Genomic DNA, 56,426 nt, shown 5'->3' on the forward strand with positions numbered 1-56,426 from the left:
AGGTACTCAGGAAGGCGCTGCACCCCATGCCCGAGAAGCGCTTCGATGCACTGTCGGAGTTCGTCCACGAGCTGCGCCAGCCGAGCCGCGAGTTCCTCGCCCGGGCCCGCCCGCCGCTGATCGAACGCGACCCCGTACTGTTCTGGAAAGGCGTGGCCGCACTGCTGGCGCTGCTCGTTCTCGTGCTGCTGCTCGAGTGAGGCTGCGGGGTGCTTTACATTCGCTGCTAGGCCCGCGAACTCTTGCCGGGGCGCTGACGGCGAGCGGCGAGGGCGTGCACGAGCTGTCGCTTGTTCATGCTCGAGCGGCCGCCGATGCCCCGCTCGCTGGCCAGCCGGTATAGCTCGTCCTTGCTCTTCGCTTCGAGCTTCGTCGCCTCACCGTCCGGCTTGCGCTCGGCGTGCCCGTCGGGCTTCGGCTGCTCGGCCGTTTTCTCAGGTTGGGGCCTCCCTGCCAGCTCCATACATGCCTTCACCGCATCCAGCAGCTCCTCGCGTTTCATCTTCGACGTGCCGGAGATTCCATACTTCCTCGCCATGTCGAGCAGCTCGGCCTTGGTGCGCAGGTTGAGCCCGTACGCGTGCTCATGCTCGCCCACGCTGAAGGGGAGCGGTTCGGCTTCGTCGGCCGCCTTGAGCGTCTCTATCATCTGCTCGAGATACTCGATCACCTTCTTACGCTGGGCTTTTTCGCTGACGTTCCAGGCATGGCTGCTGGCCCGCTTGTGGGCGACCTTGAATTTCCTGCCCTCCAGGCAGGTCATGTAGTTGTTGGCGTCGAGCTTGTCGACGCGCTGGTGGGAGACGATCAACCAGTTGTACTCCGTGCCGACGGGGGCGCCGGACTCCTCAGGGGCGCGAGCCGCCCGCCGCTTGGTGGTCTGGTAGTAGATCTCCCACTCGTCGGGGGTGATCTTGCGCTCGCGCCACTCGCCCTGGTCGTAGTACCACTTGTGCGAGCGGCCGACTTGCATTCCCGAATAGCCCTGGCCTCCGTGCTGCTTGAGGCGGTCATAGCCCTGTGGCCTGCGTTCGTCATCAGCCATCGTCGCTGTCCTCCCTGGTGGCGTTCGATATGGGCGTCTGCTTCATAGAGGCAGCATAGCCGATAGGGTTTCCCGTGATCGGTTCGCGCGGCGGCATCTGCTAGGCTGAGCCCACAGGCGCCTGGAAGGGCGCGGGCGGATGCCGCTGCAACCGGCAAGGAGCCGATATGTCCGATAGGGAGAGTGCCACCGACGCGATCTCGTCTTTCACCCGCCGTGCATTGATCGTCATCGGGCTCGTCGGCCTGGTGTCGGTGCTGCTCTATTTCGCCAACCGGCTGCTGGGTGTGCTGCTGCTGGTGTTTGCCAGCGTTCTGGTCGCGGTGGCCATCGACGGAATGGTGCGGCTGTGCCAGCGCTACCTGCCGCTGTCGCGACCCTGGGCGCTGGTGCTGGCCGCCGTTCTGATCCTGCTGGTCCTGGTGGGGCTGGGGGCGCTGGTCGGGCCGCCGCTGATGGAGCAGCTCTCGCAGCTGACCCAGGAATTGCCGCAGGCGTTTCAGCAGCTCGTCGGCATGGCTCGCGAATTGCCCGGGGTCGAGCAGGCGCTGGGTGGGGTCGAGGACCCGGCCCGCTCGCTGGCACAGCCGGTGCTGAATCGCGCGACGAGCGTCTTGTCGACCACCTTCGATGCGCTGACCAGCTTTCTGCTGGCCCTGTTGGTTGGCGTCTATCTCGTGGTCGACCCGGCCGAATATGCCCGCAACCTGCTGATGCTGTGCCCGCCGGCTCGACGCGAGCGGCTGGGGCAGGTGCTGGGCATGCAGGGGCAGGCGCTACGGCTGTGGCTGATCAGCCGGCTGATCTCGATGGTGTTCATCGGGGTGTTCGTGGCGCTGGGCCTCGCCGTCATGGGGGTTCCGATGGCCGGGGCCCTGGGACTGATCGCGGGGCTCCTCACCTTCATCCCCTACCTGGGGCCGATCCTGGGCGTGATTCCCACCGTGCTGATCGCCTTCCTCCAGGCGCCGCAACTGGGGCTTTACGCCGTGCTTCTCTACTTGTTCATCGAGACGTTGGAGTCCAACGTCGTGACGCCCCTGGCGGCCAAGGGCATGGTGCGCTTGCCCCCAGCCTACACCGTGGTGGTGCAGCTCGCCGGCGGGGTCGTGGCGGGGGTCGCCGGCGTGATGCTTGCCACGCCGCTCGCGGTGGCGATCGCAGTGGCGGTGCAGATGCTCTATGTGGAGGACGTGCTGGGCGACGATGTCGAGGTGCTGGGAGAGCCCTAGGCGGAACGAGCGCTCATGGTCGATAGACCAGCACCGTGTAGTTGCGTCCCTCGATTTCCTCGAAGTTCTTGAGCTTGTCCATCAGGTGCTGATCGAGCCGCTTGCCTTCATGCAGCAGTAGCATGCCGCTGGCGGAGTAAATGTCCTGGGCCAGAATCATGCCCGGCTTTACCTGGCTCGTTTCTAGGGAAATGACCGCTTTGCCACTGGTCTGCAGGTCCGGAGCTTTTTCGACACACAGCTTGACGAAATCATGGCACAGCTCGGGGTCGTAGATGCGTCCCGCAAACTTGCGCAGCAGAGCCAATGCCTGCGGGCGTGGCACTTCACGTGGCAGGACCATGCCACGCTGGAGTTCGATGAAGTCCACGGCCAGCCCCAGCAGGCGTGAACCATAGGGAATGTCACTGCCTTCGAGTCGATCGGGAAAACCGTTGCCGTTCCAGCGTTCGCGATGGTGGCGAACGAATTTTGCCGCTCTCTTCAGCTGAGGCATTGCCATGAGATGGTTCTCGCCGCTGACCGGGTAATGCTGGTAGGCAGTCCGTTCATTGGCCGACAGCTGCTCGGACGGGGTGGCAAGTAAATGATCGTCCCAGGTGAGTTTGCCGATGTTGTAGAGTGCGGCAGCCAGCTGCAGGTCTTGCTGTAACGTATGGTCCAGCGCGTGTGTCTCGCAGAACGCAGTGACCAGGGCATATACCTGTTCGTTTGTCTGAAGATGGCGAGGCAGGCGATGATGGAGAAGATCGCCGATTACGCGTGCTGTCGTCACATGCATGTGCAGCAGCTCATCGTACGTCTTATCCAGCATTTCGGCGGTTTGCTTGAGCTCTTGCTGAGTTGCCTCGATCCGTTGCTCCAGCGCAGCATTGAGCGCGATCAGATCCTGGTTCTGTTCGAGCAGCGCCATCTCGCGCTGCATCCACTCGCGCTGAGTGCCGAGATGCTCCCGCGATCGGCGAAGCAGCAGGCGAAGTCTCTCTTCGTGCCACGGTTTGGGGATAAAGCCGTAGACGTGCCCTTCGTCGATAGCGCGAAGTGCCTCTTCTAGGCCGGAGGAAACATCGGTCATGAGCAGGCGAATACAGTCCGGCCAACGCTCCTGGATGAGCTCCAGCACTTCGTGGCCATCCAGGCCTGGCGTGAGCGCGTCGCATAGCACCATGTCGACGGGCTCGAGTTCCAGGATCGCCAGGGCATCCTGCGCGCTTTCAGCATGCAGGACGCGTAAGCCCTCCTGCTCCCCTATGTCGGAGAGAGACGACAGGGTTTCGGTGTCCTCGAGTACCAGCAACAGCGTTACCGGCTCGGGATCTGCCTGAGCCGGCATCTGGCCTGGCTGCCGTTGTTCGTCGTGAATCGCTTCGCCTTCCATGCTGCTCCCCCCAACCATTGAAGCAGTGAGCCGAATTCGGCTTTAACTGCGATATCGGCCACATTGGGAGAAGCTTTAGGGAATGCTGCGTTTCAGTTCGACAGATGCGCCAACACAGTATCGACGCTGCTCTTGTCGACCACACCGCGTTCGGTGTCAATGCCGACGTACGACACCACGCCATCCTCGGCGATCAGTGCGAAGCGCAGGCAGCGAATGCCCATGCAGGCGCCACTGGCATCCTTCTCCATGCCCAGGGCGCGGGTGAATTCGGCGTTGCCATCGGCCAGCATCAGGATCGCCTCGGCGTTCTGGTCCTTCTGCCAGGCGCGCATCACGAAGGCGTCGTTGACCGCCATGCAGGCCAGGGTGTCGACCTTCTCCAGCACCTTGTCGGCCTTGATCACGAAGCCGGGCATGTGGGTGTTGGAACAGCCGGGGGTGAAGGCGCCGGGCACCCCGAACAGCACCACCCGCTTGCCGGCGAACAGCTCGCCGGTGGAGATGTCCTCGGGCCCGTCGGGGCCGTTGGTCTTGATGGTGACGTCGGGAATCTTGTCGCCTACGGAAATGGGCATGGACAGCTCCTGTTCATCTATTCGGTGGGAACACTGTAGTGCAAATCGGCACCCGGGTGCGTTGCCGAGTGTAGCGGCGGTCAACTGCCCTGATAGGCGTCGAAGACTTCCTGGCCGGTCATGTCGTGGGTCTCGTTGGCGAAGCGGTAGTACTCGGGTTTCTGGTCGATGAAGATCTGGCTGTCGAAATTCCACGCTTCGCCGCCGTCGACCAGGCCCACCGGAACGGCATAGTGGTTGCCGGTCTTGAGGCGGTAGAAGAGATGGGTGCCGCAGCGTCGGCAGAAGCCGCGTTCGGCCCAATCCGACGAGGCATAGACGGTGACGTTCTCCTCGCCTTCGATCTCGACGTCGCTGACCGACTCCAGCGCCAGCAGCGGGCCGCCGCCCCAGGTGCGGCACATGCTGCAGTGGCAGGCGCCGACGTTCTGCTTGTTGACGGCCACGGCGACCCTGACCGCGCCGCACAGGCAGCTGCCGCGTGCATTCATCCCGTCCTTCATGTCGCTCCTCCTCTCGTCGTGTAAGCCGTGGGCGCGACGTCGCCCAAGTCACCAGTGTAGCCGCTGATCGCGGGCATTTACCGTACTCCTCTGACCGTCCCCACATGCCGTGGGCGCGCACCCGGGTCGACCCGCATGCCCGCGTCTCCCTGATCGGTTAGTCGGACTGGAAGGCTTGACGGTGAAAGGCGGCCGCAGCCTCGACCTCGGCAATGCCGGTAATGCCGGGCTCGGGGATGGCGCCACCGGCCAGCACGCTCAGCACCACCCTCACGCCGCGTGCCAGGGAGACGAGGTGATAACCCCCCTCCAGGACAAGGACCAGGCGACCTTGGCAGTGACGCCTCGCCAGGTCCTGAAGGATGCCGGTCATGGCGGCGAAACCCTCGTAGGAGACGTTCAGCGCGAGGTCGAAGGGGTGCGGGTCGAACCCGGCCGACACCAGGATCAGCTCCGGCTGGAACCAATCGGCGGCGGGGACGAGGATCTCCTTGAAGGCCTTGATATAGGCCTGGTCGCCGGCGCCCGCCGGCATGGGCACGTTGACGGTGGTGCCCTCTCCCAGGCCGGCACCGATCTCCTCCAGTTTCCCGGTCCCCGGGTAGAAGGGCGAGGCCCGGTGGATGTCGCAGAACAGCACATCGGGATCCGCCCAGAAGATGTCCTGGGTACCGTTGCCGTGATGAGCGTCCCAGTCGACGATCATCACGCGACGACAGCCGAGGGCCTCCCGCGCATGCGCAGCGGCGACCGCCACGTTGTTGAACAGGCAGAAGCCCCTGGCGCGGACCGGCTCGGCGTGGTGACCTGGCGGGCGGACCAGGGCAAAGGCGCTCTCCGCGCGACCGTCGAGTACCGCTTCGACCGCGGCGATGGCGGTGCCGGCGGCCACTTCGGCGGCCTCGATACTGCCGCTGGACACCGCCGTGGTATCCACGTCGAGCCAGGCATTCTTGCCGCGTAGATCGAAGATATGGCTGAGATAGGAACTGGTGTGGACGCGTCCCAGCTGCTCCCTGGTCGCCGGCTTGCCGCTCTCGAAGCGCAGGCCGGGGACCGGTTCGAGTTCGAGGAGGTTGAGGATGGCGCTCAGTCGTCCGGCGTGTTCCGGATATTTCCAGGGGACATTGAGCGACGCAAGGAGCTGGCGGATGCGCCGCTCCATGCGGTTGGGCAGGAAAGGCGCGTCGGTATCCGGCTGGTGAGACAGGACGCGCTCGTCATAAAAGGCGATGACGCTGTTGGGCTCGGCCACGTGCAGCTCCTGCAGGAAAGGTGTCGTTTTCCCACAGCATAGCCGCTTGTAAAACGCTAGCCGGCTGGATCCAGGGGCGACTCCTGAATCATTGCGCGCAGCGCCGCGGCGGCGGCCGAGAGCGGGTGGCGATGGCGAATGACGATGCCCAGCGGGCGCTCGACGTCGGGTGTCGTCAGCGGTCGGTAGTCGATGCCGTCGGTGGCGATCTGGCGAAAGCTCAGTCGCGGCAGCACGCTGATGCCGAGCCCGGCGGCGACCATGCGGCCCACGGTGGCGATCTGGCTGGCGTCGCACAGGATCGAAAGCGGCGCGCCCACCTCGGCCATGATGCGGTCGATGTCCTGGCGCGAGCTGGAGAGGCGACTGATGCCGATGAAGGGGTGTCCGGCCAGCTGCCGCCAGTGCACGCTCGCTTGCTCGAGCAGCGGATGACCGCTGGGGCAGACCGCCACGTAGCGATCCACCAGCACCGGCTCGAAGGCGAGCTCCTCGGTGTCGTGGGGGGCCACCGACAACCCCAGGTCGGCGCGCCCCTCGCGCACCAGCTGGCTGACCTGCTCGGCCAGCACGTCGTGCAGGCTCAGGTTGATGCGCGGGTAGCGGGCGTGAAAGGTGGCGATGATGCCTGGCAGCAGCCCCGCCGCTAGGGTGGGCAGGGCGGCCACGGTGACCTTGCCGCGCTGCTTGGAGAAGCGCTCGCCGAGATCCTCGAAGGCCTCGGACCAGTCATGCAGCAGGCGTACCGCCACCGGCAGGAAGGCCTCGCCCTCGGGGGTCAGGCTGAGCTGGCGTGTGGCGCGCGAAAATAGCGCGCCGCCCACCGTCTCCTCGAGCTTGCGCAGGGCGATGGAGATCGCCGGCTGGGAGAGATGGATACGCTCGCTGGCTTCGGCGAGGCTGCTCGACTGGGCCACGGCGACGAAGGCGCGCAGCTGCTTGATGCTGGGATTCATTTGGAAAGTAAAACACAAGTTAAAAACTATTCAATATACAAAACATAGGGGGCGCACCATGCTGATCGAGTGGGATGACCCCATCCGCCACCTGACAACAACAAGCCCGCCAGGCCGGGCCCAAAGGAGCCACTCATGAAGCCAACGCCAAAGATGAAGACCCTGCTGGCCGCCATGACGGCCAGCGCCGCGTTTGTTGCCGCTGCCGCCACCGCTCAGGCCGAAGAGCGCCTGCTGATCGGCTCGACCTCCAGTTCGTCGAGCCACTATGGCTACTTCGTCGCCGTCAACCAGATCATCAACAGCCAGGTCGAGGGCGTGAGCGCCTCGGTGGCGGAAACCGGCGCCACCGTCGACAACCTGCGCCGCCTGAGCCGCAACCAGATCGACATGGGGCTGGTGACCACCAACACCGGCTACCATGCCTACGCCGGCCAGGAGGACTTCGACGGCCGCCCGGTCGACAGCCGCCTGCTGTGGGTCTATACCGTGGCGCCCCAGAACGTGGTGATTCGCGAAGACGCCGGCGTGACCACGCTCGAGGAACTCGAGGGGGTGCGCTTCAACCCGGGCATCACCGGCTCGGCCACCGAGAGCACCACCGAGGCCGTGCTCGAGACGCTCGGCATCGCGCCGGACTACGTGCGCGGCTCCACTACCGACGTGGTCGACTCCATCAAGGACGGTCGCATCATGGGCTACGTCAAGTCCGGGGTGGGCAACAAGCTCGACGGCTCGACCATGGACATTGCCACCTTCACGCCGATCAACGTGCTCTCGCTCACGGGCGAGCAGGCCGACACCCTGCGCAGCGAGATGCCAGACCTCGCCGTGGTCGACATTCCCGAGGGCGCGGGGGAGGGCGTTCCGGCCTACACCACCTGGGCCTTCGGCGTGGCCGTGCACGCCCACCCGGACCTCGACGAGGAGACTGCCTACCAGATCGTCAAGGCGGTGATGGAGAACCCCGAGCCCCAGGCCAACGCCTTCTCGGCGGTACGTGACGAGGATCTGGCGAAGATGACCCTCGAGGTGGGCACCGTGCCGCTGCATGCCGGCGCGGCGCGCTACTTCGAGGAGCAGGGGATGGCGATTCCCGACGCCTTGCGGCCCGCCGAATAACGGCGAGGGGAGACGATCGTCATGCGCGAGAACCTGACCAAGCTGCTGGCCCTCATGCTGGGCGGGCTGATCCTCTACACCTCGGCGACCGGCCCCTTCGAGAGCCTGATCCAGCGAGGCATCTTTCTTGCGCTGGTGATCCTGCTCGGGTTGACGCTCTATCCGCTGGGGGAGGGGCGGCGCTGGCGACCGCTGGGGCTGGCCCTCGACCTGACGCTGGCGGTGGGCACGGTGCTCGCTTGCGGCTACGTGGTGGCGAACCACGAGCGGATCCTCGTCGAGCTGCCCTGGGCCACGCCGCGGGACATGCTGTTCACCGGCGTACTGCTGGTGGCGGTGCTGGAGCTGTCGCGGCGCGCCATCGGTGCGATCTTCCCGCTGCTGGTGCTGGCGGGGCTGGCCTATGCCTGGCTCGGGGCGGCGATCCCGGGGCCGCTGGGGCATCGCGGCTTCGACCTCTACTACATCACCGAGACGCTCTATCTCGGCGACCTCGGCGTGTGGGGCATGCTGGTCGGCGTGGCCGCCACCACCATCGCCGCCTTCGTGCTGTTCGGCTGCCTGCTGCTGCACACCGGCGGCGGTCAGACCTTCATGGACCTGGCGCTGCGCATCAGCGGGCGCTCGCCGGGCGGCGCCGCCAAGGTGGCCACCGTAGCTTCGGGGTTGTTCGGCATGGTCAGCGGCAGCGCCGTGGCCAACGTGGCGACCACCGGCAACTTCACCATCCCCATGATGAAGCGGCTCAAGTATCCGGCGCCCTTCGCCTCGGGGGTGGAGGCGGTGGCTTCCACCGGCGGCCAGATCGCCCCGCCGATCCTGGGGGCGGCGGCCTTCATCATGGCCGAGATCCTCGGCGAGAGTTACCTGCGCATCGCGCTTGCCGCGCTGCTGCCGGCCATCCTGTTCTACCTCGGCGTGTTCATGACCATTCACCTGGTGGCGCGCCGGCGCAATCTGCAGGTGGTGCCCGACGAGGAGCTGCCGAGCTGGCCGGAGGTGCTGCGTCCGCAGCGCATCGTGCCGATCCTGGCGGCGCTGGGCGGGCTCTTCTACGGCGTGCTGTCGGGGCGCTCGATCCAGACCGCGGCCTTCTTCGGCATCCTGATGACGGTGTTGACCTTCGTGCCCTTCGCCCTGCTGGCGCGCATGTCGCTGCGTGAGATCGCCGCCAAGCTGTTCGCGGGCCTGATCGATGCCGGCAAGGGCATGGTGATCATCGGCGTGCTGCTGGCCGGGGCGCAGATGCTGGTGGCGATGATCGGCATGACCGGCATCGGCGTGACGCTGGCCAGCCTGATCGTCAACGTGGGCGGGGAGTCTCTGTTCCTGGTGGCCTTCATCGTCGGCGGCGTGTGCCTGATCCTGGGCATGGGCATTCCCACCACGGCGGCCTACGTGCTGGTGGCCTCGGTGCTGGCCCCGGCGCTCACCACCATCGGCGTCGAGCCGCTGATCGCCCACCTGTTCGTGTTCTACTTCGCCACCCTGTCGGTGATCACGCCGCCGGTGTGCGTGGCGGTGTTCGTCGCTGCGGGCATTGCCGGCACCAACTGGCTGCCGGCGGCGGGCGAGGCGGTACGCCTGGCGGCGGCGATCTACGTGATTCCCTTTCTGCTACTGATCTATCCCGCGCTGGCTGGCTTCGGCAACGCCCTGGATATCCTGCTGGCCAGCTCCCAGGGCGTGGTGTTCGTGCTCGCCTTCGCCTCGCTGATGTCGCGGGTGGCCATGACCGGCAATCGGCTGCTGGATGTGGCTGGGCTCGTGCTGGTAGTGGGCCTGGCGTTGATTCCCGGCTGGCTGACGACGAGCGCGGCGCTGGTGCTGCTGGTGGGGCTCTTCGCCCGGCGTCGGCAACGCCTGGCCGCGGCCTCGCCCGGCGGCAGGAGACCTGACGGGCAGAGGCCCGGCACCCCGGGCGTGGCGGCCAAGGAGACCCACTCATGACCTTCCTGCTGGGCAGCGGGGCCGGCTTCTCCGGCGACCGCACCGATGCCGCCATCCCGGTGGTGGCGGAGCTGATCCGCCGCGGCCAGCCTGCCGCGCTGGTCTTCGAGACCTTGGGCGAGCGCACCCTGGCGGCGGCCCACCGCGCCCTGCGCGACGACCCGGCGGCGGGCTACGAACCGCTGCTGGAGGAGCTGCTCGCGCCGGTGCTCGACGACTGCCTGACGCACGGCATCGCCATTCTCGGCAACTTTGGTGCGGCCAACCCCGACGGTGCCTGCCGCGTGGTGGCCGAACTGGCCGCCGGCACGGCGCGGGGCGAGGCGAGCATCGGGCGAGTGCATGGCGACGACATCCGCGCGCGGCTGGCGGAGCTGGATCTTCAGCGCTGGGAGGCCGAGAGCCGCGAGCTGCCCGGCGAGGAGGCGCTGATCTCGGCCAACGTCTATCTCGGCGCGGCGCCCCTGGTGGAGGCGCTCGGGCTCGGCGCCGAGGTGGTGGTCTCCGGCCGGGTGGCCGATCCGGCGCTGTTCCTGGCGCCGCTGATGCATCATTTCGGCTGGGCCTGGGACGACTGGGACCGCCTGGCCGCCGGCATGATGGCGGGCCATCTCGGCGAGTGCGGTGCCCAGGTCACCGGGGGCTACTTCGCCGACCCCGGCTTCAAGGAGGTTCCCGGCCTGGCCACGGTGGGCTATCCCATCATCGAGGTGGAGGAGGATGGCCGCCTGGTGGTGACCAAGCCCGCTGGCACCGGCGGCATGGTCACCGCGCGCACGGTCAAGGAGCAGCTGCTCTACGAGGTACACGACCCGGCCAACTACCTGACGCCCGACGTGGTGGTGGACCTCTCCACGGTGCGGGTGGAGGAGCTCGGACCCAACCGGGTGGCGGTGAGCGGCATTCGCGGAAAGCCGGCGCCGCAGCGGCTCAAGACCACCGTCTGCTACGAGGGTGGCTGGCAGGGCGAGGCGGAGATCTCCTACGCCGGACCCAATGCCCTGGCCCGGGCACGGCTCGCTGCCGAGGTGCTGCGCGAGCGGCTGACGTTTCGGGCTCCGCCGGAGCTGCGTTCGCGACTGGACATCGTCGGCCACGCCAGCGTGTTCGACAGCGATGCCGGCGACCTGCAGCGCAGGCTGCCGGCATCAGACAGCGGCGACTACCGCCTGCGGCTGGCCGCCGAGCACGCCGAGCGGCGCTGGGTGGAGCGTGCCACCCAGGAGCTGCTGGCGCTCTACTGTGCCGGTCCGGCCGGCGGTGGCGGGGTGCGCCGCCAGTTCCAGCGGCGCGTGTGCACGGCGTCCTACCTGGTCAAGCGTAGCGACGTGGAGGCCTTCGCCACGCTGTTCGAGGCAAGCCCGGTCAACCAGAGGAGGGCCGCCCATGGCGCACGCTGAAGCGAACGTGACCGCAAGCCTAGCCGAGGGACACGCCGTACCGCTGCACCGTCTGGCCCACGCCCGTGCCGGCGACAAGGGCGACCGGCTCAACCTGGCGTTATTCGCCTATGATCCATGCCGCTACGAGACGCTGGTGGCGCAGGTCACCGAGGAGCGGGTGCTGGCGCTGTTCGCCCATCGCGGAGCGAGCCGCGTGCGCCGCTACCTGATGCCGGGCCTGGCCGGCATGAACCTGGTGATCGACGACGTGCTGCAGGGTGGCGTCAACGGCGCCCTCAACCTGGACGGTCACGGCAAGACGCTGTCGTTCCTGCTGTTGAGCATGGATGTGGTGGTCGGGAAGACCTGACGCGCTACTGAAAAGAACGGCGCCTGCCCGGGTTCGCATGACATCGTCATGGGAGCCCGGGCAGGCGCCGTTGTCTGGCGATGGCCCTCAAGGCTGGGCCGGGTAGCCCAGGCGAGCTGCGCTCAGCGCAGCGACAACGCCCCGGCGCCAGTGTCTTCGCCCACGGCGTCGGTGTAGGCCTTGGCCTCCTCGGCCTCGACCTCGGGCGAGAAGCGCACCACCAGGGCGCACAGCGAGGCGATCACCACGGCAATGCCGAGGTAGAACAGGCCCTGCTGGTAGGAGAGCGACTCCGAGCGGAACAGGAAGCCGGCCGCCACGGCACCGGCGTTGCCACCGGCGCCGACGATGCCGGCCACCGCCCCCAGCGCCTTCTTGTTGATGAAGGGCACCACGCCGAAGGTGGCGCCCTCGGCCATCTGCACGAACAGGCTGAACACCAGCATGATACCGATGGCCAGCGTCAGCACGTGCATCTGCGAGAAGAACATCAGCGCAACGCCCTCGCAGAGCATGGCGATGAACAGCCAGCGCACGCGCCCCTTGAGCCCGCCGTTGCGGGCGAAGAGGTCGGAGAAGACGCCGCCCAGGGTGCGCGCGAAGATGTTCATCAGCCCGAACAGGCCGGCGATCATGCCTGCGGTGGCCAGGGTCAGGTCGAAGTTGTCGAAGAAGTAGATGGCGGCGATGTTGTTGATCGTCAGCTCGACGCCGAAGCAGGCTGCGTAGACCACGAACAGCGCCCACACGCGGATATCCTTGGCCGCGGCCTTGAAGCTCGCGCCCATGCCGTGTTCGCCATTGGCCTCGGGGAGCTCGCCGCGAGCGCGCAGGTCGCTGAAGTTGCCGTCGGGGGCGTCCTGGGTGAACAGGTAGTAGCCGATGCCGGCGAAGAACAGCACCACGCCGGGGACGATCATCGCCAGGCGCCAGCCCAGCGCCTCGTTGACGCCGAGCATCAGGATGCCGGAGAAGATCAGCGGCATCAGGATCTGGGTGGTACCGCCGCCGAGGTTACCCCAGCCGGCCGAGGTGGCATTGGCGGTACCGACCACGTTGGGTGCGAACATCACCGAGGTGTGGTACTGGGTGATCACGAAGGAGGCGCCGATGGCGCCGATCGCCAGGCGCGCCAGGAAGAAGGTCTCGAAGCTCGAGGCCAGGCCGATCCCCATCACCGGCAGTGACCCCAGGCACAGCAGCCAGGTATAGGCCTTGCGCGGCCCGATGCGGTCGCAGAGCAGGCCCATGACCAGGCGCACCAGGATGGTGATCGCCACCGAGGCGATGATGGTGTTGCCGATCTGGGTCTTGGTCAGCCCCAGGTCGTCACGCACGACGGCCATCAGCGGAGCGATGCCGAACCAGCCGAAGAAGCAGAGGTGGAAGGCGAACCAGGAGAAGTGGAAGGCGCGCATCTGGGGCGTGCGCAGGGTCAGGAGGCGAATGCGGTTCGCCTTGTTGCGAATTTCCATGGGCTTTGACCTCGTACGGATTGCCGATACATGTGTTCGCCCTTCTCCGTTGAAGGTCAGGTCTGACGCACTCGTGCTTCCTTCAGGAAGCCTGGTCCACGCCTACCCGGCATTGACTTATGTCAAGCAACCTGTTTGCCACATCATTGGCTTGTTCTTTTAAAACACTGGGTTGTGATTTGATAGGAGCAGAAGAGAGTGGCCGGGAGCGCGTGTCGCCGTGATAAGAGTGGTGCAGTGCCGCACACGATGCCCCCTGCTGGTGCCAATAGGGGGCTCTCTCCGTTCACGCTGATTCAGTACATGGCCAGCTGCGTGGGCACGCGGTCGCAGCCGAGGAAGGCGGAGTTTTCCAGCCACTCGGGGTCGGGGTAATAGGCGAACAGGTAGTGATCCTCCTTGATGCTGTCGATCAGCGGATAGGCCACTTCCTGGCGCACCGCGGGGCAGCCGTGGCTGCGGCCCAGCCGGCCGGTCTTCTGGATGAACGCCTCGCTGACGTAGTCGGCGCCATGAATGACGATGGCACGCTGGTAGGCCAGGTCGTTGACGCCGGCTTCCAATCCCTCCAGGCGCAGCGAGTAGCCGTTGCTGCCGTAGTAGCTGTTCATGGTGCGAAACAGCCCCAGGCTCGACTGGTGGCTCTCGGGGGTGTTGGAGAACAGCGTGGCTTCGGCATCACCCGAGCCGCGACCGTGGGAGACCAGTTCCTCGAACAGCAGTGCCTCCTCGGCCAGGTCGAACACCCACAGGCGCGGTTCGCTCGAGGGACGCGAGAAGTCGATCACCGCCAGCCGCTCGGCATCGGGCTCGGCGCAGGCCAGGGCGCTGGCGGCCAGCTCCAGCACCCGGGGGTCGGCGCCCGGCGCCAGGCGGGTCAGCGTCTGGCGCAGCGAGGAACCGGGGGAGGAGAGCCCGGCTTGAGCAAGGAAGTCGCCGGCCTGGGCCGTGGGCAGGGTGGCCAGCAGGGCAGCGGTCAGGATCGGTAGCGGGAGTCGCAGGGTCGGGTGAAGACGCATCGTACATGCCTATGACGTGGATTCCTCATGCCGAGCATGCGGAAACGCAAAAAGGTGAATAAGGTAAATAAGGTATGGACCCGGCTGGCTTGCAGCCAAGTACCAGGCACTATTATGGGGGGAGTGGCCAGGAAGGCCAGACCAGCCATCAACGGAGCAGGAGCCATAGATGCGGGTTATTACATGGATGGGTTTATGGGCGTTGTTGCTTGGCCTCGGGCCACTGGCCTGGGCAGAGCCGGAAGCGGCGTGGCAGGGCGACGATGCAAGCGGCGTTGTCGCCGAGCTGGTGCGTCAGGTGGCCTCGCAGGATCAGCGGTTGCGGGACTTCTATGCCCTGCGTGACCATCGCCCCGCCTGGCAGGATGCCGATACCGTGGCGGCATTCACCTCGGCGCTGCATACCCTCGAAAGCGATGGGTTACACCCGCAGGATTATCGTCCGGATGAGCTGAGAGCTCGGCATCGTGAGGTCTATGAACAGGGCGCCGATATCGAAGCGCAGGTGCAATACGATCTGTTCGCTACCCGCACGCTGCTCACGGCGCTGGGGCATCTGCAGCGTGGCAAGGTCGATCCCGGGTCGCTCGGCACCGGGTGGGAAGTGCCGGTGTCGAAGCCTGACTTCTCCCTTGCGGCGGTGTCCGGCGCGATCGACCAGCTGAGATTCGAAGCGTTGATCAATGAAGTACGTCCGGATTTCGTTCCCTACCAGCGGTTGCGTTCGGGGCTGGCGCGCTATCGCAACATCGAGCGGCTCGGCGGCTGGCCTCGCTTGCCCCCACGTGAGCAATCGCTGCGCCCGGGTGATGTCGACGACGATGTCGCGCTGTTGCGCGAGCGCTTGACGAGGATAGGGGAGCTGGAATTGGTCGCTGTCGATAGCGACGCGTTCCCGGGCGCCGGGCTCGAGGCATTCGATCCACGGCGCTACGATGGCGGGCTCGAGGCCGCGGTCAAGCGCTTCCAGCGCCGGCACCTGCTGGAACCGGATGGGGTCGTCGGGCGCCAGACCCTGGCGGCACTCAACGTTCCGGTGGAGCGTCGCATCGACCAGATCCGCCTCAACATGGAGCGTGCCCGCTGGCTGTTGCACGGCTTGCCGGAGTCCTTCGTGCTGGTCGACATCGCCGGCTATCGGCTCAGCTATTTCCGCCCCAACGGCCAGATATGGCGCTCGCGTATCGTGGTGGGCCGGCCCTATCGGCGTACGCCTTCTCTACGTTCGGAAATCACCCACGTGACCGTCAACCCCACCTGGACGATACCGCCCACCATCAAACGCGAGGACGTGTTGCCCCGGGTGCGGCAGGATCTTGGCTATCTGTGGCGCGAGCGGATCCAGGTGCTGAGCCCCTCGGGCACACCCCTCGACCCCTGGGAAATCGACTGGGACAATCCCGGTAACATCGTGCTGCGCCAGGCGCCGGGGCCGCAGAATGCCCTGGGCCAGCTGGTCATTCGGTTTCCCAACGACCATATGGTCTACCTTCACGACACGCCGTCCCAGGACCTCTTTTCGCGCGAGCAGCGTGCCTTCAGCTCTGGCTGCATTCGCGTCGAGAACATTCGCGAGCTGGCCCAGCTATTGATGGACGACACCCACAGCGAACACGACATCGAAGCGCGCATCGACAGCGGTGAAACGCGTAACGTCTCGCTCGCCAACCGCATGCCGGTCATCATCCACTACTGGACGGTCAACCCCGGCGACGACGGCGAACTCTCGTTCCGCCCCGACATCTACGAGCGCGACGACGCCCTGCTGCGTGAACTGGATCGCCCGCTGGCGCTGTGAGCCGGCGGGCGGGGAAAAGGCCCCGGCCACGTCCTGCGGCCGGGGCCATGGCTAAGCCAGGCTGGCTCCGCAGCGCGGACAGACCTCGCCGGGACTTTCGCCGGCACCGGGGGCGGCGCTGGAAGCCGCAACGGCTCCACTCCTGGGAGCGAAACGTTCCGGGTTGATCGGTACCAGCTTGCCGCGCTCCCAGCGCAGGCCGACGTCCTTGAGCATGCGTGGGTCGCAATCGCGCAGCAGGGCATCGCGGCGGCGGTTGGCGTAGTAGCTGCGTACGGCGCGAAGCAGGCGACGGGTGGTGCGTAGTACTGCCATGATCTCGGTCTCCTTGAGTGGAGGCCGGGAACTTGTGCGCGACGGGTGGGAAAAGTGCTATCCAGGCTTGGCCGCGACAAGTGCCGCGGCCAGCGTCCTTCAAGTGTCGTCGTTTCGACGGCCGGCCCACGGCAGCAGCAAACAGGTACGCATCGCGTTAATGCATACGCGATGTTGCCAATTTGCCTTTTTGCCTGGAAGTAGCCGCATGAGGAACGCGTCTCGATTGAGGGATTGGTTGGGATTGTGCCGCATCGACGATACGACTCTTTTCTTATAGACATTCGCTCAACAAGCGTCAACCGATGATCCGAAAAGCAGGCTATCGATAGCCTTCTGCCTGGAGGCGGAACAGCCGGGCGTAGCGGCCGTTCTGTGCCATCAGGCTTGCGTGGTCGCCGCGCTCGATGACCTCGCCGCCGTCGATCACGAGAATCTGGTCGGCGGCGCGCACGGTGGAGAAGCGGTGCGAGATGAGGAGGGTCATCTTGTCGCGGCGGTGCTCGCGGAAGTCGGCATAAACGGCCGCTTCGGCGGCGGCGTCCATGGCCGCGGTGGGTTCGTCGAGCACCAGGATGTCGGCGCTCTCGCGCATGTAGGCCCGGGCCAGGGCGATCTTCTGCCACTGGCCGCTGGAGAGCTCCTGGCCGCCCTTGAACCAGCGGCCGAGCTGGGTGTGGTAGCCGCCGGGCATGGTGCGGATGAACGTGTCGGCGAGGCCGCGCTCGGCGGCCTCCTGCCAGCGCGCCTCGTCGGCGAACGCCTCGACGTCGCCGGCACCGAGGTTCTCGCCCACCTTGAGCTGGTAGCGCACGAAGTCCTGGAAGATCACGCCGATGCGCCGGCGCAGGGTATGGACGTCCCACTCGCGCAGGTCGCTGCCGTCGAGCAGGATACGGCCCTCGCTGGGCTCATAGAGGCGCGTGAGCAGCTTGATCAGGGTGGTCTTGCCGGAGCCGTTGGCGCCCACCAGCGCCAGGCTATGGCCCGGTGCCAGGTGCAGCGAGACGTCGCGCAGCGCCGGTGCGTCGGCGCCGGGGTAGGTGAAGCCGACCCGCTCGAAGCGGATGCCGTCGCCCGGCTTCGCGCCCTGGGTCAAGCTGCCGCCCTGCGGTGCCACCGGTTGCTCCAGGTACTCGTAGAGGTTCGACAGGTAGAGGTTGTCCTCGTACATGCCGCTGATCGAGGTGAGGCTGGCCGACAGCGCCGCCTGGCCCTGCTTGAACACCATCAGGTACATGGTCATCTCGCCCAGGGTCAGGGTGCCCGATACGGTTTCCACCACCACCCAGGCGTAGGCGCCGTAGAACGCCAGCGTGCCCAGCAGACCGAGCAGGAAACCCCAGCTCTCGCGGCGAAGGGTCAGGCGCCGGTCTTCGCCGTAGAGGGTATCGAAGATCCGGCGGTAGCGCTCGAGCAGCAGCGGCTCCAGGCCGAACAGCTTGACCTCCTTGATGCTGTCCTCCCGGGCCAGCACGGTTTCCAGATACATCTGCATGCGGGTCTGGGGCGAGCGCCAGCGGAACAGGCGGAAGGCATCGCCGGAGAACTTGGCCTCGGAGACGAACACCGGCAGGGCGCCGAGCACCAGGATGCCGATCGCCCAGAGCGAGAACTGCACCAGCAGCACGCCGAAGCTGGCCAGCGAGATGCCGTTCTGCAGCAGCGCGAAGGTTTTGTTGACCAGCCCCAGTGGCCGGGTCGAGGCTTCGCGGCGGGCGCGGGTCAGTTTGTCGTAGAACTCGGAGTCCTCGAACTGGGCGAGCGATAGCGTGCCGGCCTTCTCCAGGATCATGACGTTGACCTTCTGGCCGAGCAGCGCGCGCAGCAGCGACTGCTGTGCCGCGAGCCCCCGCTGGGCCAGAGCGATGGCGGCGATCACCCCGGCTTCCGCCAGCACGTAGCGCAGCACCGGCCAGGTGGATTCAAGGGTCAGGGAGGCGCCTGTCTGTTGATGGTGGGCCATGGCGGCGACCACGGCATCGACGATCAACTGGCCGATCCAGGCGGCCACCGCCGGCAGCACGCCGGCGATCAGGGTGCAGGCCGCGAGCCCCAGGGTGAGGGCGCGCGAGGTCTGCCACACCAGCGTCAAGGCGCGTCGGCTGTAACGGAACACGCCGAAGAAGGCGGCCAGGCGGTTGCCGTTGGGAGGCGGTGGGGCGGGTGAAGTGCGGCGCATGGGCTGTGTGAGGAGAGAGCTCCGATTCAAGAAACGACGCCCTGCTCGAGGGCAGGGCGTCGCATGTCATGCTGGCGGCTGATCGAGACGCGATCAGTCGTCGTCTTCTTCGGTATCGGCCTGGGCCACCACCGGGCCGGTCTGTCCGGAACGCAGCGCGGCAAGCAAGGGCTCCGCCTCACGCTGGAAGGCCACCAGGCGCTCGCCGTCGAGACTCTGGCTCTCCGGCAGCTCGACCTTCATGGCGTCGACCGCATTGTTGTCGACGATGACTTCGTAGTGCAGATGAGGGCCGGTGCTGCGGCCGGTGTTGCCCGACAGCGCGATGCGCTCCCCCATCGAGACGCGGTCACCGCGATTGACCAGCGCCCGCGAGAGGTGCAGGTAGCGGGTGCGGTAGCCGTTGTCATGGCGCACCACGATGTAGCGACCCGCCATGGGATGGTTGCCGACCTTCTCGACGCGACCGTCGGCCGGGGCGGTGACCGGCGTGCCGATGGGCATCGCCCAGTCGGTGCCGCGGTGCGGACTGACGCGACCGGTCACCGGATGCGTGCGGCGCGGATTGAAGCTGGAGCTCATGCGATAGCTACCCTCGAACGGGTAGCGGCTGAAGGCGGGGTCGAGGCTCTGGCCGTCCGGCGTATAGAAGTTGTTGTCGTCGCTGTTGCGCACCAGCGTCAGGTTCATGCGCGCGCCCTGGTACTCGATGGCCAGCACGCGGGAGTCGAAGCTGCTGCCGTCGATGATGTCGGACTCGATCAGCACCTGGAATTCATCGCCGCGACGGGTGTCGCGGCGGAAGTCGAGCTTCTTCTCCAACAGACGCGATATCTGGGCCACTTCGGTGCTGGAGAGGCCGGTGGCCTGGGCGGAACGGGCGAAGCTGCCGCTGACGCTGCCGGCAAACAGTCGCTGAGTGGCCTCGCCGGCACGCTCGATGGTGGCGACGTCGAAACCGTCCTCGTCGCGCTCGAGCATGAAACCTTCGCGGGCATTCTTCATGATGCGCAGGGCCAGCAGACGCTCCTGCTCGTCGAGCTGGTATTCGAAGGTGTTGCCGACCCGCCAGTGGGTCAGCAGGCGCTGGTCCGGCATGTCTTCGAGCAGGCGCATGGCCTCGCTGTAGCCAAGGCCGAGTTCGTTCTGGGCCAGCACGGCGAAGGTGTCGCCCTGCTGTACGGTATAGGTACGCCATTCCGGCACGTGGGGTTCGGTGGCGGCGACCTCGTGGTCGAAGTGGATCGGGCCTTCCTCGAACAGCGCCAGCTCCTCGTCCGGATAGTCCTCGTAGGAGGTCGCGTCGGCGGCCAGCGCCTCGTCGTCGGTATGCATGTCGTCGAGCATGCCGCTGGCCAGGGTGCCGATCACCATGGCCATGTGCAGCGCGCCGGAATCCAGCTCCGTTGCCAGTTCGATGCCGCCGGTATCGCCGGGAAGACCAGCGGTAGCGGCATCGAGCTCGGCAGCGGCCGGAGCGGCCTGTGGCTGCGCCCGGGCTACGGCGACCCCGGACAGGTCGACGATCTCGCTGGGCTGCAGTTGGGAGAGCGGAATGTAGTCACGGGAGGCGTCGATGGCCTGGGTGGCGATCTCGATGGCATCGGCGACGGAGTAGCGCTCGCTGTTGAGAGCGGGGAGGCCGGGCTGGGCCTCGGGCGACAGGGGGAAGAGAACGGTCTCGGGCACCAGCCCCTCGCGCTGGGTGTTCTCGACGAGGGTGACGATCTTTTGCGCGCCCAGCACGGTCACCATGGTGGCGACGGGTAACAGCAGTAACTTATGCGTGCGGGGCAGCGAATGAAGGATTCGCAACATGTGTTTTGGCCATAAAAAAAGATGACAAGAATATAAAAAGCCACGGGAACCTTAACCCATGATATATGGCCTGCCTAGACTGTACGTGCATACAGCAAAACACGCCCGGAGTCCCTCGACTGAGGCTCCAGGCCGCTGGCATAGAGTCGAACACTGTTCAACAAAGTCATTGAACGTGAATAAAAGGCAGGAAACAACCCCTATTCGGTAAATGAACTCGAGTCGATCAGTCGGTGAAGCTACCGTTGCGGTAGTCGCGTAGCGCCTGGTCGATCTCGTGCATGTGGTTCATCACGAAGGGACCGTAGTGCGCGATCGGCTCGCGATGGGGAGTGCCCGCGAGCAGCAGGCATTGCGCACCCTCGCGGCTGGCGAGGGCCAGGGTATCGCCGGCGCCCAGCCGGGCCAGCTGGCCGGCTGCCACGGTCTCCTCACCGATCTGCAGCGTCCCCTCGAAGACGTAGACGGCCAGCGTCTCGCTGTGAGCGGCGAGGGTCAGCTCGCCGCCGCCCTTCAACTGGGCATGGGCCACGGCGCCGTCGCCCGCCAGGCTCTCCAGCGGGCCAGCGATGCTGTCGCCCGCCATGGACGTCCAGTGTCCACCCAGGGCGATCAACTCCGCCTTGTCTGCTTTCAGGCGCGGCATTTCACCGCTGCGCACGTCGCGGTAGCGTGGCTCGCTCATCTTCTCCCGCGCCGGCAGGTTGAGCCACAGCTGAAAGCCATGCAGGCCCTGGCTATCGGTCAGCGGCATCTCGGAATGCACGATGCCACGGCCGGTATGCATCCACTGGGCGCCGCCGGCCTGGATGGCGCTGCTGTGGCCCAGGTGATCCTCATGGGTGATGCCGCCATGGATGATGTAGGTCAGCGTCTGAATGCCGCGGTGCGGATGGGGCGGGAAGCCGCCGATGTAGTCGTCGGGCCGGTCGGAGCCGAGCTCGTCGAGCATCAGGAAGGGGTCGAGCTCTCCGTCGAAGCGATGGATCCGCTGGATGTGCACGCCGTCGCCATCCTGGCTGGGATGGCTCTGGATCAGGCGTTCGATGCGGCGAAAGCTGGGGCTGGCGACCATGATCTGCGTCCTTCGATGAAGTTCGGAATGGTAGATATGCCTGGCATTCTAGGCCGCTTTTTTCGAAGATTAAGCGCAACGTTTCGCAGCTTTCATTCGAGGAAGTCGAATATGTCCCGTGTCACCCTGGCCCAGTGGCAGATGCTTGCGGCGGTGGTCGACCATGGCGGCTTCGCGCGTGCCGCCGAGGCGGTGCACAAGAGCCCCTCTACGCTCAATCACGCCGTGCACAAGTTGGAGCAGCAGCTCGGCGTGAAGGTGCTGGAACCGGTAGGGCGCCAGGTGCGCCTGACCGAGGCCGGCGAGATGCTGCTGCGCCGGGCACGCCAGCTGATCGAGGGCGCCGAGGCGCTGGAGGACGTCGCCGGCCGTCTCGCGGAGGGGCTCGAGGCCGAAGTGGTGCTGTCGGTCGACCAGATCTTTCCCACCGGCGCCTTGGCCGTGGCGTTGAGCCGCTTCTCCGCCGCTTACCCCTACGTGCGCGTGCAGCTCCACGAGACCGTGCTCAACGGCGGCATCGAGATGCTCTACGATGGCCGCGCCGACCTGGCCGTTTCGGGCCTGGCGGCGCAGGGGTTTCTCGGCGAGCCGCTGGTGACGATCCGCTTCGTTGCCGTGGCCCATCGCGACCATGAGCTCCACGCGCTGGAGCGCGAGCTAGACCTGCGCGACCTGCAGCGCCATCGTCAGCTGGTGGTGCGCGACTCGGCGCTGCGCCAGTCGATGGATGCCGGCTGGCTCAAGGCGGAGCAGCGCTGGACGGTCAGCCATCTCGAGACCTCCATCGACATGGTACGGCGTTGCCTGGGGTTCGCCTGGCTGCCCGAGACGCGCATCCGTGGCGACCTGGAAAGCGGTGTGCTGCGTCCGTTGCCGCTCTCGGCCGGCGGGATCCGTGAGGTGCCGATGCAGATGATCTTCCGCGATCGCGACCGGGCGGGGCCCGCGACCCATGACATGGCCCGGGCGCTGAAGGAAGCGGTGGCGAGCGAGTGCCCGAGCGAGGCATGACCTTTCGTTTTTTTCGATGTGAAGGGCGGAAAAACTGCGCTTGAGCATCAAGCAAATCGGTTTAACCTGCTACGGAAACACTGCACAAATGCCTGCGCGAGCGAATCGCTGCGTTGCGCGGTGCCGAAGCGTCGGACCGGCGGATCCTCAGATATACCCCATAGGCTCCGGTTGACTCGCAGCCTTCGGCTTCTCGCCCCTCCGGGGCCAGCCTACGGCTGTTTGTCGCTTCGCTCGGTTCTGTGCTCCGTGCGCCTTGCGACCCACATGGATGTGGGAAGTGCGTTGGTTCGTCGGGAACGAACCTAGCCGCTTCATCTCGCTCGTCGATTTGTTCAGAGCTTCCTTAGTCAGACATTTCCAAACCCGGAGGACATGATGGGCCTGTTGATCGACGGCAAATGGCACGACCAGTGGTACGACACCAGGAAGCACGGCGGCGAGTTCGTGCGCGAGTCGGCCAAGCTGCGCGACTGGGTCACCCGCGACGGCGAGCCGGGGCCTCAAGGCCAGCGGGCTGTACCGGCGGAGGCGGGGCGCTTTCATCTCTACGTGTCGCTGGCCTGCCCTTGGGCGCATCGCACCCTGATCATGCGCAAGCTCAAGGGATTGGACGAGCTGATCGGCGTCTCCTACGTCAGCCCGCTGATGCTCGACCAGGGCTGGACCTACCACGAAGGCGAGGGCGCGAGCGGCGATCCGGTCAACGGCGTCGAGTACCATCGCGAACTCTACACACTGACCGACCCGCACTACACCGGCCGGGTGACGGTGCCGGTACTGTGGGACAAGCGGGAAGGGCGCATCGTCAACAACGAGTCCGCCGAGTTGGTGCGCATCTTCAACGATGCCTTCGACGAGCTCGCCGACAACCGGCTCGACTTCTACCCCGCGGATCTGCGCGAGACCATCGACGCGATCAACGAGGACGTCTACGAACACATCAACAACGGGGTCTACAAGTCGGGCTTTGCCACCGAGCAGAGCGTCTACGAGAAGCACGTGACGGCCTTGTTCGAGGCGCTCGACCGCATCGAGGCGCGTCTGGCCGAGCACCGCTATCTGGCCGGGGAGTGGCTCACCGAGGCCGACATCCGCCTGTTCACCACCCTGGTGCGCTTCGACGCCGTCTACTATGGCCACTTCAAGTGCAACTTCCGGCGCATCGAAGACTACCCCAACCTCTCCCACTACCTGCGCGAGCTCTATCAGTGGCCGGGGGTGGCCGAGACGGTCAGCCTCGATCACATCAAGCGCCACTACTATTACAGCCACGACACCATCAACCCGACCCGCATCGTGCCCAAGGGACCATTGCTCGATTTCGAGCGTCCCCACGATCGTGAGCGGCTGCCGGGGCAGGGAATTCGCCAGAAGGGGTAAGCTACTAGCGACGGGCAACGAGCTGCGAGCCATAGGTTAAGCTTGCTGCCGAAGCCCGAAGCCCGAAGCCCGAAGCCCGAAGCCCGAAGCCCGAAGCCCGAAGCCCGAAGCCCGAAGCCCGAAGCCCGAAGCCCGAAGCCCGAAGCCCGAAGCCCGAAGCCCGCGACTTCACGGCTTCCTGGCGTGCTTCGCCAGCCACCGGTCCAGCGCGTTGGCGAACTCGCGCCGGTCGGCGTCGCTGTAGCCCTTGGGTCCGCCGGTGTGCTCACCGCTGGAGCGCAACGTCTCCATGAAATCCCTCATCTGCACCCGCGCACGTATGTTGTTCTTGTCGAGGATCTCGCCGCGGGTGGTCATCACCGCCGCGCCCTTGTCGATGGCCTCCAGGGCCAGCGGCAGGTCGGAGCTGATCAGCAGATCGCCTTGCTCGAGGCGGGCCACGATCTCGTTGTCGGCGGCATCGAAGCCATGGCTCACCGACAGCGACTTGACCCATTTCGAGGGCGGCAGGGGGATCGAGTGGTTGGCCACGAACCAGGCCGGGGTGGTGGTGCGCTCGGCGGCGCGGACGATGATGTCGCGCGCGACCTTGGGGCAGGCGTCGGCATCGACCCAGAGCGTGGGCATTCGGCAAGGCTCCTCGAAGAAGAAAAAGCAAGGTTTGGGTGATCGTAGCGTTGAAAGTACTGGTCATGGAACCAGTGTCGATGGTAGCATGCGCGCTCCTCGCATGTGTTGACCCCGCCATCATGACGATTCGCTCCACACGACGAAGTGTGAGAGGCAATCACCGAGACCGGCAGCGATCTGCTGCAACGTCCGAGATGTGAAGATGGAGCGCTACAGGATGCCGCCAACCGGGCGACATCGGCGCAAAAAGGTCGCCACAGCGGTTCGTGTCCAGGGAGACGAGCCGGATGCCAGGTGCGACCGGCGTCCCACGTAAAACGTGATCCGCTCTGTCCAGGCCGAAACGGCCGCATGACAGGGCCACCGACCATGCCACATGGCTGCGTCGGGGATGCCTCAATGTGATTGCCGGCGAGTGCCGGCCTACCAAGGTGTGATTGATGACCTCGACTTCTGTCGCCTCGCCGAGCTTCGGCGATCTTGCGCTGCTGCCTGCCGTTCTTGCCGCTGTAGAAACACTGGGTTACGAAATTCCTTCACCGATTCAGGCGCAGACCATTCCGGCGTTGCTGGAAGGGCGTGACATGCTGGGCCAGGCCCAGACCGGCACCGGCAAGACCGCGGCCTTTGCCCTGCCGCTGCTGTCGCGTCTCGAGATGACCCGGCGCGAGCCCCAGGTGCTGGTGCTGGCGCCGACCCGTGAGCTGGCCCAGCAGGTGGCCGTTTCCTTTACCAAGTACGGCCAGAACCTGCAGGGGCTGGAAGTGGCCACCCTGTGCGGTGGCCAGGAATATCGTGAACAGCTGGGTGCGCTCAAGCGTGGCGCCCAGGTGGTGGTGGGCACGCCGGGCCGGGTGATCGACCACCTCGACCGCGGCAGCCTCAAGCTCGATGGCCTCTCTGCGCTGGTGCTGGACGAAGCCGACGAGATGCTGCGCATGGGCTTCATCGACGACGTCAAGCGCGTGGTCGCCGACACCCCGCAGGACGCCCAGCGGGTGTTCTTCTCCGCCACCCTGCCGGCCGAGATCGAGCGTATCGTCAACCGCTATCTGGTCGATCCGGTCAAGGTGGCGATCGAATCGCGCACCACCACCGCCGAGAGCATCGAACAGCGCCTGGTGCGGGTCGACGGCGGCGCCAAGCTGGAGGCGCTGGCGCGCATCCTCGAGGTCGAGCCGGTGGACGCCGCGATCGTCTTCGTGCGTACCCGGGCTGCCTGTACCACGCTGATGGAGCAACTCTCCGCCCGCGGCGTGAACGTGGCCAGCCTCTCCGGCGACCTGGACCAGAGCCTGCGCGAGCGCACCATCCAGCGCCTCAAGCGCGGCAAGATCGACGTGCTGATCGCCACCGACGTGGCCGCCCGTGGCCTCGACGTGCCGCGCATCACCCACGTGATCAACTACGACCTGCCCCAGGACAGTGAGGCCTATACCCACCGTATCGGTCGTACCGGCCGTGCCGGTCGCGAAGGTGTGGCGATCACCTTCGCCGGCTTCCGCGAAGGCCGCAAGATCGGCTGGCTGGAGCAGGCCACCGGTCAGCGCATGACCGAGATGGCGCTGCCCGACGAGGCCGCCATCCGCGCTCATCGCGACGAGGTGTTCCATCAGCGCGTCATCGGCATGCTGACCGCTGGGGCCGACGAGCAGCGTGCTTTGGTCGAGCGGCTGGTGGCGGAAGGCCATGACCCGGTCGAGCTGGCCTGTGCCTTCGCCGCCCTGGCGCGTGCCGACGAGGCGCCCATTGGCCGCCTGCAGGCGCCGCGCAAGGAGCGCACCGAGCGCGCCCCGCGCGATGGCAAGCCGCCGCGTCGCGAGCGTGGCCCGAGCGAGGGCATGACCCGCTACCGCGTTGCCGTCGGTCACAAGGACGGCGTCAAGCCGGGTCAGCTGGTCGGCGCTCTGGCCAACGAGGGCGGCATCGAGGGTTCGCGGATCGGCCGTATCGATATCCGCAACGCCTTCTCGGTGGTGGAGCTGCCCAGCTCGCTGCCGCCGAGCATCCTGGCCAAGATGGCCCGCGCCCGCGTCGCCGGCCGCCCGCTGGAGATCAGCGAGGATGGCGGTGCCCCCGAGCGCGCCCCGCGTCGTCGTCGCGAAGACGGTGATGCACCGGTGCGCCGCCGCACCAGCGCCTGAGCGCAGCGTTCGCCGCTAGCGGCGAACGCGGAAGAACAAGGCCCAGACCGGGAAACCGGCCTGGGCTTTTTCATGTCGGCTTGCCAATTGCCATACTACCATACTAGTCTGTTCAGGGCGGCGACGCTCAGTGAACAATGAGAAAACGGAGAACGGTGCCCATGACAACTCCCCTGCAGGCCATGTGGCAGGAAGCGCAGGACGACGGCTCGGTTCGCGAGCGGCTCTACCGCGTGCTGCGCCAGGCGATCATCCGCATGGTGCTGGCCCCCGGGCAGGCGCTGTCCGAGAAGGAGCTGGCCGACGCCTTCTCGGTGAGCCGGCAGCCGGTGCGCGAGGCCTTCATCCGTCTGTCGGAGGCGGGGCTGGTCGAGGTGCGCCCGCAGCGCGGCACCTACGTGGTGAGGATCTCGCAGCAGGCCGTGCTCGAGGCCCGCTTCGTGCGTGAGGCGATCGAAGTGGCAGTGGCGCGTGAGGCCGCCACGCTGGGCGTGGCCGAGCGCACCCTCGATGAGCTGCGCGAGCTGATCGAACGCCAGCGGCGCTGCAGCGTTTCCAGCGATTACGACCGTTTCTTCCAGCTCGACGAGGCCTTCCATCGGGCGCTGTCGCTGGGGGTGGGGCATACCGCCGCCTGGCGCGTGACGGAGGAGGTCAAGGCACAGCTCGACCGGGTGCGCTACCTGAGCATTCCCGATTCGACGCCGATCGCCAAGCTGACCGACCAGCACTCGATGATCGTCGAGGCCATCGGTCGACGCGACCCCGAGGCGGCGGGGCAGGCCATGAGCGTGCATCAGCGCGAAATCCTGCACTCCCTGCCGGAGCTCATGCGCCGCTTCCCCGAGATGTTCGACGGTGCGCCCAGTGCGGTCGCCGTTGGCAGCAGGTAGCCATCACGCAGCAAGACGCCAAGCACGAGACGCAACAATCACAACACACGTCAGGAGGCTCACATGAAGACAATCGCACTCGTATCCGCCGTGGCACTGGCCGCCGGCGCCAACCTGGCCCACGCGGCCTACCAGTTGAATCTCTCCTCGGCGCTCAGCGCCCAGGACCCCATCGTGCAGGCCATGGAGGAGGCCAGCCAGACGATTGCGGAACGTTCCGATGGCGAGCTTACCGTGCAGGTCTTTCCCAACAGCCAGCTCGGCTCCGACGAGGACGTGGTCGAGCAGATCCGCAGCGGGGCCAACATCGCCGTCCTGATCGATGCCGGGCGCCTCTCGGAGTACCAGCCGGAGCTGGGCATCCTCAGCGCGCCCTACCTGGTGGAGTCCCACACGGACTACGAACGCATCACTTCATCGGAGCTCTATCGGGAGTGGGTCGAGAGCCTGGCCGAGAACAGCGGCCTGCGTCTGCTCAACTACAATTGGTTCCAGGGCTCGCGCCACATGCTGACCCAGAAGCTCGTCGAGACGCCCGAAGATCTCAGCGGCGTTCGCGTGCGCACCATCAACTCGCCGGTGTGGGTCAAGACCATCGAGGCGATGGGGGCCACCCCCACGCCGCTGCCCTGGTCGGAGGTCTACTCCGCGCTGCAGCTCGGCTCGATCGACGGCGCCGAGGCGCAGCTCACCGCCGCCGAAGGCCAGAACCTGCACGAGGTGATCACGCACATCGCCCTGACCGGCCATATCCACCTGATGACCGGTCTCGCCACGTCCGAGCAGTGGTACCAGTCACTGCCGGAAGAGCTGCGCACCATCCTCGACGAGGAGCTGCGCAGCGCGGGGGAGGCGGCCAGCCAGGCGACCGTCGACGCCCAGGACGCCGTGCGCGAGCGCATGGAAGCGGAAGGCGTGACCTTCACCGAAGTGGACGTCGAACGGTTCCGCGAGCGCGTCTCCGGCGTCTACGAAGAGCTCGGCTACGACCAGTACCGCGACCAGCTGACCGCGGAATAGTGAGCCGGCCCGCCCCCGTCGCGTACGCGGCGGGGGCCTGGCTACATCCGGGTTCGAGGATTTTCCCTTATGTGGTACTGGTACGACCGATTCGAGGCGTGGCTTGCCGTCGCGCTGCTGGGTGGCACTTCGCTGACCCTGCTGGCGAGCTCGACGGCGCGCGCCATCGGCCAGCCCTTCGCCGGCGGCGCCGAGCTGGCCCAACTGCTGTTCATCTGGACTGCCGTGCTGGGTGCCGACATCACCTTGCGCCACGGGGGACAGGTACGCATCGACGCCCTGACGGTGCGCCTGCCGCTGCCGCTGCAGCGCCTGGTCACGGGGCTGTGCCTGGCGCTGATGCTGGGCTTCCTGGCTTTGCTCGTGTGGTACGGCTTTCCCCTGGCGCTGTCCAACTGGCAGCGACCAATGGGCGTGGCCGGGCTGAGCTATGGCTACATCACCCTGGCGCTGCCGGTGGGTGCTGCGCTGATGATCGTCTCGCTCGTGCGGCGCATCGTGGCCAAGGGCATCGTGGCGAGCCTGATGCCGGAAGACGATGTCGTGGAGGAGACACTATGACGGCCGCACTGCTGTTGGGCCTTGGCCTGGTGCTGATGGCCATCGGCATGCCCGTGGCCTTCGCCATCGGTATCGCCGGGTTCACCTACTTCTTCCTGCCCGAGACTTTCCTGCCGACCAATATCGGGCCGCAGCGTATCGTCTCGGCGACGCAATCCTTTCCGCTGCTGGCGGTGCCGCTGTTCATCTTCATCGGCCATCTGATGAACGCCAGCGGTATCACCCCGCGGCTGATGCGGCTCTCCACGCTGCTGGCCGGCTGGATGAGCGGCGGCCTGGCCCAGGCCAGCATCGTGCTCAGCACGCTGATGGGCGGGGTGTCGGGCTCGGCGGTGGCCGATGCTGCCATGCAGTCGCGGGTGCTGGGGCAGGGCATGGTGCAGCAGGGCTACAGCCCGGGCTTCACCGGGGCGGTGCTCTCCATCGGCGGGCTCGTCACCGCCACCATCCCGCCGAGCATCGGCCTGATCCTCTATGGCTATCTGGGCGAGGTCTCCATCGGGCGGCTGTTCATCGCCGGCGTGGTGCCCGGCTTCCTGCTGATGGTGGCGCTGATGGTGACCACCTACTTCGTGGCCCGGCGGCGCGGCTACACGCCGGTACGCGAGGGGCTGCCTGCCGGCCGCGAGGTGCTCTCGGCCGCACGCAGCAGCCTCTGGGCGTTGCTGTTCCCGGTGTGGCTGCTGGTGGGCATCCGCTATGGCCTGTTCACGCCCACCGAGGCGGGGGCCTTCGCCGTGGCCTATGCGCTGCTGGTGGGCTGCGTGATCCATCGCGAGATGGGATGGCGCGAGATCCTCGCGGCGATGCACGCCAGCGTGCGCGACATCGGCATGATCATGCTGATCATCATGTTCTCGGGAATCATCGGCTACGTGGTCTCCTTCGAGCGGGTGCCGCAGACCATTGCCGAGCTGACGCTGGGCGTGTTCTCCAGCCACGCCACGCTGCTGCTCACCCTGGCCGTGCTGCTGGTGCTGCTCGGCATGCTGCTCGAGGCCACCGTGGTGGTGATGCTGCTGACGCCGATCCTGGTGCCGGTGGTCAAGGCGGCCGGGGTCGATCCGGTGCACTTCGGGCTGCTGATGATGACCCTGGTGACCTTCGGTGGCATGACCCCACCGGTGGGCATCTCGATGTACACCGTATGCGGCATCCTGCGCTGCTCCTTCTTCGACTACAGCCGCGAGCTGGTGCCCTTCGCCCTGGCGGTGTTCGTGGTGGTACTGGGCATCATCTTCTTCCCCGACATCGTGCTGTTCCTGCCCAACCTGCTGATGGGCTGAGGCTGGCCGCGCGTCAATCATGGAGGATTCTATGACTCACTCCGACAAGATCGCCTTCATGGGCCCCGATTTCCTGCTCGAGAACGAGCCGGCGCGCCGGCTCTACCACGAGCATGCCGCGGCCATGCCGATCTGCGATTACCACTCGCACCTGAGCCCGGAAGAGATCGCCGGCGACGTTCGCTTCGACAACCTCACCGAGCTGTGGCTCAAGGGCGATCACTACAAGTGGCGGGCGATGCGCATCGCCGGCATCGACGAGCGGCGCATCACCGGTGAAGCGAGCGACCGCGAGCGCTTCCAGGCCTGGGCCGAAACGGTGCCGGACTGCCTCGGCAATCCGCTCTACCACTGGACCCACCTGGAGCTGCGCCACCCGCTGGGCATCGAGAACACGCTGCTCTCGCCGGCTACCGCCGAGGAGATCTGGACCACCGCACGCGAGCGGCTGGCGATGCCACAGCTGAGCGCCCAAGGCATCCTCGAGCGCTTCCACGTGCGCACCGTATGTACCACCGACGACCCGGTGGACGATCTCGGCCTGCACCGGCGGCATGTCGAGAGCGGGACGATGCCCGCCATGCTGCCGACCTTCCGCGCCGACGCCGTGCTCAAGATCGAAGCACCCGGCTTCGCCGACTATCTCGGCGAGCTGGAGCGTGCCAGCGGCGTGGCTATCCGCGGCTACGACGATCTGCTGGCGGCCCTGTATCAGCGCCTCGAGCACTTCGCCGCCCACGGCTGCTGCCTCTCCGATCACAGCCTGGAGAAGCCAGTGTTCGTTTCCCCGCCGAGCACGGCCGAACTCGACCGGATGATCGAGCGCCGCCGCCAGGGCAGAACCCTCTCTGGCGACGAGAATGCCGCCTTCACCACCGCGCTGCTGCTGTGGCTGGGACGCGAGTACGCCCGCCGCGGCTGGGTGATGCAGCTGCACCTCGGCGCGCTGCGTAGCCTGAGCCAGCGCGGTCTGGCCGAGATCGGCGCCAACAGCGGCTTCGACGCCATCGGCGACGTCACCTACGCCGAACCGCTGGCGGCGATTCTCGATGCGCTGGACCGCGAGCGGGCACTGCCGCGCACCGTGGTCTACAACCTCAACCCCCGCGACAACGAGATGCTGGCAAGCCTGGTCGGCTCGTTCGCCAGCGACGGTATCCCCGGCAAGCTGCAGTTCGGTGCCGCCTGGTGGTTCAACGACCAGCGTGACGGCATCGAGCGCCAGCTCGTCACCCAGATGAACTTCGGCCTGCTGCGCCACTTCGTCGGCATGCTCACCGATTCGCGCAGCCTGCTGTCCTTCTCCCGTCACGACTACTTCCGCCGCATCTTCTGCCAGATGCTCGGCGCGCAGATCCAGCGCGGCGAGTTGCCGAACGATCTCGACCGCATCGGCGAGCTGGTGCGGGCGGTGTGCTACGACAACGTGCAGCGCTACCTCTTCGAGCGATAGGAATTCTTCCATATCAGAGCGATGGAACACTCATGAAAATCAGCGACGCCTATGTGATCGTCACCTCGCCGGGGCGCAACTTCGTCACCCTCAAGATCGTTACCGAGTCGGGTACCTACGGCATCGGCGACGCTACCCTCAACGGCCGCGAGATGGCCGTGGTGGCCTATCTCGAGGAGCACGTGATCCCCGCCCTGATCGGGCGCGACGCCAGCCGCATCGAGGATATCTGGCACTACCTCTACCGCGGGGCCTACTGGCGCCGGGGGCCGGTGACCATGGCGGCGGTGTCGGCGGTGGACCTGGCGCTGTGGGACATCAAGGCCAAGGCGGCGGGCATGCCGCTCTACCAGCTCCTCGGCGGCAAGAGCCGCGAGCGGGTGATGACCTACGCCCACTGCACCGGACGCGACATCGAGGGCTGCCTCGCCGAGGTCGAGAAACACGTCAAGCTCGGCTATCGCGCCGTGCGGGTGCAGGCCGGGGTGCCCGGCATTCCCACCATCTACGGCGTGGCCAAGCGCGAGGGCGAGCGCTACGAGCCGGCGGACGCCGAGCTTCCCGCCGAGCACGTGTGGAGTACCGAGAAATACCTCAACCACGTGCCCAAGCTGTTCGCCGCGGTGCGCGAGCGCTTCGGCGACGAGCTGCACGTGCTGCACGACGTGCATCATCGCCTCACGCCCATCGAGGCGGCGCGCCTGGGCAAGGCGGTAGAGCCCTATCACCTGTTCTGGCTCGAGGACTGCGTGCCGGCGGAGAACCAGGAGAGCTTCCGCCTGATTCGCCAGCACACCACCACACCGCTGGCGGTGGGGGAGGTGTTCAACTCGATCCACGACTACCGCGAGCTGATCGAGAACCAGTGGATCGACTACATCCGCACGCCCCTCACGCATGGCGGCGGCATCACCCACCTGCGGCGCATCGCCGACCTGGCCGGGCTCTACCACGTGCGTACCGGCTTCCACGGACCGACGGACCTGTCGCCGGTGTGCCTGGGCGCGGCGGTCCATTTCGACACCTGGGTGCCCAACTTCGGCATCCAGGAGCACATGCCCCACACGCCGGAGACCGACGCCGTCTTCCTCCACGACTACCGCTTCGAGGATGGCCACTTCCTGGTCGGCGAGGCGCCGGGGCACGGCGTCGACATCGACGAGACCCTGGCCAAGCAGTACCCCTACAAGCGCGCCAGCCTGCCGGTCAACCGGCTGGAGGACGGCACCCTGTGGCACTGGTGAGGAGTCAGCTCATGCCAGACGTGACCCGCCTACCCGCCGCCGAGCCGACCGGGCATATCGGCATCGTCCACCTGGGGCTCGGTGCTTTCCACCGCGCTCATCAGGCGGTCTACCTCGAGCGCTATCGCCAGCGCAGCGGCGATGGTGCCTGGGGCGTGAGCAGCGCCAACCTGCGCGGCGGCGTGGCGCTGGTGGATGCCCTGCGCGACGCCGACTATCACTACCATGTCGCCGAATACGCCGACCGCGACCATGTCACCCTGCGCGAGATCGGCGTGATCGAGGAGGCCCTGTTCACTGGCCGGGACCCTTCGGGCCAGTGGGGGCGCGACCTCGCGGCGCTGCTGGCGCGCCTGGCGTCGCCCGACACGCGACTCGTCACCCTGACGGTGACCGAGAAGGGCTACTTCCTGAGCCCCGCCGAGGGCGCCTTGCTGCGCGACGACCCGCTCATCGCCCACGATATCGAGCATCCCCAGGCACCGCGCAGCGCACCGGGCATCTTGGTCGAGGTGTTGGCTCGGCGACGTGAAGCGGGAATCCCTCCATTCACGGTACTGTGCTGCGACAACATGCCCAACAACGGCCAGCGCACACGGGCGGCGGCGGTGCAACTTGCCGCCTGTCGCGACGGCGAGCTGGCCGCCTGGATCGAGCGCGAGGTGGCGTTCCCATGCAGCATGGTCGACCGCATCGTACCGGCCATGACCGAGGCCGACTTCGCCCGCCTGGCCGAGCTGGGCGTCGACGACCCCAGCGCCGTGGTGGGCGAGGCGTTCTCGCAATGGGTGGTGGAGGACGACTTCCCCCTCGGCCGACCGGCCTGGGAGGCCGAGGGCGTGGAGATGGTCGCCGACGTGGCGCCGTTCGAGACCATGAAGCTGCGTATGCTCAACGGCAGCCATTCGCTGCTGGCTTACCTGGGGGCGCTGGACGATATCGAGACCGTCTTCGATGCGGTGAGTCGCGACGACCTGGTGGCGCTGCTGCATCGCTACATGCTGCGTGAGGCGGCGCCGACCCTGGCGATGCCTGCCGGCACCGACCTGGAGCGCTATGCCGAGCAACTCCTTTACCGCTTCGCCAACGACAGCCTGCGCCATCGCCTGCAGCAGATCGCCATGGATGGCTCGCAGAAGCTGCCCCAGCGCTGGCTGCACGGCGCCCTGGCCAGGCTAGAAGCGGGAGGCGAGGTGCCTTGTACGGCACTGGGCGTAGCGGCGTGGATTCGCTACACCGCCGGAAGCGATCTGCACGGCAATGTCCATGCCGTTGACGATCCCATGGCGGGCACGTTCGCCTTGCTGCACGAAGCCCATGGCGAGGATCATGAGAGTCTGGTGCTGGCCTTCCTCGAATTCGATGCCGTGGTACCCCCGGCGTTGGCCGAGCACGCCGGCTTCGCGGCGGAGGTGGTGTCGGCCTACCGCTGCCTGACGACGCTTGGTCTCGACGCCGCGCTTGCGCGGCTCGATGCACCCACCTGATAGCGAGAGGTTCGTCATGGAACATACCTGGCGCTGGTTCGGCCCCAACGATCCGATCACCCTCGACGAGATTCGCCAGACCGGTGCCACCGGCATCGTCACGGCGCTGCACGAGATACCCAACGGCACGGCCTGGCCGCTCGAGGCCATCGCCGAGCGCAAGGCAACGATCGAGGCCGCGGGGCTCTCGTGGTCGGTGGTCGAGAGCGTGCCGGTGCACGAGGCGATCAAGCAGGGCACGCCCGAACGCGAGCGTTACATCGCCGCCTACCAGGAGACCCTGCGCCACCTGGGCGACTGCGGCATCGACACCGTCTGCTACAACTTCATGCCGGTGCTCGACTGGACCCGCACCGATCTCGCCTGGCGCCTGCCGGACGGCGGCCTGGCGCTGCGCTTCGACCAGGCTGCGCTGGCTGCCTTCGACCTCTTCCTGCTTGGGCGGCGTGGCACCAAGGCGGAATACAGTGAGGCCGAACAAGCTGAGGCCAGGCGCTACCTGGAGGGGCTGGACGAGGTGTCGCGCCAGCGACTGGTCAACAATGTCATTGCCGGCCTGCCCGGGGCCGAGGAACACTACACCCTGGCACGGTTCCGCGAGGTGCTGGCCGAGTACGACGGCATTGATGCCGAGCGCCTGCGTGAAAATCTCGGCCATTTCCTGCGTGCCATCGTGCCGGTCGCCGAGGAAGCCGGCGTTCGGCTCGCCATCCACCCGGACGACCCGCCGCGTCCGCTGTTCGGCCTGCCGCGGGTGGTCTCCACCCCCGAGGACGCCCAGTGGCTGCTCGATGCCGCACCGAGCGAGGCCAATGGCCTGACGCTGTGCACCGGCTCCTATGGTGTGCGCGAGGACATTGACCTGGCCGCCATGGCGCGCCGCTTCGGCCCGCGCATCTACTTCGCCCACCTGCGCTCGACTCGGCGCGAGGCCGCCGATCCGCGCACCTTCCACGAGGCGCATCACCTCGGCGGCGACGTCGACATGGTGGCAGTGATCGCCGCCCTGGTGGAGGAGGAGCGGCGCCGCGAGCGAGAGGGTGGGCCGCGCCTGCCGCTGCGGCCGGATCATGGCCACCATATTCTCGACGACCAGCGCCGCGACACCCGCCCCGGCTATCCGCTCTACGGGCGCATGAAGGGGCTCGCTGAGCTGCGCGGCGTGGAGCTGGCAGTAAGGCAGTTGACGAGCTGAAGCCTACCGGGTGAAACGACAAGGCCCACCGAGCAGCAGCCGGTGGGCCTTGTCATATGGAGGAGCGTTTTACTGGCCGGGAGCGGCGACCTGGCCTGCCGACGTGCCGGTGCTGCGCCCGGGCTGCTATGTGGTACACGATCACGGCCTCTACCGCGAGGCCCAGCGCGATGTGCTGATGCGGCGCCCCGATCTGCACCACGGGCTCGAGCCGGCATTGGAAGTCTTCGCCCAGGTGCAATCGCTGCCCGAGCCGGGCCTGGCGATCGTTGCCCTGGGCAAGCGTGACATCGGCCACGACCAGCTGCCGGTGCCCCTGCGTCGCTACCGCGAAGGGGGCGCGCCGGACGCAACGCTCTCCGTGACGGGGTGGCAGGTGGCCAAGCTGATGGACCAGCACACCTTCGTGCACCTGCCCGGAGACGCCGACGATATCGCCGTGGGCGATATCGTTGCCTTCGGCGCCTCCCATCCATGCCTCACCTTCGACAAGTGGCGTCACCTGCTGCTGGTGAACGAGGCGCTGGAGGTCCAGGACAGCCTGGCAACCTGCTTCTAGCCGCCTTGGGACGCTGCGTTTCTCATGCCTCGCGTTTGCCATCGACCAACCGAGACACCCCCCAGGGGTTGCCGTCACGCAGCACCTCGGGCAAGAGCCCCTGCGGCAGCGCCTGGTAGCATACCGGGCGCAGGAAGCGGAAGATCGCCGCGCTGCCCACCGAGGTGGTGCGCGAGTCGGAGGTCGCCGGGTAGGGCCCGCCGTGGACCATGGCGTGGCAGACCTCGACCCCGGTCGGCCAGCCGTTGGCCAGGATCCGCCCCGCCTTGCGCTCGAGGATCGGCAGCAGCGCCTTCGCCGCGTCCAGGTCGGCGTCGTCCATCTGCAGGGTGGCGGTGAGCTGGCCTTCGAGCTGGGAGGCGACCTGGCGCATCTCGTGCTGATCGGCGCATTCGATCACCAGCGAGGTGGCGCCGAACACCTCCTCCTGCAGCTCGGTATCCGCGAGGAAGTCCCCGGCCGCGGTGACGTAAAGCCCCGCCTGGCACGGGTGGGCCGATTCGCCCACCTGGCCGCGGGCGACTTCCCTGACCTTACCGTTGCACGAAAGCCGGCCCACGCCCTGCTGATAGGCGTCATGAATACCCGGAGTGAGCATGGTCTGGGCAGCGCTGGCCTTCACGGCATCGCCCGCGGCCTCGACGAAGGCGGAAAGCTCGGGGCCCTTCACCGCGATGACCAGGCCCGGGTTGGTGCAGAACTGCCCGGCGCCCATGTTGAGCGAGGCGACGAAGCCCTCGGCGATCTTGTCGCCGCGCGCCTTGAGGGCTTCCGGCAGCAGGAACACCGGGTTGATCGAGCTCATCTCGGCGTAGACCGGGATCGGCTGGGGGCGGGCCTGTGCCGTCTTCATCAAGGCCGTGCCGCCGCCGCGGGAGCCGGTGAAGCCCACCGCCTGGATGCGCGGGTCACTGACCAGCGCCTGGCCGATCTCGCGGCCCGAACCGAACAGCAGCGAGAACACGCCTTCCGGCAGGTCGCGCTTCTCGACGGCCTTCTGTACCGCACGGCCGACCAGCTCGGAGGTGCCGGGGTGGGCGGAGTGGCCCTTGACGATCACCGGACAGCCGGCGGCCAGGGCCGAGGCGGTGTCGCCACCGGCCACGGAGAAGGCCAGCGGGAAGTTACTGGCGCCGAACACGGCGACGGGGCCCAGCGGAATGTGGCGCTGGCGCAGGTCGGCGCGGGGCATCGGCTCGCGCTCGGGCAGGGCCGGGTCGAGGCGCAGGTCGAGCCACTCGCCGGCGCGCACCACGGAAGCGAACAGGCGCAGCTGGCCGCAGGTGCGGCCGCGCTCGCCCTCGAGCCGCGCCCGGGGCAGGCCGGTCTCGGCGATGGCGCGTTCGATCAGCTCGTCGCCGATGGCCTCGATCTCGGAGGCCGCCGTCTCGAGAAAGGCGGCGCGCGCTTCGAGCGTCGTCTCTCGGTAGGTGGTGAAGGCCGCCTCGGCCAGCTCACAGGCGCGCTCGACCTCGGGCCGGGTGCCGCCGACGTAGGTGGGCTCCAGGCGCTCGCCGGTGGCGGGATTGACGGCGTGGATGGGCGTGGAACTGCCGCTTGCGGCCTCGCGGCCGATCAGCATCTTGCCTTCCAGGGGCATAACGAACTCCTTGCTGCTCAGAGCGATTTCACTTCGATGGTTGGCTTGTCTGCCTCGAAGCGTAGTGGATTGCGCAGGGGGCGGCCGAATTCGCTCAGTGCGATCTCGAAGCGGTCGCCATCCCGGGTCTGGATACCGTCGGCGAAGCTCAGGGTGGCGGTGCCGAAGAAGTGCACGTGCACGTCGCCGGGGCGGCGGAAGCCCGGGTACTTGAAATGGTGGTGCTCCAGGTTGGCCAGGCTATGGGCCATGTTGGCCTCGCCGGTGAGGAAGGGCTTTTCCCACAGGGTGTCGCTGCCGCGCACGATTCGGCTGGTGCCTTCCAGATGCTTGGGCAACTCACCGACCAAAAGTTCCGGGCCGAAGCTGCAGGCGCGCAGCTTGGAGTGGGCCAGCCACAGGTAGTTGAAGCGCTCGGTCACGTGGTCGGAGAACTCGTTTCCGATGGCGTAGCCGACCCGCCAGGGAGCGCCGTCGTCGCCGATCACATAGAGCCCGGCCAGCTCCGGCTCCTCGCCGGCGTCCTCGGCGAAGGGCGGCACGGGCATTTCCGCCTCGGGGGCGACGACGCAGCTGCCGTCGCCCTTGTAGAACCACTCCGGCTGGGCGCCGACGCCACCGGCCTGTGGTTTGCCGCCCTCCACGCCGAGCTTGAACATGCGCATGGAGTCGGTGAGCTCGGCCTCACTGACCTGGGTCTTGGCGTGCATGGCCGAGCGCGTATCGGCACTGCCCAGGTGGGTGAGGCCGGTGCCGGTGACCAGGCAGTGGGCCGGGTCGGGATGGGTCAGCGGCGGCAGCAGGCGTTTCTCGTCGACCAGTCGCTGGTAGTCGAGGCGGGTCTCGGTCAGTGCTGCCTCGACGGCGTCGGCCAGCGACTGTCCCGCGGCGATGGCGCGGCGGGACAGCGTATAGGTGTCAACGTCGAGCAGGCGAACCTCACGGTCGCTCTCGACCCGGGCGGCACGGGCCTGGCCTTGGTACTCGCATTGCATCAGGCGCATATGGCGGTTTCCTCGTGTTGGACGATGTTCAGAGCGGCCAGATCGCCAACTGTGGCCACAGCAGCAGGGCGGCCAGCACGCAGAGCTGGATGAGCATGAACGGCAATACCGAAAGGTAGATGTCCTTGAGAGAGACTTCCGGGGGGGCCACGCTCTTGAGATAGAACGCTGCCGGGCCGAACGGTGGTGACAGGAACGAGACCTGCATGTTCACGGCGAACAGGATGCCGAACCAGATCGGATCGAAGCCCAGCTCGGTGACGATGGGCAGGAATATCGGCAGGGCCAGCATGGCGATGCCGATCCAGTCGAGGAACAGGCCGAGCACCAACATGATGCCCATCATTACCAGGATGACGACGATCGGCGCCACTTCGAGGCCGAGGATCAGGCCCGAGACGAAGCGGTTGCCGCCCATCAGATTGTAGACCCCGACCAAAGCGGCGGCGCCGATGCCGATCCAGATGATCATGCCGCAGGTATTCAGCGTCTGGCCCAGGCTGTGGTGCAGCATGGCCAGCGAGAATTCCCGGCGCACCACGATCGCCAGCATCACGCCGAACACGCCCATGGCCGCCGCCTCGGTGACCGAGGCGATGCCGCCGTAGATGGTGCCGAGCACCAGGAAGGCGATCAGCCCGGGGAGCAGGATCGCCTTGGCGGCGTCGAGCCTGTTGTCGAAGGGGTTGTCCTGGCTCTCTTCGGTCAGCGGCGGCCCCATGTCGGGGTTCTTGAGGCAGCGCACCAGCACGTAGGCGATATAGGAGCCCATCAGGATCACGGCGGGAGTGACGGCGGCGGTGAACAGCTCGGCGATGGAAACGCTGGCGATCAGGCCGTAGATGATCAGCACGATCGACGGCGGCATCATGGTACCCAGCGCGCCGCCGGCGCATACCACGCCGATCGACAGGCGCTTGTCGTAGCCCAGGCGCAGCATCTGCGGCAGCGCCAGGATGCCCAGCAGCACGATCTCGCCGCCGATGATGCCCGAGAGCGCCGCCAGGAAGAACGCCACCACGATGGTCTGCACCGCCACGCCGCCGGGCAGGCGGCCGGCGAACACGCGCATGGCGTTGAACAGGTCCTTGGCGATGCCGGAACGGTCGAGCAGCGACGCCATCAGCACGAACATCGGCACCGCCACCAGCGAGTATTCGGTGATGAAGCCGTAGACCCGGCTGGTGACCAGCGGCAGGGCGGTCTCGCCGAACCAGCCGAAGGTGAAGGCCATTGCCACCAGGCCGGTGATGAAAGCCAGCGGCAGGCCGGTCACCAGCAACGCGAAGATGGCGCCGACCATCAGCAGGGTCGCGGTCGAGATGTCCATCAGCGCACCTCCCGACCGGGGCGGGCCCGCAACGACTGGGCCAGGTGCAGCAGCGCCTGCAGCGTCATCAGGGCCAGGGCGAACAGGATCGCGCCCTTGACCAGGGCCGGAAAGGGCGGGTTCCACGAGGTGCCGGAGCGCTCGAGGCGCCACTCGCCGAGCGGGTTATGCGAGGCTTTCCAGAACATGGTGAAGGCGGCATAGCTCATGGCCAGACAGAAGCCCAGGGTCACCAGGTCGTTGAAGCGATCCATCCAGCCCCTGAGACGGGGGCCGACGTTGTCGTAGAGGACCCTGACCCGAATGTGGCTGTTGCGCGCCAAGGCGGCGGGGCCGCCCAGGGCGAAGCTGATGGCGATCAGGAACACCACGCTTTCGTGCACCCAGGAGGTGGGGGAGCCGAATCCATAGCGCAGGAAGACCTCGACCACGCTGATGGCCATGGCCAGCAGGATCATCCAGGCGGCGCCCCGTGCGCCCCGCGATACCAGGCGGTCGAGGGCATTGCGCTCGGGCGAGGCGTCCTCGACCTGCTCCACGATGTCGGCGAGTTCCTGTTCGGGCAGGGGCTTGGGGTCATGTTGTGGCTGCGACATGGCGAGTCTCGATAGGCGTTGCGGGCCGCCAGAAGCTGGCGGCCCGCGTCGGTTGCCGGTGCTTGGGTCAGAGCAGGTTGCGCGAGCGCAGGAAGGCGGTGGCCGAGTCGTAGATCTTCTGCGTCATCTCGTTCTCGCCGGCCCACTCCTGCCATTCCTGTTCCGCGGCGGCACTGAACTTGCGACGCTCTTCGGCGGGCAGGTCGAAGGGATGGACGTCCGGGTCCTCCTGCAGGCGTTGCAGGGTCTCGATGTCCTGGGCCTTGAGCCGGGCGATCAGGTCGTAGGCCATGCCGTCGAAGGCGGTCTCGAGAGTCGCCTGCAGGTCCTCGGGCAGGTCGTCCCAGATCTGCTTGTTGATCGACACGGCGATCATCGGCATCGAATGGAACCCCGGGTACAGCGGGTAGGGGGCGAAGGCGTGCAGGCCCATGGCGTCGTTGTTGGAGAGCACGGTGGAGTCGGCGGCGTCGATGACCTTCTTCTCCAGCGCGGTATAGACTTCGGAGCCGGGCAGGTTGACGGGGCTGGCCCCGATGCGCTCGAAGACGTTGTATACCATGCCCTGCGGGGCGCGGATCTTGAGGCCCTCGAAGTCATCGAGCGTCTCGATCGGCACGGTGGAGGGCACCGACTCGAGCGGGAAGGTGGCCGCACCGATCAGGTGCACGCCGTAGGGCTCGACCAGCTCGTTGTAGAGCTCCTCGCCGCCGCCGTGCTTCATGTATTCGAGGAAGTCGTAGGGGTTCTGCCAGGCGCCGACCAGGTTGCCCAGCATGCCGAACGCCGGGTCCTGGCCCGAGAAGTAGCTGGGGTCGGTCATATGGCCCTGCAGGATGCCGGAACTCACCGCATCCAGGGTCTCGGTGGGGCCGACCACGGCGTTGATCGGCATGACCTCGATCTCGATACGTCCATCGGTCATGCGGGAGATACGTTCGGCCCACTCCTGCTTGATCTTGAAGCTGGGCTCGCCGGAGGTCTCCGAGGCCTGGAAGGACCATTCGTATTCGGCGGCATGAGCCGTAGAGAGACCCAGCAGCAGAGCCGAGCCAACGATGCCGGCGTGCGAAAGGCGAGATGTGAAATGAGACATACGGGCTCCAGGGGTTGTTTGTTGTGGTGGGCCGCTTATATGTTGAACATATAGAATCCATGTTCAACATAAACTTTAGTCGTGTCATCTACACTGGCGTGAACGAATTTCTCGTCATGAACCAAAGGATTTGGCAATGCAAAGCATCAAGATCGGCCTGGTCGGGGTGGGCAAGATCGCCCGCGACCAGCACCTGCCGGCGCTGGCCGGGAGCCGGGGTTACGAGCTGGTGGCGACCGCGGATCCCCACGCCCGCCACGCGCCGGTACCCGGCTACACCGCCTTGGGTGAAATGCTCGAGGCGCATCCCGAACTGGAAGCAGTGGCCATCTGCACGCCGACGCACCTGCGCTACTCCCAGGCGCGCCTCGCCCTGGAACAGGGCAGGAGCGTGCTGCTGGAGAAGCCGCCCGGGGCGACCCTGAGCGAGGTGGAGGATCTGGTCGAGCTGGCCGAGCGGCAGGGTTGCACCCTGTTCGCCGCCTGGCATTCGCGCTTTGCCCCGGGCGTGGAGCAGGCGCGCGACTGGTTGCGGGATCGCCGTATAAGGCGGGTCGAGATCGACTGGCGCGAAGACGTGCGGGTGTGGCATCCCGGTCAGGCGTGGATCTGGGAGCCGGCCGGCATGGGGGTGTTCGACCCAGGGATCAACGCACTGTCGATCATCACCGAGATCCTGCCTCGCGCCTTCTTCCTGCGCGAGGCGCGGCTGTGGGTGCCAAGCAACTGCCAGGCGCCGATCGCCGCGGCGCTGACCTTCGGCGATACCGAGGGCACGCCGATCGTAGCCGACTTCGATTTCCGCCAGCCGAGCCCGCCGATCTGGAGCATACACGTCGAGACCGAGGCGGGGCGGCTCAGCCTGCTGCGGGGCGGCTGCCGGCTGGAGCTCGACGGCCAGTGCCTGCTCGACGCCGAGGAGCGTGAGTATCCGGGCCTCTACGCCCGCTTCGCCGAACTGATCCGGCAGCGACGCAGCGACGTGGACCTGGCCCCGCTGCGGCACGTGGCGGATGCCTGCCTCGCCGCCTGGCGCGAGCCGACCGAGCCCTTTATCGAGTGAACTAGATAAGCCCCTGCTGGCGCTGATGAGCCACCAGTTCACGCACCATGCCCATCAGCGTTGCCGCCCCCGGGGAGGGCCGGCGTCGTCTCAGGCTCACCAGGCCGAATGGCTGCACGCTGAGCCGCTGGTGGAAAGGCAGGATGCGAAAGCGCGTCGGGGCGCACAGCAGGTCGGCCACCTGACGCGTGGTGGCGGTGATCGTGTCCGAGCGATCGATCAACGCCAGCGCCACCAGGATGTCGGTGGTATCGACGACCTGTGCTGGCGGCTCGACGGCACAGTGGAGAAACAGCGCGTCGACCCGCTGGCGCATCAGCGCCCCCTGGGGCTGTAGCGCCCACGGGTAGGCGGCCATGGCCGCTAGCGTCAGCGGATCGGCTCCCGAGAGCGGGTGTCCTTCGCGACACACGAAGCAGATCTCCTCCTCGCCGATCTCCTCGAACACGAACGGCTCGGACGAGAAGCCGGCCGGTATCCGGGTAATGGCGAAATCGAGTTCCCCTTCCAGCAGCCGCGGCACCAGCCGCTTGCTGACGTCGACCTCGACGCTGACCTTGAGCCTGGGGTGGCTTCGGTGCACCCGCTCGATGGCGCTGGCCAGCAGCGTCACCGCCGGCGCCATCACCGTGCCGATGGCCACCTTGCCGGCATTGCCTTCGAACAGGGCATTGAGTTCCTCGCCGGTGTTATGCAGCTCAGAGAGCATGGCCTGGGCATGCCGGACCATGACCTCTCCGTACCAGTTCGGCTCGAGCCCACGTGGATGACGGTCGAACAGCTTGACGCCCAGTTGGGCCTCGATATCGCCCAGCAGCTTCGAGGCCGCCGGCTGGCTGATGCCCAGCTGTGATGCCGCGCGATGCAGGTTGCGCTGCTCGTCGAGGGCCAGAAAGAGCTGGAGATGGCGCAACTTTAGTCGTGCTTGCAGGAACCAGTCGTCACCCAGCGTGCGCATGGCGCCCCTCCGCCTCTTCTGGAAATAATAATTTTGATATCGATTTATCGACCACTGCATATTGGTTGGTTATGTCATGGCTGTCTACTGTAGCGACGGTATCCGCGACGACATGTCGTACCGACAACAACAATTCCAAGATCAAGGAGACAGATCATGTCACTCACCTACGCCTCGATGCGCGGTGCCGGTTCGCCCCTGTTGCTGAGTGCCGGCGCCGTCATGCTGATGCTGGGCGTGGCCGAGGCCCATGGCAGCGCCGAGTCGACGACCAACGGCACCACCTCGCGTAGCCTCGACAAGTCATCGTTCGGCCAGCTGCCCGACGGCCGCCAGGTCGACGTTTACCGCATGACCAACGCCAATGGCATCGAGATGCGTGTCATCAACTATGGCGGCATCATCCTTTCGCTGAAGACGCCGGATGTCGACGGCGACTTCGACGATATCGTGCTGGGCTTCGATTCGCTGGAGGAGTATCTCTCCGATACTTATCGTCAGGCCAATCCCTACTTCGGCGCGCTGATCGGCCGCTACGGCAACCGCATCGCCGGTGGCCAGTTCTCTCTCGACGGCGAAACCCACTCCCTGGCGACCAACGACGGGGCCAACCATCTGCACGGTGGCCAGCAGGGGTTCGACAGGGTGCTATGGCAGGCCGAGCCGTTCGAGAGCAACGAAGGTGCCGGCCTGACACTTCGCTATACCAGCGAGGACGGCGAGGAGGGCTATCCGGGCAGGCTCGAGACGGAGGTGACCTACACCCTGACCGACGCCGACGAGTTGATCATCGACTACCGGGCCACGACCGACAAGGCGACGCCGGTCAACCTCACCCAGCACAGCTACTTCAATCTCGAGGGAGAGGGCGGCGACAGCATTCTCGACCACCGGCTGATGATCAACGCCGACGCCTTTACCCCGGTGGACGACACGCTGATCCCCACCGGCGAAATCCGCTCGGTCGAAGGCACACCGTTCGACTTCACCCAGCCGACGCCGATCGGCGAGCGCATCGGGCAGGACAACGAGCAGCTGGCGTTCGGCAAGGGGTACGACCACAACTTCGTGCTCGCCGAGCAGGGCGCTTCTTCCAGTGAGCCCGTGCTGGCCGCCAGGGTCTGGGAGCCGGACAGCGGACGGCTGCTGGAGATTCTCACCACCGAGCCGGGCATCCAGTTCTACTCGGGCAATTTCCTCGCCGGCGACCTGACGGGCAAAAAGGGGCAGGCCTACGAGCATCGCTCGGGGTTCGCGCTGGAGACCCAGCACTTCCCCGACTCGCCCAATCAGGAAGCTTTTCCCAGCACTGTTCTCGAGCCGGGGGAGACCTATCGCTCGCGCACGATCTATCGATTCTCCGCCCAGGAGACCCCGGACTCGTGAGGCATGAGTTCGAACACCAACAACAACACCCCGTAGAGACTCCAGGAGGACGACATGCCAATCGCAACCACACTTTCCCGTTTGGCGCTGGGTGGCGCTCTGACACTCACCGCACTGGGCGCTGTCCAGGCGCAGGATGACGTACGTATCGGCTTCATCGTCAAGAAACCCGAGCAGGCCTGGTTCATCAACGAGCAGGAAGCGGCGACCCAGGTGGGCGAGGAGCTGGGCTTCCGCGTCGTCCGGCTGGGCGGCGAGGACGGCCAGGAGGTGCTCAGCGCCATCGACAACCTCAACTCCCAGGGCGCCCAGGGCTTCGTCATCTGCCCGCCCGACGTGCGCCTGGGGCCGGCCATCATGAACCGCGCCGAGCAGTATGGCATGAAGGTAGTGACGGTGGACGACCGCTTCGTGGGCGGCGACGGCGAGCCCATGGAGGAAGTGCCGCACCTGGGCATGTCCGGCTACAAGATTGGCCAGCAGGTCGGCGAGGCGCTGGCCGCCGAGATGGAGGCGCGCGGCTGGGACCCGCAGGAGGTCGCCGCGCTGCGCATCACCAACTACGAGTTGCCCACCGCCAAGGAGCGCACCGACGGTGCCACCGACGTGCTGCTGGAGTGGGGGTTCCCGGAAGACAACATCTTCGACGCGCCCCAGCAGAACACCGATACCAGCAGCGCCTTCTCGGCCGCTTCGCCGGTGATCTCCCAGCGCGGGGACTTCGAGCACTGGATCATCTACGCCCTCAACGAGGAGAGCGTGCTGGGCGGCGTGCGCGCCACCGAGCAGTACGGCCTGGCTCCCGAAGACGTGATCGGCGTGGGCATCAACGGTTCCGGCGCGGCCTTCGCCGAGTTCTCGCGCAGCAATCCGACCGGCTTCCACGGCACGGTGGCGGTGAGTTCCACCCAGCATGGGCAGCAAACCGCGGAGAATCTCTATCGCTGGATCACCGAGGGCGAGGAGCCGCCGGCCAACACCGAAACCTCCGGCACCCTGATGACGCGCGACAACTGGCAGGATGTGCGCGCCGAACTCGGGCTGTGAACGTGACGGATCACGATGACCGGGAGTGCACCATGACGGAACCCTTTCTCCGCTTCGACGGCATCAGCGTGGTCTTCCCCGGCGTGCGCGCGCTCGACCAGGTCAGCTTCGGGGTCCATGCCGGCCAGGTTCATGCACTGATGGGCGAGAACGGCGCCGGCAAGTCGACGCTGCTCAAGGTGCTCAGCGGCGTCAACCGTGCCAGCGAAGGAGCGCTGTGGATCGACGGCGAGCGCCATGTGTTCGCCAATGCCCGCGAGGCGCTCGGCCAGGGCATCGCCATCATCTATCAGGAGCTGACGCTGGCGCCCAACATGTCGGTGGCCGAGAACCTGCTGCTCGGCCAGCTGCCGGCCAGCCTCGGCTTCATCGACCGGCGGCGGCTGCGCGATCGGGCGATGCGCATCCTCGAGGAACTCGGCGAAGGTGGCATTCACCCCTCGACCAAGGTGCGCGACCTCTCCATCGGCCAGCAGCAGATGATCGAGATCGGCCGTGCGCTGCTGCGCGATGCCCGCATCATCGCCTTCGACGAGCCGACCAGCAGCCTGTCGGTGCAGGAGACGCGTCAGCTCGAGCGCATCGTCGCCCGGCTGCGCGACGAGGGCCGGGTGGTGCTCTACGTCACCCACCGCATGGAGGAGGTCTTCAAGATGTGCGATGCGGTCACCGTGTTCCGTGACGGCAGGCACATCCGCACCCACGACAGCCTCGACGCGCTCGATCACGACACCCTGGTCAGCGAGATGGTCGGTCGCGATATCGAGGACGTCTACGGCTACCGCGAGCGCGAGCAGGGCGAGGTGGTGCTGGAGATCGACGCCATCGAAGGCCGGGGGCTCAAGGCGCCGATCAGCTTCGAGGTGAAGCGCGGCGAGGTGTTCGGCCTGTTCGGCCTGGTAGGGGCCGGGCGCAGCGAACTGATGCGGCTGGTGTGCGGCGCCGAGACCGCCAGGGCGGGCGAAGTGCGCTTCCAGGGAGTGGCGCGCCGCTTCGCCAGTACCGGCGAAGCCATTCGCCAGGGCATCGCCATGTGCCCCGAGGATCGCAAGTCGCAGGGCATCTTTCCGGTGGCCAGCGTGGCCGACAACCTCAACATCAGCTGCCGGCGCTTCTTCAAGCGCTGGGGGCTGCTGCGCGACCCGCGGCGCGAGCGTGCCAACGCCGAGGCGTATATCCGGCGGCTGAGCATCAAGACGCCGGGGCCGCGCACGCCCATCGGCACGCTCTCCGGCGGCAACCAGCAGAAGGTGATCCTGGCGCGCTGGCTGGCCGAGAAGATCGACCTGTTCGTGGTCGACGAGCCGACCCGCGGCATCGACGTCGGGGCTCGCCGCGACATCTACACCCTGCTCTACGAGCTGGCCGAGCAGGGCAAGAGCGTGATCGTGATCTCCAGCGACCTGGCCGAAGTGAGCTCCATCTGCGACCGCATCGGCGTGATGCGCGACGGCGCGCTGATCGACATCGTGCCGCGCCGGGAGGCCACCCAGGAGCGCCTGCTGGGGCTGGCGCTGCCCGCTTGAGCCGATCGCCACGGACATCGTAAGTACTTCGACAAGAGCCATCCGAGGGACATGACATGACAACCCAAAAACTCACCGGGGCTGATGCCGGCACGACGGCGGCGCCCCCGCGCCGGGGCCTGCCCAAGCCCCTGCGCACCCTGCTCGACACCTCCGGCCTGATCGCCATCTTCGTGATCCTGTTCGTGGCGCTGGCCGTATTCATCCCGGGCTTCCTCACCGGGCGCAACATGGTGGGCCTGCTGCTCTCCATCACCCTGATCGGCACCATCGCCACCACCATGATGATGGTGCTGGCGCTGGGTGAGGTCGATCTCTCGGTGGCCTCCATCGTCGCTTTCGCCGGCGTCGTTGCCGCCGTGGTCACCTCGACCTCCGGCAGCGTGACGATCGGCGTGCTCGGCGGCGTGCTCGCCGGGGGCGCGGTGGGCGCCTTCAACGGCTTCGTGGTGGCGAAGTTCGGCATCAACTCGTTGATCGCCACGCTTGCCGCCATGGAGTTCGTGCGCGGCCTGGCCTACATCACCTCCGGTGGCGATGCGGTGATGATCACCGTACCCGAGTTCTTCGACCTCGGCAGCGCCTCCTTCCTCGGCCTGACGCTGCCGGTGTGGACCATGATCGCCTGCTTCGTGATCTTCGGCGTGCTGCTCAACATGACCGCCTTCGGGCGCAACGTGCTGGCCACCGGCGGCAACCCCGAGGCGGCGGCGCTGGCCGGGGTCAACGTGCGCCGGCTCAAGGTCATCGTCTTCGGCCTGCAGGGCGTGGTGGCGGGCATCGCCGGCGTGCTGCTCACCTCGCGCATGGGGCTCGGCGATCCCAATACCTCGATGGGCCTGGAGCTGGCCGTCATTTCTGCCTGCGTGCTGGGCGGCGTGGCTCTCTCCGGCGGCGTGGCCACCATCACCGGCGTGCTGGTGGGTGTGTTGATCATGGGCTGCGTGCAGAACGCCATGGGCCTGCTCAACGTTCCCACCTTCTATCAGTACCTGGTACGCGGCGCGATCCTGCTGCTGGCGGTGATGTTCGACCGCTGGAAGCAGACCCGACGTCAGCGTGCATGATCCTTCGGTTTCAGGAGACCTCGTATGACCGACCGCAAGCGTCCCTTGCGCAGCGCCCAGTGGTTCGGCACCGCCGACAAGAACGGCTTCATGTACCGCAGCTGGATGAAGAACCAGGGCATTCCGGACCATGAGTTCCAGGGCAAGCCGATCATCGGCATCTGCAACACCTGGTCGGAGCTCACGCCCTGCAATGCGCATTTCCGCAAGCTGGCCGAGCACGTCAAGAAGGGGGTGCTGGAAGCGGGCGGCTACCCGGTGGAGTTCCCGGTGTTTTCCAACGGCGAGTCGCTGCTGCGGCCCACGGCGATGTTCACCCGCAACCTGGCCAGCATGGACGTGGAGGAGTCGATCCGCGGCAACCCGCTGGATGCGGTGGTGCTGCTGGTGGGCTGCGACAAGACCACGCCGGCGCTGTTGATGGGGGCGGCGAGCTGCGACATCCCTACCATCGTGGTCAGCGGCGGGCCGATGCTCAACGGCAAGCACGAGGGCAAGGATATCGGTTCGGGTACCGTGGTCTGGCAACTCTCCGAGCAGGTCAAGGCGGGCAAGATCTCGATCCACGAGTTCATGGCCGCCGAGGCCGGCATGTCGCGCTCGGCGGGCACCTGCAACACCATGGGTACGGCCTCGACCATGGCCTGCATGGCGGAATCCCTGGGCACCTCGTTGCCGCACAACGCGGCGATCCCCGCGGTGGATTCGCGGCGCTACGTGCTGGCGCACCTCTCCGGCAATCGCATCGTCGAGATGGTCCATGAAGACCTGCGGCTGTCGAAGGTCCTCACCAGACAGGCCTTCGAAAACGCCATTCGCACCAATGCCGCCATCGGCGGCTCGACCAACGCCGTGATTCACCTCAAGGCGATCGCCGGACGCATCGGCGTCGAGCTCGACCTCGACGACTGGAGCCGCGTCGGCCGCGGCACGCCGACCATCGTCGACCTGCAGCCCTCGGGGCGCTTCCTGATGGAGGAGTTCTACTACGCCGGCGGGCTGCCCGCGGTGCTGCGCCGGCTGGGCGAGGCCGACCGCCTGCCGCACAAGAAGGCGCTGACGGTCAACGGCCGGACATTGTGGGACAACGTCAAGGACGCCCCGCTCTACAGCGACGAGGTCATCCGCCCGCTGGACAAGCCCCTGCGCGAGGATGGCGGCATGTGCGTGCTGCGCGGCAACCTGGCGCCGCGCGGGGCGGTGCTCAAGCCCTCGGCGGCGAGCCCCGAGCTGATGACCCATCGCGGCCGGGCGGTGGTGTTCGAGGATTTCGACGACTACAAGGCGCGCATCAACGACCCCGAGCTGGAGGTCGATGCCAGCAGCGTGCTGGTAATGAAGAACTGTGGGCCGCGCGGCTATCACGGCATGGCCGAGGTCGGCAACATGGGCCTGCCGGCGAAGCTGCTCGAACAGGGTGTGACCGACATGGTGCGCATCTCCGACGCGCGCATGAGCGGCACCGCCTACGGCACCGTGGTGCTGCACGTGGCCCCCGAATCCGCCGCCGGCGGGCCGCTCGCTGCGGTGCGCGACGGTGACTGGATCGCGCTCGACTGCGATGCCGGCACGCTGCACCTGGAGATCGACGATGCCGAACTCGAGGCGCGCCTGGCCCAGCGCGACCCTACCGCCGAGTCGCGCCGGATCGCCAGCGACGGCGGTTATCGCCAGCTCTATATCGAGCGGGTGCTGCAGGCCGACGAGGGCTGCGACTTCGACTTCCTGCGCGGCTCGCGCGGGGCCGAAGTGCCAAGGCATTCCCATTGAGCCGGCTGGCAGGAGCGCGAAGCATGGTCGAAGGGGCGGTGGTGCAATGCGTATGGCGGGGCAGGGCGCAACTGGGCGAAGGGCCGCTATGGTGCCCCGGGCGGGGCGAAGCCGGTCAACTGCTGTTCGTCGACATCATCCGGCGCTCCCTGCATGCGCACGACGTCGCCAGTGGCACGACACGCGGCTGGCCGCTCGAGGAGGCGTGCTGCTGGCTGGTGCCGCGGGCCGACGGCGACGGCTTCATCGCCGGGTTCGCCTCGCGGCTGGTGCACCTGCGTCTCGACGAGAGCGGGGCGCGTATCGTCGGTGACTGGGCCACCCCCGACGAGCCGGCGGGCAATCGCTTCAACGACGCGGCGGTGGACGCCCGGGGGCGGCTCTGGTTCGGCTCGATGAAGGAGGACGCGAGCAAGAGTGGCGAGCCCGGACGGGGCTCCCTCTACTGCCTCGATGGCGCGGGCCTGCGCCGGGTCGACCATGGCTATGGTGTGGCCAACGGGCCCGCCGTGAGCCCCGACGGCAGGACGCTCTACCACAGCGATACGGCAGCCGGCATCGTCTACGCCTTCGACCTTTCGCCGGACGGCGAGCTGTCCGGCAGGCGCGAGCACCTGCGCTTCCACGGTACCCAGGGCTATCCGGACGGCATGACCTGCGACGCCGAGGGCGGCCTGTGGGTCGCCCACTGGGGCGGCGGGCGCGTCAGCCGTTTCCTGCCCGACGGCACGCTGGACGAGACCCTGCTCCTGCCCGCCTCGCGAGTCACCTCCTGCACCTTCGGCGGACCCGAGCTGAACCAGCTCTACATCACCACCGCCGCCGACGGCCGCGACCAGGAAGCGCTGGCAGGCGGCCTGTTCCGTGTTGATCCAGGAGTCCGGGGCCTGGCCTCGTCAATGTTTATCCCCTAGCCATTTTTCGAGCAGTGCCTAGGCGGGGTCGAGCCAGCTGCCCAGCGTGCCGTCGCCCGGCTCGATGCCTAGCGCGTCGGCCGTTCCCTGAAGCACGTCCCGGGCGGCCAGGAAGGCCTCGCGGGGCTGGCGGGTGCGAATCGCCTCCATCACCCGGCGATGGCGCTCGAAGCTGGCCACGGGGTCGGCGGTGCTGTCGTTGGAGGTCTCCACCAGCAAATGGATCGAGGGGCGCAGGATGTGCGAGAGCTGCGCCCAGACGATGTTGTGGCTGGCCTTGAAGATGGCCACGTGGAAGGCGACGTCGTGGTCGCTGTAGCGCTGCCGCTCCTCTTTGGTTTCGGCATGGAGATGGCGGCTCATGCCCTCCAGCGCTTCCTCGATGGCCACCAGGTCGACGGCCTTGGCTCGCCGCGCCGCCGTCATCGCCACGTAGGGTTCGACGTCGAGCCGGAAGGCCAGGATCTCGCGCTGGATGCGCGGGTTGGGCGAGGCGTAGCGGGTCATCCACTCGGTCACCGAAGGATCGAGAATGTTCCACGCCTCGTAGTCGCGCACCTTGGAGCCGTGGCCCGAGATTCGCGCGATGATGCCGACGTCGACCAACTGGCGCAGGTCGCTCCTCACCGCCGAGCGGTTGATGGCGAACTGCTCGCAGAGATCGATCTCCTTGGGAACGAAGTCGCCGGGCTGGTAGCGCCCGGAAAAGATGGCTTCGGCGAGGTATTCCACCACGCTGGGGCGGGCAGGCTTGGCGTTGCGCTTGGGCGGGTTGGCGGTCATGGCAGCTCATGTCGATGATTTGCCACGCAAAGTGCCATATGTTCAACATATAGGCAATGCGGCCTAGGTCGCAACGACAGGGCGGGAGTGTCGCCCTGTCGTTGCGCAGCCTCTTTTCGGACAAGCCTAGCGGCGATGGGCTCGCCACTGGCGTATACCGAAGGTCCACGGCGGCAGCCTGTCGGAGCGGTCGACGCGATTGACCAGCGCACCCAGCGCCGGCGTGGCGATGGTGACGCTGTCGCCGATGTGATGGGTGAAGCCCTGGCCCTCGCCGTCGCGGTCCTGGATCGGCGAGAACATGGTGCCGAGGAACAGCATGAAGCCGTCCGGGTACTGGTGGTGGGCGCCGACGGTCTGGCGCACCAGGTCGAGCGGGTCGCGGCTGATCTCGCGCATGTCGCTCTCGCCTTCGAGCAGGAAGCCGTCGTCCTCGCCCTCGATGCGCAGCGTCACATGGGCCTGACGTACGCTATCCAGCGTGAAGCGCTCGTCGAACAGGCGGATGAACGGGCCGATGGCGCAGGAGGCATTGTTGTCCTTGGCCTTGCCCAGCAGCAGGGCGCTGCGGCCCTCGATGTCACGCAGGTTGACGTCATTGCCCAGCGTGGCGCCCTTGGCTTCGCCCTTGGCATCCACCGCCAGCACGATTTCCGGCTCGGGATTGTTCCATTTTGATGCCGGATGCAGGCCGACCCGGGCACCGAAGCCCACCGAGGAGAGCGGCTGCGCCTTGGTGAACACCTCGGCGTCGGGGCCGAGGCCCACCTCCATGTACTGGGACCAGGCACCGCGCGCCTGCAGCGCCGCCTTGAGTGCCATGGCCTCGTCGGAGCCCGGGGCGATGCGCGACAGGTCCTGGCCGATCATCTCGTTGAGCTCGCTGCGCAGCTGGCTGGCCTTGGCGGCATCGCCGCCAGCCTGCTCCTCGATCACCCGCTCCAGCAGGCTCACGGCGAAGGTCACGCCGCAGGCCTTGATCGCCTGCACGTCGCAGGGGGCGAGCAGGTAGGGCGCTTGCTGCGGTTCGGCCAGGGAGTTCTTCAGCAGGGTGGCGACAGGGCCCAGCGACTCGCCTTCGGCGTCATGCGCGAAGGTAACGGCATCGTCGCGGTCGAGCAGGTCGGCCATGCAGTCGCACTGGGCGGAGATGTCGATCACCTCCCCTCGGCGCACCACGACCAGGGCCGGGCCGTCGTCACGCCATACGCGGCCCACCAGCAGGGCCTGCTCCACATCCTGGGGAAGGTAAAGGGTAGTCTCGTTAGCGTTGTTCACGTCTCATGCCTCGCGTTTGCCATCGACCAACCGTGCCACACCCCAGGGGTTGCCGTCACGCAGCACCTCGGGCAAGAGCCCTTGCGGCAGCGCCTGGTAGCACACCGGACGCAGGAAGCGGAAGATCGCCGCACTGCCCACCGAGGTGGTGCGCGAGTCGGAGGTCGCCGGGTAGGGCCCGCCGTGGACCATGGCGTGGCATACCTCGACCCCGGTCGGCCAGCCGTTGGCCAGGATCCGCCCCGCCTTGCGCTCGAGGATCGGCAGCAGCGCCTTTGCGGCGTCGAGGTCGCCGTCGTCCATCTGCAGGGTGGCGGTGAGCTGGCCCTCGAGCTCGCCGGCCACGCGCTTCACTTCTTCCAGGTCGGCGCACTCGATCACCAGCGAGGTGGCGCCGAACACCTCCTCCTGCAGCTCGGTATCCGCGAGGAAGTCCCCGGCCGCGGTGACGTAAAGCCCCGCCTGGCACGGGTGGGCCGATTCGCCCACCTGGCCGCGGGCCACTTCCCTGACCTTGTCGTTGCTCGAAAGCCGGCCCACGCCCTGCTCGTAGGCCGCGTGGATGCCCGGAGTGAGCATGGTCTGGGCGGCGCTGGCCTTCACGGCATCGCCCGCGGCCTCGACGAAGGCGGAAAGCTCGGGGCCCTTCACCGCGATGACCAGGCCCGGGTTGGTGCAGAACTGCCCGGCGCCCATGTTGAGCGAGGCGACGAAGCCCTCGGCGATCTTGGCCCCACGGGCACGCAGCGCCTCGGGCAGCAGGAACACCGGGTTGATCGAACTCATCTCGGCGTAGACCGGGATCGGCTGGGGGCGGGCCTGGGCGGTCTTCATCAAGGCCGTGCCGCCGCCGCGGGAGCCGGTGAAGCCCACCGCCTGGATGCGCGGGTCGGCGACCAGCGCCTGGCCGATCTCGCTGCCCGAGCCGAACAGCAGCGAGAAGGTGCCTTCCGGCAGGTCGCGCTTCTCGACGGCGCGCTGCACGGCACGCCCGACCAGCTCGGAGGTGCCGGGGTGGGCGGAGTGGCCCTTGACGATCACCGGGCAGCCGGCGGCCAGCGCCGAGGCGGTGTCGCCGCCGGCCACGGAGAAGGCCAGCGGGAAGTTACTGGCGCCGAACACGGCGACGGGGCCCAGCGGAATGTGGCGCTGGCGCAGGTCGGCGCGGGGCATCGGCTCGCGCTCGGGCAGGGCCGGGTCGAGGCGCAGGTCGAGCCACTCGCCGGCGCGCACCACGGAAGCGAACAGGCGCAGCTGGCCGCAGGTGCGGCCGCGCTCGCCCTCGAGCCGCGCCCGGGGCAGGCCGGTCTCGGCGATGGCGCGTTCGATCAGCTCGTCGCCGATGGCCTCGATCTCGGAGGCCGCCGTCTCGAGAAAGGCGGCGCGCGCTTCGAGCGTCGTCTCTCGGTAGGTGGTGAAGGCCGCCTCGGCCAGCTCACAGGCGCGCTCGACCTCGGGCCGGGTGCCGCCGACGTAGGTGGGCTCCAGGCGCTCGCCGGTGGCGGGATTGACGGCGTGGATGGGCTTTGAACTGCCGCTTGCGGCCTCATGGCCGATCAGCATCTTGCCTTCGAGTGTCATGTGGGGCTCCTGCGGTGGTTGTCGATAATGGACTCGGACCGACGGGCGCATTTCCAGGACGCCCGTGGGACATCCTGCGTGAGGCGTTCACTAAGTTCAATCTCTTTACTTACCTGTGGATGTCGACTTTGGTCGGTAAGGTGGGCAGTGGCGATCCGGGCTAATCCAGGTCGCTGGGGCCATGGATGATGCTGGCCAGGACCTGGGACGCCGCGCCACGTGCGGCGACGAAGGTGGAGTCCTGGATCACCCGCAGCGGCACCTGCTGGGTCGTGCCGAGCAGACGGCTCTGGTTGGCCTTGAAGTAGTCGAGAGCAGGGTCAAGCAGTGGGGCGCCGAGCTGGGTCAGCGAGCCGCCGAGCACGATCTCGGAGGGGTTCTGGGTGTGGTGCAGGTTGAGCAACAGGATGCCCAGCGCCTCGCCGGCCCGGCGCAGTGTGACCTGTACGTCGGGCTCATTCAGGCGCGGCAGCAGAGCCTCGATGAGATCCTCCTCCTCGGCGATGCCCAGCGCAGCGCGGATCGACCAGCCGCTGACCAGGGTCTCGGCACAGCCGCGGTTGCCGCAGTGGCAGTAGAGCCCGCCGGGCTGCAACACGGTGTGGCCGATCTCGCCGGCCAGCCCCTGGATGCCGCGTGCGACCAGGGGCAGGTGGCTGCCTTCGACCATGCCGCTGCCTATCCCGGTACCGGCGCTGACGTACATCAGCGATTCGGGAATGTTGCCGGTGCGGAAGTAGAGCTCGCCGAAGGCGGCCGCCTTGGCCTCGTTGTCCATCAGCCAGGTGCCCTCCAGCCGCGAGAGGTGGGGGCGCAGCAGGTCGAGGAAGCGGATGTCGCGCCAGCCCAGGTTGGGCGCCAGGCGCAGCACGGGCTTGCCGGGTGCGATGGGGCCGGGTAGAGCGACTCCCAGCCCCAGGCAGCGTCGGTTGCCATTCAGGTGTGGGCGCATCAGCCTTTGCAACAACTCCGCGAGCAGTTCAGCAGTGGCTTCCGGCGTGGTCGGCACGATGTGCTCGTGGTGCGACTCGAGCACTCGGCCGGAGAGAGTGCAGGCCACCAGGCGCAGGCCGTGTACCCCCACCTCGGCGCCGAACAGCACGTGGCG

The 56,426-nt window shown here is 67.0% G+C and carries 48 protein-coding genes and 1 pseudogene (2 of these 49 cut by a window edge); 26 read left to right on the forward strand and 23 right to left on the reverse strand.

Features of this window, described 5'->3' with window-relative positions; genetic code table 11:
• Nucleotides 1-200 carry the 3' portion of a bifunctional protein-serine/threonine kinase/phosphatase gene (locus HNO51_RS05585; RefSeq protein WP_209538704.1) on the forward strand. It extends 1,537 nt beyond the left edge of the window, so the window shows 200 of its 1,737 coding nt (coding positions 1,538-1,737); the start codon falls outside the window, past its left edge; the stop codon is at nucleotides 198-200.
• Between the two features lie 26 nt (nucleotides 201-226).
• Here the strand turns inward: HNO51_RS05585 and HNO51_RS05590 are convergent, their stop codons facing one another.
• Complete coding sequence (locus HNO51_RS05590) at nucleotides 227-1,045, reverse strand: Rho termination factor N-terminal domain-containing protein (protein ID WP_209538705.1); 819 nt, start codon at nucleotides 1,043-1,045, stop codon at nucleotides 227-229.
• 167 nt (nucleotides 1,046-1,212) lie between these two features.
• Between HNO51_RS05590 and HNO51_RS05595 the strand changes: the two genes are divergently transcribed.
• Nucleotides 1,213-2,277, forward strand: coding sequence for an AI-2E family transporter (locus tag HNO51_RS05595; RefSeq protein ID WP_209538706.1), 1,065 nt, complete (start codon nucleotides 1,213-1,215; stop codon nucleotides 2,275-2,277).
• A gap of 13 nt (nucleotides 2,278-2,290) precedes the next feature.
• Here HNO51_RS05595 and nosR read toward each other — a convergent pair whose 3' ends face one another.
• The 5 genes from nosR to HNO51_RS05620 form a co-directional block, all read right to left on the reverse strand.
• Complete coding sequence (gene nosR, locus HNO51_RS05600; RefSeq protein WP_242597213.1) at nucleotides 2,291-3,655, reverse strand: response regulator c-di-GMP phosphodiesterase, NosR family; 1,365 nt, start codon at nucleotides 3,653-3,655, stop codon at nucleotides 2,291-2,293.
• 92 nt (nucleotides 3,656-3,747) lie between these two features.
• Nucleotides 3,748-4,233: a peroxiredoxin gene (locus tag HNO51_RS05605; RefSeq protein WP_197450066.1), complete on the reverse strand. Its 486-nt coding sequence runs from the start codon at nucleotides 4,231-4,233 to the stop codon at nucleotides 3,748-3,750.
• A gap of 80 nt (nucleotides 4,234-4,313) precedes the next feature.
• Nucleotides 4,314-4,736, reverse strand: coding sequence for a GFA family protein (locus HNO51_RS05610; RefSeq protein WP_197450067.1), 423 nt, complete (start codon nucleotides 4,734-4,736; stop codon nucleotides 4,314-4,316).
• Nucleotides 4,737-4,893: 157 nt separating this feature from the next.
• Nucleotides 4,894-5,991 (reverse strand): histone deacetylase family protein, encoded by a 1,098-nt coding sequence (locus HNO51_RS05615; RefSeq protein WP_242597214.1) that lies wholly within the window; start codon nucleotides 5,989-5,991, stop codon nucleotides 4,894-4,896.
• Between the two features lie 56 nt (nucleotides 5,992-6,047).
• Nucleotides 6,048-6,947, reverse strand: a complete 900-nt coding sequence (locus tag HNO51_RS05620) for a LysR family transcriptional regulator (protein ID WP_209538707.1) — start codon at nucleotides 6,945-6,947, stop codon at nucleotides 6,048-6,050.
• 135 nt (nucleotides 6,948-7,082) lie between these two features.
• On the opposite strand from HNO51_RS05620, the gene HNO51_RS05625 reads away from it, so the two are divergent.
• Genes HNO51_RS05625 through HNO51_RS05640 form a run of 4 tightly spaced genes read left to right on the forward strand, consistent with a single transcriptional unit; the run spans nucleotide 7,083 to nucleotide 11,771 of the window.
• Nucleotides 7,083-8,069 (forward strand): TAXI family TRAP transporter solute-binding subunit, encoded by a 987-nt coding sequence (locus HNO51_RS05625; RefSeq protein ID WP_234283557.1) that lies wholly within the window; start codon nucleotides 7,083-7,085, stop codon nucleotides 8,067-8,069.
• 21 nt (nucleotides 8,070-8,090) lie between these two features.
• On the forward strand, nucleotides 8,091-10,019 hold the full coding sequence (locus tag HNO51_RS05630) for a TRAP transporter permease (RefSeq protein WP_234283556.1): 1,929 nt from the start codon (nucleotides 8,091-8,093) through the stop codon (nucleotides 10,017-10,019).
• On the forward strand, nucleotides 10,016-11,419 hold the full coding sequence (locus HNO51_RS05635; RefSeq protein WP_209538708.1) for an acyclic terpene utilization AtuA family protein: 1,404 nt from the start codon (nucleotides 10,016-10,018) through the stop codon (nucleotides 11,417-11,419). The genes HNO51_RS05630 and HNO51_RS05635 overlap by 4 nt, the downstream gene beginning before the upstream one ends.
• Nucleotides 11,406-11,771 carry an AtuA-related protein gene (locus tag HNO51_RS05640; RefSeq protein ID WP_197450070.1) on the forward strand — a complete coding sequence of 122 codons (366 nt, stop codon included), beginning with the start codon at nucleotides 11,406-11,408 and terminating at the stop codon, nucleotides 11,769-11,771. The genes HNO51_RS05635 and HNO51_RS05640 overlap by 14 nt, the downstream gene beginning before the upstream one ends.
• Before the next feature lie 122 nt (nucleotides 11,772-11,893).
• On the opposite strand, the gene HNO51_RS05645 is transcribed toward HNO51_RS05640, so the two are convergent.
• Nucleotides 11,894-13,246, reverse strand: coding sequence for an MFS transporter (locus HNO51_RS05645; protein ID WP_197450071.1), 1,353 nt, complete (start codon nucleotides 13,244-13,246; stop codon nucleotides 11,894-11,896).
• A 296-nt stretch (nucleotides 13,247-13,542) separates the two neighbouring features.
• Nucleotides 13,543-14,265, reverse strand: coding sequence for a murein L,D-transpeptidase catalytic domain family protein (locus HNO51_RS05650; protein WP_197450072.1), 723 nt, complete (start codon nucleotides 14,263-14,265; stop codon nucleotides 13,543-13,545).
• Between the two features lie 169 nt (nucleotides 14,266-14,434).
• On the opposite strand from HNO51_RS05650, the gene HNO51_RS05655 reads away from it, so the two are divergent.
• Nucleotides 14,435-16,063 (forward strand): L,D-transpeptidase family protein, encoded by a 1,629-nt coding sequence (locus tag HNO51_RS05655; RefSeq protein WP_242597215.1) that lies wholly within the window; start codon nucleotides 14,435-14,437, stop codon nucleotides 16,061-16,063.
• A gap of 51 nt (nucleotides 16,064-16,114) precedes the next feature.
• On the opposite strand, the gene HNO51_RS05660 is transcribed toward HNO51_RS05655, so the two are convergent.
• From HNO51_RS05660 to HNO51_RS05675, 4 genes are all read right to left on the reverse strand, one after another.
• On the reverse strand, nucleotides 16,115-16,378 hold the full coding sequence (locus HNO51_RS05660; RefSeq protein ID WP_209538709.1) for a hypothetical protein: 264 nt from the start codon (nucleotides 16,376-16,378) through the stop codon (nucleotides 16,115-16,117).
• A 322-nt stretch (nucleotides 16,379-16,700) separates the two neighbouring features.
• Nucleotides 16,701-18,560, reverse strand: coding sequence for an ABC transporter ATP-binding protein (locus HNO51_RS05665; RefSeq protein WP_209538710.1), 1,860 nt, complete (start codon nucleotides 18,558-18,560; stop codon nucleotides 16,701-16,703).
• A gap of 93 nt (nucleotides 18,561-18,653) precedes the next feature.
• Complete coding sequence (locus tag HNO51_RS05670; protein ID WP_209538711.1) at nucleotides 18,654-20,378, reverse strand: peptidoglycan DD-metalloendopeptidase family protein; 1,725 nt, start codon at nucleotides 20,376-20,378, stop codon at nucleotides 18,654-18,656.
• A 226-nt stretch (nucleotides 20,379-20,604) separates the two neighbouring features.
• Complete coding sequence (locus HNO51_RS05675) at nucleotides 20,605-21,453, reverse strand: pirin family protein (protein WP_197450077.1); 849 nt, start codon at nucleotides 21,451-21,453, stop codon at nucleotides 20,605-20,607.
• 111 nt (nucleotides 21,454-21,564) lie between these two features.
• On the opposite strand from HNO51_RS05675, the gene HNO51_RS05680 reads away from it, so the two are divergent.
• Together HNO51_RS05680 and HNO51_RS05685 are read left to right on the forward strand one after the other, a co-directional pair.
• Complete coding sequence (locus tag HNO51_RS05680) at nucleotides 21,565-22,464, forward strand: LysR family transcriptional regulator (RefSeq protein ID WP_197450078.1); 900 nt, start codon at nucleotides 21,565-21,567, stop codon at nucleotides 22,462-22,464.
• Between the two features lie 378 nt (nucleotides 22,465-22,842).
• On the forward strand, nucleotides 22,843-23,847 hold the full coding sequence (locus HNO51_RS05685) for a glutathione S-transferase family protein (protein WP_209538712.1): 1,005 nt from the start codon (nucleotides 22,843-22,845) through the stop codon (nucleotides 23,845-23,847).
• A 168-nt stretch (nucleotides 23,848-24,015) separates the two neighbouring features.
• Here HNO51_RS05685 and HNO51_RS05690 read toward each other — a convergent pair whose 3' ends face one another.
• On the reverse strand, nucleotides 24,016-24,474 hold the full coding sequence (locus tag HNO51_RS05690) for a YaiI/YqxD family protein (RefSeq protein WP_197450080.1): 459 nt from the start codon (nucleotides 24,472-24,474) through the stop codon (nucleotides 24,016-24,018).
• A 443-nt stretch (nucleotides 24,475-24,917) separates the two neighbouring features.
• Between HNO51_RS05690 and HNO51_RS05695 the strand changes: the two genes are divergently transcribed.
• The 10 genes and pseudogenes from HNO51_RS05695 to HNO51_RS05740 form a co-directional block, all read left to right on the forward strand.
• Nucleotides 24,918-26,621 carry a DEAD/DEAH box helicase gene (locus HNO51_RS05695; RefSeq protein ID WP_197450081.1) on the forward strand — a complete coding sequence of 568 codons (1,704 nt, stop codon included), beginning with the start codon at nucleotides 24,918-24,920 and terminating at the stop codon, nucleotides 26,619-26,621.
• 161 nt (nucleotides 26,622-26,782) lie between these two features.
• Nucleotides 26,783-27,514 (forward strand): GntR family transcriptional regulator, encoded by a 732-nt coding sequence (locus HNO51_RS05700; protein WP_209538713.1) that lies wholly within the window; start codon nucleotides 26,783-26,785, stop codon nucleotides 27,512-27,514.
• Nucleotides 27,515-27,577: 63 nt separating this feature from the next.
• Nucleotides 27,578-28,534, forward strand: a complete 957-nt coding sequence (locus HNO51_RS05705; RefSeq protein WP_209538714.1) for a C4-dicarboxylate TRAP transporter substrate-binding protein — start codon at nucleotides 27,578-27,580, stop codon at nucleotides 28,532-28,534.
• 69 nt (nucleotides 28,535-28,603) lie between these two features.
• Entirely contained in the window at nucleotides 28,604-29,095 is a 492-nt protein-coding gene (locus tag HNO51_RS05710) for a TRAP transporter small permease (RefSeq protein ID WP_197450084.1), read from the forward strand.
• A complete protein-coding gene (locus HNO51_RS05715; RefSeq protein WP_197450085.1) occupies nucleotides 29,092-30,381 on the forward strand; it encodes a TRAP transporter large permease in 1,290 nt (429 codons plus the stop codon). Before HNO51_RS05710 ends, HNO51_RS05715 begins: the two co-directional genes overlap by 4 nt.
• 31 nt (nucleotides 30,382-30,412) lie before the next feature.
• The gene (gene uxaC, locus HNO51_RS05720; RefSeq protein WP_209538715.1) at nucleotides 30,413-31,834 is read left to right on the forward strand and encodes a glucuronate isomerase; all 1,422 of its coding nucleotides are present in this window, start codon (nucleotides 30,413-30,415) and stop codon (nucleotides 31,832-31,834) included.
• Between the two features lie 32 nt (nucleotides 31,835-31,866).
• Nucleotides 31,867-33,078, forward strand: a complete 1,212-nt coding sequence (manD, locus tag HNO51_RS05725; protein WP_209538716.1) for a D-mannonate dehydratase ManD — start codon at nucleotides 31,867-31,869, stop codon at nucleotides 33,076-33,078.
• An 11-nt stretch (nucleotides 33,079-33,089) separates the two neighbouring features.
• Nucleotides 33,090-34,565 (forward strand): mannitol dehydrogenase family protein, encoded by a 1,476-nt coding sequence (locus HNO51_RS05730; RefSeq protein ID WP_209538717.1) that lies wholly within the window; start codon nucleotides 33,090-33,092, stop codon nucleotides 34,563-34,565.
• Between the two features lie 16 nt (nucleotides 34,566-34,581).
• Complete coding sequence (gene uxuA / locus HNO51_RS05735) at nucleotides 34,582-35,760, forward strand: mannonate dehydratase (RefSeq protein WP_209538718.1); 1,179 nt, start codon at nucleotides 34,582-34,584, stop codon at nucleotides 35,758-35,760.
• A 103-nt stretch (nucleotides 35,761-35,863) separates the two neighbouring features.
• Nucleotides 35,864-36,319: pseudogene (locus HNO51_RS05740) on the forward strand (type III PLP-dependent enzyme domain-containing protein); the annotation flags it as partial.
• A gap of 22 nt (nucleotides 36,320-36,341) precedes the next feature.
• Here the strand turns inward: HNO51_RS05740 and HNO51_RS05745 are convergent.
• The 5 genes from HNO51_RS05745 to HNO51_RS05765 form a co-directional block, all read right to left on the reverse strand.
• Nucleotides 36,342-37,919, reverse strand: coding sequence for an aldehyde dehydrogenase (NADP(+)) (locus tag HNO51_RS05745; RefSeq protein WP_209538719.1), 1,578 nt, complete (start codon nucleotides 37,917-37,919; stop codon nucleotides 36,342-36,344).
• 17 nt (nucleotides 37,920-37,936) lie between these two features.
• The gene (gene araD1, locus HNO51_RS05750) at nucleotides 37,937-38,923 is read right to left on the reverse strand and encodes an AraD1 family protein (RefSeq protein WP_209538720.1); all 987 of its coding nucleotides are present in this window, start codon (nucleotides 38,921-38,923) and stop codon (nucleotides 37,937-37,939) included.
• A gap of 28 nt (nucleotides 38,924-38,951) precedes the next feature.
• Nucleotides 38,952-40,253, reverse strand: coding sequence for a TRAP transporter large permease (locus HNO51_RS05755; RefSeq protein ID WP_209538721.1), 1,302 nt, complete (start codon nucleotides 40,251-40,253; stop codon nucleotides 38,952-38,954).
• Nucleotides 40,253-40,849: a TRAP transporter small permease subunit gene (locus HNO51_RS05760; protein ID WP_197450093.1), complete on the reverse strand. Its 597-nt coding sequence runs from the start codon at nucleotides 40,847-40,849 to the stop codon at nucleotides 40,253-40,255. The genes HNO51_RS05755 and HNO51_RS05760 overlap by 1 nt, the downstream gene beginning before the upstream one ends.
• A 67-nt stretch (nucleotides 40,850-40,916) precedes the next feature.
• On the reverse strand, nucleotides 40,917-41,945 hold the full coding sequence (locus HNO51_RS05765; protein WP_209538722.1) for a TRAP transporter substrate-binding protein: 1,029 nt from the start codon (nucleotides 41,943-41,945) through the stop codon (nucleotides 40,917-40,919).
• Between the two features lie 136 nt (nucleotides 41,946-42,081).
• Between HNO51_RS05765 and HNO51_RS05770 the strand changes: the two genes are divergently transcribed.
• Complete coding sequence (locus tag HNO51_RS05770; protein ID WP_209538723.1) at nucleotides 42,082-43,008, forward strand: Gfo/Idh/MocA family protein; 927 nt, start codon at nucleotides 42,082-42,084, stop codon at nucleotides 43,006-43,008.
• A 1-nt stretch (nucleotide 43,009) separates the two neighbouring features.
• Here the strand turns inward: HNO51_RS05770 and HNO51_RS05775 are convergent, their stop codons facing one another.
• A complete protein-coding gene (locus tag HNO51_RS05775; RefSeq protein WP_209538724.1) occupies nucleotides 43,010-43,966 on the reverse strand; it encodes a LysR substrate-binding domain-containing protein in 957 nt (318 codons plus the stop codon).
• A 156-nt stretch (nucleotides 43,967-44,122) separates the two neighbouring features.
• On the opposite strand from HNO51_RS05775, the gene HNO51_RS05780 reads away from it, so the two are divergent.
• From HNO51_RS05780 to HNO51_RS05805, 6 genes are read left to right on the forward strand one after another with little or no spacing between them, the layout of a single operon-like run.
• Nucleotides 44,123-45,352: an aldose epimerase family protein gene (locus HNO51_RS05780; protein ID WP_209538725.1), complete on the forward strand. Its 1,230-nt coding sequence runs from the start codon at nucleotides 44,123-44,125 to the stop codon at nucleotides 45,350-45,352.
• 54 nt (nucleotides 45,353-45,406) lie between these two features.
• The gene (locus HNO51_RS05785; protein ID WP_209538726.1) at nucleotides 45,407-46,399 is read left to right on the forward strand and encodes an arabinose ABC transporter substrate-binding protein; all 993 of its coding nucleotides are present in this window, start codon (nucleotides 45,407-45,409) and stop codon (nucleotides 46,397-46,399) included.
• 32 nt (nucleotides 46,400-46,431) lie between these two features.
• Nucleotides 46,432-47,925 carry an L-arabinose ABC transporter ATP-binding protein AraG gene (gene araG / locus HNO51_RS05790; protein WP_197450099.1) on the forward strand — a complete coding sequence of 498 codons (1,494 nt, stop codon included), beginning with the start codon at nucleotides 46,432-46,434 and terminating at the stop codon, nucleotides 47,923-47,925.
• Between the two features lie 56 nt (nucleotides 47,926-47,981).
• Nucleotides 47,982-48,992: an L-arabinose ABC transporter permease AraH gene (gene araH, locus HNO51_RS05795; RefSeq protein WP_197450100.1), complete on the forward strand. Its 1,011-nt coding sequence runs from the start codon at nucleotides 47,982-47,984 to the stop codon at nucleotides 48,990-48,992.
• Nucleotides 48,993-49,016: 24 nt separating this feature from the next.
• Entirely contained in the window at nucleotides 49,017-50,762 is a 1,746-nt protein-coding gene (locus tag HNO51_RS05800; RefSeq protein ID WP_209538727.1) for an IlvD/Edd family dehydratase, read from the forward strand.
• 23 nt (nucleotides 50,763-50,785) lie between these two features.
• Complete coding sequence (locus HNO51_RS05805; RefSeq protein WP_197450102.1) at nucleotides 50,786-51,676, forward strand: SMP-30/gluconolactonase/LRE family protein; 891 nt, start codon at nucleotides 50,786-50,788, stop codon at nucleotides 51,674-51,676.
• Nucleotides 51,677-51,694: 18 nt separating this feature from the next.
• On the opposite strand, the gene HNO51_RS05810 is transcribed toward HNO51_RS05805, so the two are convergent.
• The 4 genes from HNO51_RS05810 to HNO51_RS05825 all read right to left on the reverse strand — a co-directional run.
• Nucleotides 51,695-52,459 (reverse strand): FadR/GntR family transcriptional regulator, encoded by a 765-nt coding sequence (locus HNO51_RS05810; RefSeq protein WP_197450103.1) that lies wholly within the window; start codon nucleotides 52,457-52,459, stop codon nucleotides 51,695-51,697.
• Between the two features lie 126 nt (nucleotides 52,460-52,585).
• Entirely contained in the window at nucleotides 52,586-53,737 is a 1,152-nt protein-coding gene (locus tag HNO51_RS05815; protein ID WP_209538728.1) for a fumarylacetoacetate hydrolase family protein, read from the reverse strand.
• Between the two features lie 3 nt (nucleotides 53,738-53,740).
• Nucleotides 53,741-55,318 carry an aldehyde dehydrogenase (NADP(+)) gene (locus HNO51_RS05820; protein WP_209538729.1) on the reverse strand — a complete coding sequence of 526 codons (1,578 nt, stop codon included), beginning with the start codon at nucleotides 55,316-55,318 and terminating at the stop codon, nucleotides 53,741-53,743.
• A gap of 160 nt (nucleotides 55,319-55,478) precedes the next feature.
• A protein-coding gene (locus tag HNO51_RS05825) for an ROK family protein (protein ID WP_209538730.1) crosses the window boundary here: on the reverse strand, nucleotides 55,479-56,426 show its 3' portion. The gene runs 258 nt beyond the window's last position; only the last 948 of its 1,206 coding nucleotides appear in the window; its start codon lies off the right edge, out of view; it ends in the stop codon at nucleotides 55,479-55,481.

The organism is Billgrantia sulfidoxydans (assembly GCF_017868775.1).
GTDB classification, from domain to species: domain Bacteria; phylum Pseudomonadota; class Gammaproteobacteria; order Pseudomonadales; family Halomonadaceae; genus Halomonas; species Halomonas sulfidoxydans.

What these genes read in the sequence shown, in the direction of transcription:
- HNO51_RS05590 (WP_209538705.1), bottom strand. Translation starts at nt 1,045, where the DNA reads ATGGCTGATGACGAACGCAGGCCACAGGGCTATGACCGCCTCAAGCAG.
- HNO51_RS05595 (WP_209538706.1), top strand. Translation starts at nt 1,213, where the DNA reads ATGTCCGATAGGGAGAGTGCCACCGACGCGATCTCGTCTTTCACCCGC.
- nosR (WP_242597213.1), bottom strand. Translation starts at nt 3,655, where the DNA reads ATGGAAGGCGAAGCGATTCACGACGAACAACGGCAGCCAGGCCAGATG.
- HNO51_RS05605 (WP_197450066.1), bottom strand. Translation starts at nt 4,233, where the DNA reads ATGCCCATTTCCGTAGGCGACAAGATTCCCGACGTCACCATCAAGACC.
- HNO51_RS05610 (WP_197450067.1), bottom strand. Translation starts at nt 4,736, where the DNA reads ATGAAGGACGGGATGAATGCACGCGGCAGCTGCCTGTGCGGCGCGGTC.
- HNO51_RS05620 (WP_209538707.1), bottom strand. Translation starts at nt 6,947, where the DNA reads ATGAATCCCAGCATCAAGCAGCTGCGCGCCTTCGTCGCCGTGGCCCAG.
- HNO51_RS05625 (WP_234283557.1), top strand. Translation starts at nt 7,083, where the DNA reads ATGAAGCCAACGCCAAAGATGAAGACCCTGCTGGCCGCCATGACGGCC.
- HNO51_RS05630 (WP_234283556.1), top strand. Translation starts at nt 8,091, where the DNA reads ATGCGCGAGAACCTGACCAAGCTGCTGGCCCTCATGCTGGGCGGGCTG.
- HNO51_RS05635 (WP_209538708.1), top strand. Translation starts at nt 10,016, where the DNA reads ATGACCTTCCTGCTGGGCAGCGGGGCCGGCTTCTCCGGCGACCGCACC.
- HNO51_RS05640 (WP_197450070.1), top strand. Translation starts at nt 11,406, where the DNA reads ATGGCGCACGCTGAAGCGAACGTGACCGCAAGCCTAGCCGAGGGACAC.
- HNO51_RS05645 (WP_197450071.1), bottom strand. Translation starts at nt 13,246, where the DNA reads ATGGAAATTCGCAACAAGGCGAACCGCATTCGCCTCCTGACCCTGCGC.
- HNO51_RS05650 (WP_197450072.1), bottom strand. Translation starts at nt 14,265, where the DNA reads ATGCGTCTTCACCCGACCCTGCGACTCCCGCTACCGATCCTGACCGCT.
- HNO51_RS05655 (WP_242597215.1), top strand. Translation starts at nt 14,435, where the DNA reads ATGCGGGTTATTACATGGATGGGTTTATGGGCGTTGTTGCTTGGCCTC.
- HNO51_RS05660 (WP_209538709.1), bottom strand. Translation starts at nt 16,378, where the DNA reads ATGGCAGTACTACGCACCACCCGTCGCCTGCTTCGCGCCGTACGCAGC.
- HNO51_RS05665 (WP_209538710.1), bottom strand. Translation starts at nt 18,560, where the DNA reads ATGCGCCGCACTTCACCCGCCCCACCGCCTCCCAACGGCAACCGCCTG.
- HNO51_RS05670 (WP_209538711.1), bottom strand. Translation starts at nt 20,378, where the DNA reads ATGTTGCGAATCCTTCATTCGCTGCCCCGCACGCATAAGTTACTGCTG.
- HNO51_RS05675 (WP_197450077.1), bottom strand. Translation starts at nt 21,453, where the DNA reads ATGGTCGCCAGCCCCAGCTTTCGCCGCATCGAACGCCTGATCCAGAGC.
- HNO51_RS05680 (WP_197450078.1), top strand. Translation starts at nt 21,565, where the DNA reads ATGTCCCGTGTCACCCTGGCCCAGTGGCAGATGCTTGCGGCGGTGGTC.
- HNO51_RS05685 (WP_209538712.1), top strand. Translation starts at nt 22,843, where the DNA reads ATGGGCCTGTTGATCGACGGCAAATGGCACGACCAGTGGTACGACACC.
- HNO51_RS05690 (WP_197450080.1), bottom strand. Translation starts at nt 24,474, where the DNA reads ATGCCCACGCTCTGGGTCGATGCCGACGCCTGCCCCAAGGTCGCGCGC.
- HNO51_RS05695 (WP_197450081.1), top strand. Translation starts at nt 24,918, where the DNA reads ATGACCTCGACTTCTGTCGCCTCGCCGAGCTTCGGCGATCTTGCGCTG.
- HNO51_RS05700 (WP_209538713.1), top strand. Translation starts at nt 26,783, where the DNA reads ATGACAACTCCCCTGCAGGCCATGTGGCAGGAAGCGCAGGACGACGGC.
- HNO51_RS05705 (WP_209538714.1), top strand. Translation starts at nt 27,578, where the DNA reads ATGAAGACAATCGCACTCGTATCCGCCGTGGCACTGGCCGCCGGCGCC.
- HNO51_RS05710 (WP_197450084.1), top strand. Translation starts at nt 28,604, where the DNA reads ATGTGGTACTGGTACGACCGATTCGAGGCGTGGCTTGCCGTCGCGCTG.
- HNO51_RS05715 (WP_197450085.1), top strand. Translation starts at nt 29,092, where the DNA reads ATGACGGCCGCACTGCTGTTGGGCCTTGGCCTGGTGCTGATGGCCATC.
- uxaC (WP_209538715.1), top strand. Translation starts at nt 30,413, where the DNA reads ATGACTCACTCCGACAAGATCGCCTTCATGGGCCCCGATTTCCTGCTC.
- manD (WP_209538716.1), top strand. Translation starts at nt 31,867, where the DNA reads ATGAAAATCAGCGACGCCTATGTGATCGTCACCTCGCCGGGGCGCAAC.
- HNO51_RS05730 (WP_209538717.1), top strand. Translation starts at nt 33,090, where the DNA reads ATGCCAGACGTGACCCGCCTACCCGCCGCCGAGCCGACCGGGCATATC.
- uxuA (WP_209538718.1), top strand. Translation starts at nt 34,582, where the DNA reads ATGGAACATACCTGGCGCTGGTTCGGCCCCAACGATCCGATCACCCTC.
- HNO51_RS05745 (WP_209538719.1), bottom strand. Translation starts at nt 37,919, where the DNA reads ATGCCCCTGGAAGGCAAGATGCTGATCGGCCGCGAGGCCGCAAGCGGC.
- araD1 (WP_209538720.1), bottom strand. Translation starts at nt 38,923, where the DNA reads ATGCGCCTGATGCAATGCGAGTACCAAGGCCAGGCCCGTGCCGCCCGG.
- HNO51_RS05755 (WP_209538721.1), bottom strand. Translation starts at nt 40,253, where the DNA reads ATGGACATCTCGACCGCGACCCTGCTGATGGTCGGCGCCATCTTCGCG.
- HNO51_RS05760 (WP_197450093.1), bottom strand. Translation starts at nt 40,849, where the DNA reads ATGTCGCAGCCACAACATGACCCCAAGCCCCTGCCCGAACAGGAACTC.
- HNO51_RS05765 (WP_209538722.1), bottom strand. Translation starts at nt 41,945, where the DNA reads ATGTCTCATTTCACATCTCGCCTTTCGCACGCCGGCATCGTTGGCTCG.
- HNO51_RS05770 (WP_209538723.1), top strand. Translation starts at nt 42,082, where the DNA reads ATGCAAAGCATCAAGATCGGCCTGGTCGGGGTGGGCAAGATCGCCCGC.
- HNO51_RS05775 (WP_209538724.1), bottom strand. Translation starts at nt 43,966, where the DNA reads ATGCGCACGCTGGGTGACGACTGGTTCCTGCAAGCACGACTAAAGTTG.
- HNO51_RS05780 (WP_209538725.1), top strand. Translation starts at nt 44,123, where the DNA reads ATGTCACTCACCTACGCCTCGATGCGCGGTGCCGGTTCGCCCCTGTTG.
- HNO51_RS05785 (WP_209538726.1), top strand. Translation starts at nt 45,407, where the DNA reads ATGCCAATCGCAACCACACTTTCCCGTTTGGCGCTGGGTGGCGCTCTG.
- araG (WP_197450099.1), top strand. Translation starts at nt 46,432, where the DNA reads ATGACGGAACCCTTTCTCCGCTTCGACGGCATCAGCGTGGTCTTCCCC.
- araH (WP_197450100.1), top strand. Translation starts at nt 47,982, where the DNA reads ATGACAACCCAAAAACTCACCGGGGCTGATGCCGGCACGACGGCGGCG.
- HNO51_RS05800 (WP_209538727.1), top strand. Translation starts at nt 49,017, where the DNA reads ATGACCGACCGCAAGCGTCCCTTGCGCAGCGCCCAGTGGTTCGGCACC.
- HNO51_RS05805 (WP_197450102.1), top strand. Translation starts at nt 50,786, where the DNA reads ATGGTCGAAGGGGCGGTGGTGCAATGCGTATGGCGGGGCAGGGCGCAA.
- HNO51_RS05810 (WP_197450103.1), bottom strand. Translation starts at nt 52,459, where the DNA reads ATGACCGCCAACCCGCCCAAGCGCAACGCCAAGCCTGCCCGCCCCAGC.
- HNO51_RS05820 (WP_209538729.1), bottom strand. Translation starts at nt 55,318, where the DNA reads ATGACACTCGAAGGCAAGATGCTGATCGGCCATGAGGCCGCAAGCGGC.